General features: G+C 42.9%; 47 protein-coding genes and 3 pseudogenes. 39 read left to right on the top strand and 11 right to left on the bottom strand.

Annotated features, from left to right (window positions below):
- Positions 1–42 precede the first annotated feature (42 nt).
- The 10 genes and pseudogenes from E2K74_RS14605 to E2K74_RS10775 all read left to right on the top strand — a co-directional run.
- A pseudogene (locus E2K74_RS14605) lies at positions 43–307 on the top strand (GntP family permease); the annotation flags it as partial.
- 37 nt (positions 308–344) lie between these two features.
- Positions 345–1,130 carry a 3-hydroxybutyrate dehydrogenase gene (locus tag E2K74_RS10815; RefSeq protein WP_151207553.1) on the top strand — a complete coding sequence of 262 codons (786 nt, stop codon included), beginning with the start codon at positions 345–347 and terminating at the stop codon, positions 1,128–1,130.
- Positions 1,131–1,779: 649 nt separating this feature from the next.
- Complete coding sequence (locus E2K74_RS10810; RefSeq protein ID WP_086322766.1) at positions 1,780–1,923, top strand: zinc ribbon-containing protein; 144 nt, start codon at positions 1,780–1,782, stop codon at positions 1,921–1,923.
- Between the two features lie 108 nt (positions 1,924–2,031).
- Positions 2,032–2,403, top strand: a pseudogene (locus tag E2K74_RS15135) (DUF4126 domain-containing protein); the annotation flags it as partial.
- A 478-nt stretch (positions 2,404–2,881) separates the two neighbouring features.
- Positions 2,882–3,088: a hypothetical protein gene (locus E2K74_RS10800; protein ID WP_151207550.1), complete on the top strand. Its 207-nt coding sequence runs from the start codon at positions 2,882–2,884 to the stop codon at positions 3,086–3,088.
- Positions 3,089–3,349: 261 nt separating this feature from the next.
- Positions 3,350–3,571, top strand: a complete 222-nt coding sequence (locus E2K74_RS10795; RefSeq protein WP_151205103.1) for a hypothetical protein — start codon at positions 3,350–3,352, stop codon at positions 3,569–3,571.
- A 1,289-nt stretch (positions 3,572–4,860) separates the two neighbouring features.
- Positions 4,861–5,526, top strand: coding sequence for a pseudouridine synthase (locus tag E2K74_RS10790; protein WP_151207548.1), 666 nt, complete (start codon positions 4,861–4,863; stop codon positions 5,524–5,526).
- Between the two features lie 265 nt (positions 5,527–5,791).
- Positions 5,792–6,178, top strand: a complete 387-nt coding sequence (locus E2K74_RS10785; protein WP_151207546.1) for a ribonuclease E inhibitor RraB — start codon at positions 5,792–5,794, stop codon at positions 6,176–6,178.
- 264 nt (positions 6,179–6,442) lie between these two features.
- The gene (locus tag E2K74_RS10780) at positions 6,443–6,889 is read left to right on the top strand and encodes an SRPBCC domain-containing protein (RefSeq protein WP_151205106.1); all 447 of its coding nucleotides are present in this window, start codon (positions 6,443–6,445) and stop codon (positions 6,887–6,889) included.
- 116 nt (positions 6,890–7,005) lie between these two features.
- Positions 7,006–7,344 (top strand): zinc ribbon domain-containing protein YjdM, encoded by a 339-nt coding sequence (locus E2K74_RS10775; RefSeq protein WP_151205107.1) that lies wholly within the window; start codon positions 7,006–7,008, stop codon positions 7,342–7,344.
- Between the two features lie 661 nt (positions 7,345–8,005).
- Here E2K74_RS10775 and E2K74_RS10770 read toward each other — a convergent pair.
- Complete coding sequence (locus E2K74_RS10770; RefSeq protein WP_151205108.1) at positions 8,006–8,773, bottom strand: hydroxymethylpyrimidine/phosphomethylpyrimidine kinase; 768 nt, start codon at positions 8,771–8,773, stop codon at positions 8,006–8,008.
- Between the two features lie 95 nt (positions 8,774–8,868).
- On the opposite strand from E2K74_RS10770, the gene E2K74_RS10765 reads away from it, so the two are divergent.
- The 5 genes from E2K74_RS10765 (at position 8,869) to E2K74_RS10745 (ending at position 22,233) form a co-directional block, all read left to right on the top strand.
- The gene (locus tag E2K74_RS10765; RefSeq protein WP_151205109.1) at positions 8,869–9,516 is read left to right on the top strand and encodes an HAD-IA family hydrolase; all 648 of its coding nucleotides are present in this window, start codon (positions 8,869–8,871) and stop codon (positions 9,514–9,516) included.
- Between the two features lie 512 nt (positions 9,517–10,028).
- Positions 10,029–17,129 carry a BapA/Bap/LapF family large adhesin gene (locus E2K74_RS15060; protein ID WP_161982801.1) on the top strand — a complete coding sequence of 2,367 codons (7,101 nt, stop codon included), beginning with the start codon at positions 10,029–10,031 and terminating at the stop codon, positions 17,127–17,129.
- Between the two features lie 159 nt (positions 17,130–17,288).
- The gene (locus tag E2K74_RS10755; RefSeq protein WP_151207544.1) at positions 17,289–18,941 is read left to right on the top strand and encodes a poly alpha-glucosyltransferase; all 1,653 of its coding nucleotides are present in this window, start codon (positions 17,289–17,291) and stop codon (positions 18,939–18,941) included.
- Between the two features lie 9 nt (positions 18,942–18,950).
- Positions 18,951–20,453: a glycosyltransferase gene (locus tag E2K74_RS10750; RefSeq protein ID WP_151207542.1), complete on the top strand. Its 1,503-nt coding sequence runs from the start codon at positions 18,951–18,953 to the stop codon at positions 20,451–20,453.
- Positions 20,446–22,233: a CapA family protein gene (locus E2K74_RS10745; RefSeq protein ID WP_151207540.1), complete on the top strand. Its 1,788-nt coding sequence runs from the start codon at positions 20,446–20,448 to the stop codon at positions 22,231–22,233. The genes E2K74_RS10750 and E2K74_RS10745 overlap by 8 nt, the downstream gene beginning before the upstream one ends.
- A gap of 1 nt (position 22,234) precedes the next feature.
- On the opposite strand, the gene E2K74_RS10740 is transcribed toward E2K74_RS10745, so the two are convergent.
- The 5 genes from E2K74_RS10740 to E2K74_RS10730 form a co-directional block, all read right to left on the bottom strand.
- Positions 22,235–22,912: a metalloprotease gene (locus E2K74_RS10740; RefSeq protein ID WP_151207538.1), complete on the bottom strand. Its 678-nt coding sequence runs from the start codon at positions 22,910–22,912 to the stop codon at positions 22,235–22,237.
- A 234-nt stretch (positions 22,913–23,146) separates the two neighbouring features.
- A complete protein-coding gene (locus tag E2K74_RS10735) occupies positions 23,147–24,430 on the bottom strand; it encodes a ribonucleotide-diphosphate reductase subunit beta (protein WP_151203429.1) in 1,284 nt (427 codons plus the stop codon).
- Positions 24,431–24,570: 140 nt separating this feature from the next.
- A complete protein-coding gene (locus E2K74_RS14980) occupies positions 24,571–24,699 on the bottom strand; it encodes a hypothetical protein (protein ID WP_258170003.1) in 129 nt (42 codons plus the stop codon).
- A gap of 59 nt (positions 24,700–24,758) precedes the next feature.
- On the bottom strand, positions 24,759–24,887 hold the full coding sequence (locus tag E2K74_RS14975) for a hypothetical protein (protein ID WP_264765935.1): 129 nt from the start codon (positions 24,885–24,887) through the stop codon (positions 24,759–24,761).
- Between the two features lie 292 nt (positions 24,888–25,179).
- Positions 25,180–28,017, bottom strand: coding sequence for a ribonucleoside-diphosphate reductase subunit alpha (locus tag E2K74_RS10730; RefSeq protein ID WP_151207536.1), 2,838 nt, complete (start codon positions 28,015–28,017; stop codon positions 25,180–25,182).
- Positions 28,018–28,587: 570 nt separating this feature from the next.
- Here E2K74_RS10730 and bfmR point away from each other — a divergent pair.
- Positions 28,588–29,304 carry a response regulator transcription factor BfmR gene (gene bfmR, locus E2K74_RS10725; RefSeq protein ID WP_004891693.1) on the top strand — a complete coding sequence of 239 codons (717 nt, stop codon included), beginning with the start codon at positions 28,588–28,590 and terminating at the stop codon, positions 29,302–29,304.
- Between the two features lie 40 nt (positions 29,305–29,344).
- Positions 29,345–31,018, top strand: coding sequence for a sensor histidine kinase BfmS (bfmS, locus tag E2K74_RS10720; protein ID WP_151207534.1), 1,674 nt, complete (start codon positions 29,345–29,347; stop codon positions 31,016–31,018).
- 76 nt (positions 31,019–31,094) lie between these two features.
- On the opposite strand, the gene E2K74_RS10715 is transcribed toward bfmS, so the two are convergent.
- Positions 31,095–31,451, bottom strand: coding sequence for a hypothetical protein (locus tag E2K74_RS10715; protein WP_151207532.1), 357 nt, complete (start codon positions 31,449–31,451; stop codon positions 31,095–31,097).
- Positions 31,452–32,019: 568 nt separating this feature from the next.
- On the opposite strand from E2K74_RS10715, the gene E2K74_RS10710 reads away from it, so the two are divergent.
- The 17 genes and pseudogenes from E2K74_RS10710 (at position 32,020) to E2K74_RS10630 (ending at position 49,685) form a co-directional block, all read left to right on the top strand.
- A complete protein-coding gene (locus E2K74_RS10710; RefSeq protein WP_151207530.1) occupies positions 32,020–32,565 on the top strand; it encodes an NADH-quinone oxidoreductase subunit A in 546 nt (181 codons plus the stop codon).
- Between the two features lie 6 nt (positions 32,566–32,571).
- Positions 32,572–33,252: a NuoB/complex I 20 kDa subunit family protein gene (locus E2K74_RS10705; RefSeq protein WP_151203435.1), complete on the top strand. Its 681-nt coding sequence runs from the start codon at positions 32,572–32,574 to the stop codon at positions 33,250–33,252.
- Positions 33,253–33,340: 88 nt separating this feature from the next.
- Positions 33,341–35,128: an NADH-quinone oxidoreductase subunit C/D gene (nuoC, locus tag E2K74_RS10700; RefSeq protein ID WP_151207528.1), complete on the top strand. Its 1,788-nt coding sequence runs from the start codon at positions 33,341–33,343 to the stop codon at positions 35,126–35,128.
- Positions 35,129–35,141: 13 nt separating this feature from the next.
- Entirely contained in the window at positions 35,142–35,651 is a 510-nt protein-coding gene (nuoE, locus tag E2K74_RS10695; protein ID WP_151203437.1) for an NADH-quinone oxidoreductase subunit NuoE, read from the top strand.
- Positions 35,648–36,979 carry an NADH-quinone oxidoreductase subunit NuoF gene (gene nuoF, locus E2K74_RS10690; RefSeq protein WP_151207526.1) on the top strand — a complete coding sequence of 444 codons (1,332 nt, stop codon included), beginning with the start codon at positions 35,648–35,650 and terminating at the stop codon, positions 36,977–36,979. The genes nuoE and nuoF overlap by 4 nt, the downstream gene beginning before the upstream one ends.
- A gap of 11 nt (positions 36,980–36,990) precedes the next feature.
- On the top strand, positions 36,991–39,669 hold the full coding sequence (nuoG, locus tag E2K74_RS10685; RefSeq protein ID WP_151207524.1) for an NADH-quinone oxidoreductase subunit NuoG: 2,679 nt from the start codon (positions 36,991–36,993) through the stop codon (positions 39,667–39,669).
- A gap of 3 nt (positions 39,670–39,672) precedes the next feature.
- Positions 39,673–40,683, top strand: coding sequence for an NADH-quinone oxidoreductase subunit NuoH (nuoH, locus tag E2K74_RS10680; protein ID WP_151203440.1), 1,011 nt, complete (start codon positions 39,673–39,675; stop codon positions 40,681–40,683).
- An 18-nt stretch (positions 40,684–40,701) separates the two neighbouring features.
- On the top strand, positions 40,702–41,244 hold the full coding sequence (gene nuoI / locus E2K74_RS10675) for an NADH-quinone oxidoreductase subunit NuoI (protein WP_151203441.1): 543 nt from the start codon (positions 40,702–40,704) through the stop codon (positions 41,242–41,244).
- Entirely contained in the window at positions 41,244–41,762 is a 519-nt protein-coding gene (gene nuoJ, locus E2K74_RS10670; protein ID WP_171478791.1) for an NADH-quinone oxidoreductase subunit J, read from the top strand. The genes nuoI and nuoJ overlap by 1 nt, the downstream gene beginning before the upstream one ends.
- The gene (gene nuoK / locus E2K74_RS10665) at positions 41,762–42,070 is read left to right on the top strand and encodes an NADH-quinone oxidoreductase subunit NuoK (RefSeq protein WP_151203443.1); all 309 of its coding nucleotides are present in this window, start codon (positions 41,762–41,764) and stop codon (positions 42,068–42,070) included. Before nuoJ ends, nuoK begins: the two co-directional genes overlap by 1 nt.
- Positions 42,067–43,962, top strand: coding sequence for an NADH-quinone oxidoreductase subunit L (gene nuoL, locus E2K74_RS10660; RefSeq protein WP_151207522.1), 1,896 nt, complete (start codon positions 42,067–42,069; stop codon positions 43,960–43,962). Before nuoK ends, nuoL begins: the two co-directional genes overlap by 4 nt.
- A gap of 1 nt (position 43,963) precedes the next feature.
- A complete protein-coding gene (gene nuoM, locus E2K74_RS10655) occupies positions 43,964–45,580 on the top strand; it encodes an NADH-quinone oxidoreductase subunit M (RefSeq protein ID WP_151207520.1) in 1,617 nt (538 codons plus the stop codon).
- 3 nt (positions 45,581–45,583) lie between these two features.
- Positions 45,584–47,128, top strand: coding sequence for an NADH-quinone oxidoreductase subunit NuoN (gene nuoN, locus E2K74_RS10650; RefSeq protein ID WP_151207518.1), 1,545 nt, complete (start codon positions 45,584–45,586; stop codon positions 47,126–47,128).
- 122 nt (positions 47,129–47,250) lie between these two features.
- The gene (gene upp / locus E2K74_RS10645) at positions 47,251–47,886 is read left to right on the top strand and encodes a uracil phosphoribosyltransferase (protein WP_151203447.1); all 636 of its coding nucleotides are present in this window, start codon (positions 47,251–47,253) and stop codon (positions 47,884–47,886) included.
- A gap of 83 nt (positions 47,887–47,969) precedes the next feature.
- Positions 47,970–48,263, top strand: a complete 294-nt coding sequence (locus tag E2K74_RS10640; RefSeq protein ID WP_151203448.1) for a cold shock domain-containing protein — start codon at positions 47,970–47,972, stop codon at positions 48,261–48,263.
- Positions 48,264–48,469: 206 nt separating this feature from the next.
- The gene (locus E2K74_RS10635; RefSeq protein ID WP_151207516.1) at positions 48,470–48,832 is read left to right on the top strand and encodes a hypothetical protein; all 363 of its coding nucleotides are present in this window, start codon (positions 48,470–48,472) and stop codon (positions 48,830–48,832) included.
- Between the two features lie 147 nt (positions 48,833–48,979).
- Positions 48,980–49,685 (top strand): annotated as a pseudogene (locus E2K74_RS10630) (cold shock domain-containing protein).
- A gap of 39 nt (positions 49,686–49,724) precedes the next feature.
- Here the strand turns inward: E2K74_RS10630 and gigC are convergent.
- Positions 49,725–50,603 carry a LysR family transcriptional regulator GigC gene (gene gigC / locus E2K74_RS10625; RefSeq protein ID WP_151207514.1) on the bottom strand — a complete coding sequence of 293 codons (879 nt, stop codon included), beginning with the start codon at positions 50,601–50,603 and terminating at the stop codon, positions 49,725–49,727.
- An 85-nt stretch (positions 50,604–50,688) separates the two neighbouring features.
- Between gigC and E2K74_RS10620 the strand changes: the two genes are divergently transcribed.
- Complete coding sequence (locus E2K74_RS10620; protein ID WP_151207512.1) at positions 50,689–51,450, top strand: ferredoxin--NADP reductase; 762 nt, start codon at positions 50,689–50,691, stop codon at positions 51,448–51,450.
- Between the two features lie 84 nt (positions 51,451–51,534).
- On the opposite strand, the gene E2K74_RS10615 is transcribed toward E2K74_RS10620, so the two are convergent.
- Positions 51,535–51,957 (bottom strand): hypothetical protein, encoded by a 423-nt coding sequence (locus E2K74_RS10615; RefSeq protein WP_151203461.1) that lies wholly within the window; start codon positions 51,955–51,957, stop codon positions 51,535–51,537.
- Between the two features lie 425 nt (positions 51,958–52,382).
- Between E2K74_RS10615 and E2K74_RS10610 the strand changes: the two genes are divergently transcribed.
- The 4 genes from E2K74_RS10610 (at position 52,383) to E2K74_RS14540 (ending at position 55,252) form a co-directional block, all read left to right on the top strand.
- Positions 52,383–52,679 (top strand): hypothetical protein, encoded by a 297-nt coding sequence (locus E2K74_RS10610; protein WP_151207556.1) that lies wholly within the window; start codon positions 52,383–52,385, stop codon positions 52,677–52,679.
- Positions 52,680–52,870: 191 nt separating this feature from the next.
- A complete protein-coding gene (locus E2K74_RS10605) occupies positions 52,871–54,718 on the top strand; it encodes a mechanosensitive ion channel (RefSeq protein WP_151203452.1) in 1,848 nt (615 codons plus the stop codon).
- 70 nt (positions 54,719–54,788) lie between these two features.
- Positions 54,789–54,968, top strand: a complete 180-nt coding sequence (locus tag E2K74_RS10600; RefSeq protein ID WP_151207510.1) for a hypothetical protein — start codon at positions 54,789–54,791, stop codon at positions 54,966–54,968.
- Between the two features lie 125 nt (positions 54,969–55,093).
- Complete coding sequence (locus E2K74_RS14540; protein ID WP_153228203.1) at positions 55,094–55,252, top strand: hypothetical protein; 159 nt, start codon at positions 55,094–55,096, stop codon at positions 55,250–55,252.
- A gap of 66 nt (positions 55,253–55,318) precedes the next feature.
- Here the strand turns inward: E2K74_RS14540 and E2K74_RS10595 are convergent, their stop codons facing one another.
- Together E2K74_RS10595 and E2K74_RS10590 are read right to left on the bottom strand one after the other, a co-directional pair.
- A complete protein-coding gene (locus tag E2K74_RS10595; protein ID WP_151207508.1) occupies positions 55,319–56,518 on the bottom strand; it encodes an NAD(P)/FAD-dependent oxidoreductase in 1,200 nt (399 codons plus the stop codon).
- Between the two features lie 150 nt (positions 56,519–56,668).
- Positions 56,669–57,541 (bottom strand): 1-aminocyclopropane-1-carboxylate deaminase/D-cysteine desulfhydrase, encoded by an 873-nt coding sequence (locus tag E2K74_RS10590; RefSeq protein WP_151203454.1) that lies wholly within the window; start codon positions 57,539–57,541, stop codon positions 56,669–56,671.
- Positions 57,542–57,671 lie beyond the last annotated feature (130 nt).

The following is a 57,671-nucleotide window of genomic DNA, read 5'->3' as shown; positions in this document are numbered from 1 at the left end:
TAAAAAATCATTGATGAAAATGCCCAGCAAAAATGAACTGCTACCACTGTGGCTTTAACGGGAGTATGGGTTCAGCCTCGGGGGGGGATGAGTATTGTCCTAGGTGTGATGGCGGATCAGTACAATGCAGCAATGGCATTATGCGGTATAGATACTTTACGCATAATGGCGCAGTTACCTTACTTGTGGTCACAGGTTTTAACCCATAAACAATCAATTCTATAAAGATATTTTTGCCATTACGATCATTAAAACCATTGCTGTATTTGTAGTGGTTGCTGCCTTTACTTGGTTGGGTGTTGTTTAAGAATTTAGAATGAAAAAATCAGACAACGGAGGATATGATGAGTCAACTGCTAAAAGATAAAGTTGCATTTATTACAGGTTCAGCCAGTGGTATTGGGCATGAAATTGCAAAGAAATTTGCCAAGGAGGGGGCTAAAGTTGTTATTTCTGACATGAATGCAGAAAAGTGCACTGAAGCTGTGATTGCATTTCAAAAAGAAGGCTTTGACGCGTTGTCTGCGCCTTGTGATGTCACAGATGAAGAGGCATATAGAGCCGCCATTGAACTGACTCAAAAAACTTATGGCCGTTTGGATATTTTAATCAATAATGCAGGTTTTCAATATATTGCCATGATTGAAGACTTTCCAACGGCAGTATATCAAAAGCTAATAAATGTCATGTTGGTGGGTTCATTTATTGGTATCAAGTATGCATTTCCAATCATGAAAGCCCAGCAGTTTGGCCGTGTTATTAATATGGCTTCGATTAATAGTTTAATTGGATTTGCAGGTAAGGCGGGCTATAACAGTGCTAAACATGGTGTGATTGGTTTGACCAAAGTCGCAGCTTTAGAGTGCGCTGGTGACGGCATTACAGTAAATGCTTTATGTCCCGGTTATGTTGATACGCCATTGGTACGTGGTCAAATTCATGACTTGGCTAAAACACGCAATGTCAGCGAACAAAGTGCATTAGAAGATGTGATTTTGGCGATGGTCCCACAAAAACGCTTATTGAGTGTGGAAGAAATTGCAGATTATGCAATTTTTCTTGCCAGTGATAAGGCGGGCGGTGTGACAGGACAAGCTGTGGTAATAGACGGTGGTTATACTGCCCAATAAGATTAATTTATATTTATTTAACCGCGGATTCAAATTCCAAGTGCAACCCATGTGTAGTGAGTCGAAAAAGTTAGGTATATTCGCAGAATCATGAAAGCACATGCGAAAGTCAAATCTAACGCAATCTTCATTTTATGAAATATCAGAAATTAATTGAGAGTATTAGTTCAAATTATCTGCACAAATATAATGTGTTTTATAATCGCGGAACTAAGAATCATGGTTTAAATAATTGGAATAGAGCAATCTAATGACTGCCGCAAAAGTTTTTATAACAGGTTGTAGTCAAGCTATCTGCTAACTTAGAAAGTTCACCTTGAAGGAAAATAGCTGAATTTTTCCTTTTTGGTAACAAATTAATGTTATGTAAAAAATAGTCACTGTAGCTTGCTTAAAGTTCTGGCATCCATACTCTTTGACTTTTTATAAAAAGAGAGGAGGAGCCAGCATAAGATCACAAAGCGCTTCAGCTGTAATGCAAATTGCAACCATTAAAGGAGCTCGCTCAACCTTTATAAACCCAGCATAATTTTTCTGAAATCATTTCTTGCAAAAATGACATCATTTTTATTCAAAATAACCAATAGACAGCCCTTACATTTTGGATATACACTAAGTTCACCATTTCTAAAACCTATGGAGAGCAAAGATGGTTACAGCTGGTCAAAAACCCGGAACAGGCTTCTATTTTTGTGTCAAATGCGGCCACCGCACCTACTTAGAAATTGGTACTGATCGTTTACCCCCGTGTACCAAATGCCTTGGCAATCAATTCAACAATAAGAATGCCTAAGCAGCATAAATAAAACAGTTACTCCCTGTTTTAAAAAAAGCCCTATTACTCCATAGGGCTTTTTTGTTACTTTAAATCTAGAACTTTATAAAAAGCATCAAGCACTAGATGGGCATATATAGAGAAACAGTATTAGGTTTATGCCTTGGATACAGCCTACAGCCTACAGCCTGCGGTTTGCGCGTATTTGTTTCCTTGTTGCTGATGAGTATTACTGCTCTCATAGGATGGTTTGAACCTATGAGAAGTTTTGAATATTTGGCAATACTATTCGTGGATATCGCTTGGCATATTGCTATCTTCTGTGAAATCGCAACTTACTATATGCCATGAGGTGATAATGTCTTAGACACCATAGCGACCCCGGCAGAAAGGCTCGCGCGTACACTCACCAGTATGGTTGTCAGTGGTGGAGCAATGTCACAGTTTGCCAGTTGGGCCAAGGCGATTATTGTAGGGAGTGGTACGGCAGGAACCGTATAAATGAGTACATTCAATGCGCGTGGCCTGTCGACTGTAACCCTAGGGAGTTCAATCGTGTGTTGTCTAACAAGAGGGAATAGATCGGCTTATTGTCCGTCTTGTCATTTTGAGTGCCAGTATTGGGCGTTGTTCTGGTTGTGAAGGTGATATGAGGCGTGCATTGGCTATAACAGAAGAAACAGGAAGATATAGATTGTTCTATGATACAAAGCTAATTTTCATTAATTTGATAGTAAGTTTTATAAAAACCTCCCATACCATTTAAAAAGCCAAGACGAATTTCTCAATCAGGCAAAATCTATTTTTTAAACTATTTTTCTTATAATTAACTGTCTTTTTTATTCAATTTCAAAAACTATCATCTTTTATGAAAATGATTGATTTTTGCGCATTATCGGTTTAATTTTATAAACACATAATTTTTGTATGGTTTTTTGAAGGTTGAAAATTCTAAAAAAACATGGGGGAACTAAAAATGATAAAATTTATTGTAGATGAAAAACCGATAGCCCAAGGCATACACCTAATACACAATGCAACGCTCGGTTGTGAGGATTTACCCGCATTTGACGATCAAGTTGTGCTGGGGTATTTCGCCAATTATGCACTGGCTTATCAGCGTGCAAGAATAAATTGGCCGACTGAAAAAGTAGAAGGTTGTAGCAAATGCTGTGCTGTATAAGACCGGTCTAAAACTTAAAAAAATTAACTACTGAAAAAACTCCACTCCTAAGGTGGGGTTTTTCAATATCTGCTCATGCTTAAACTACTTAATTCTTATCTAGATGCTGAATTATATTGATTTTTATATATTTAATTTCACCTCGACTCTCAGAATGTCTGACTACACCAAAGCTATGATTAAGGCGAGAAGTAGAATTTGAAAATTGATCGAAAAATCCCCATATAAATGATAAGACTTATAGTGTTAGGAACGGCTCAATTGCAACATTATCTCGATCTGAATCATGATTCAGGTGTGGCCAATTATGAGATTGGTAGAGAGTTTATTCGGGTTCAATTTAAGAAAAGCTCAAAAGTTTATACCTATAGCTATAGTAGCGCAGGCTATCAGCATGTCGAAAATATGAAGCAGCTGGCTCAATATGGCGATGGCTTGAATGCCTATATCAATCATCATACCCGTCATCTGTTTGTTCATTAAACCTGTTCAGATTGTGGTGATCAACCTGATTAATCAAAAACTTTTATAGGCCTTTAACAATGGGCTAGATGAGTGACAGGTGGATTTGGCCTGATATTGTTATATAACCTGAATATCATTTTCCGTAAGCGTTTTCCTGCCAGACTGGCATTAATTCTATTTGAATGTAATTAGCTTGATTGAGTGGTGATGGCTTTTGATCTATCTGAAACATTCTAATTCAAAGTTAGCCTTATTAAATCAGGGGCTGACTAGAGCGGAGTTATCTTTACAGTCCATCAGTAGAATTTAATCCAAGCACAATAATAAGCCATGCTTTTAACATGGCTACTGTAAAAACTCACGTATAAAAATACCGTGAAAACTGGTTTTTCCAGAAGAAAATAGCATCAAATAAGGGAGAGGGGAAATATTTTTCGATTCATAGATGTCTAAAGAAATAAATTTTCAAAAATCCAGAAAATTAAAAAAACATAGGAAATTAATCCCGTCGGGTTTTATCTATTATATCTCTCAAGGGTGTGATGGGATCGAAAAGAGTAGCATGCTGTGAGCGGCGCAAAACGCGAGTGCAGTACGTACCCAAAAGGTCTCGATTCGGCTTAGGACGCTATAGATCAAAAGTTTATAGGCTATAAGATCATTTCTTACAAAGAGTGATAGTTGAAGTAAACCATTCAGAGTTTTCCCAACACCCTAAAGAATTCTCAAAGAATAACCAGAGAAGACCTAAAATAAATCAGCTGTTGATTATCCTTCCAGACTTGCAGCATATACACATAAGCCTTCATTTCTTCTGCATCAATCTGCTATTTTAGCCTCAGACGCTTTGATACAGCTCATCTAAATCCCGCTGTATGAGTAGCGCTTTACAGGGTGTGGATTAGCTTTATAGGGTGTAGATTAAATGTAGTTTTTAATGAGCTTATTTTGAGACTCTTGATTACTTTAGAACCCCAACAGAGAGGAAGCTTTTATATAAATCAGCTTATAAAGGCTATGCGTTGCAGATTGAAGTCGAAACTATAAAAATAAGTGTAAAAATATCAAAGGCGTTGAGCTGATGAATCAGTTTATTCAAAAAGCAGTCTGGGGAAAATCAAGTTGGCCAATCAGGGGCTGTTTAGTATTGAAGATCGGGATAGCAATACGCCCTATCTGAAGAAAGCCCGGATGGTATCAACAGTTGAATCCTATCTGGCAGATTAGCTGGTACTTTAGGGGGCTGGATTGACAGGCGGAAGACGGCTTGTTATTTTGCCGGTTTTCACCTGATTCTTCACTTGCACATGCCAATTAACGACGACTTTGTCTACGCTCCGCCACAGGACGCGCTACAGATTCTTTATGAAGATGAAGATCTGGTGGTGATTGAAAAGCCAGCCGGATTATTGTCAGTTCCGGGACGTTTGCCCGAGCATCAGGATAGTGCCTATTTACGCATACTTGACCAGTATCCACAGGCAAAAATTACTCACCGTCTGGATATGGCAACGTCAGGTATTTTAATGTTCGCCAAACATCGTGCGGCCGAGGTTGCGGTCAGTAAAATGTTTCAGGCAAGAACGGTCTCCAAACGGTACGTGGCCTTGGTGCAAGGCCAGCTCAAAGGCGAAGGTTGTGTAGATGTGCCCTTAATTACAGACTGGGAAAACCGCCCACGTCAGATGGTGCACTATGAGCTGGGGAAGGCAGCCCAGACCTTATATCAGTCGCTTGAATATTCTGCGGAACAAGATATTAGCCGGATTTTACTGACACCGATTACAGGTCGCTCACATCAGCTTAGAGTGCATATGCTACATATTGGCCACCCGATTACCGGAGATAAACTTTATCATCCGAAACCACAGCGCAGTCCTTTAAAGCGGATGGCACTGCATGCCAGTCAGCTGATGTTCGAGCAGCCTTTGAGTGGAATTAAGGTTGAGATTCATGCCCAGGTTCCATTCTAGCCGATTTAAATACATTTGCTCTGAATATCAGTCTTTCCCCTTTTTTTGCTGGATTTCAATAGCTGCGTATTTGCTGAATATAGGGTTGGGGCTATCGGGTTTCTCAGGATTGAATGTGGCTGACTTTATACAAAGCTTTATGTATAAAAATCATATGTTTGTTTTTGTTTAAGAGCGCATGTTTTTTTGTAGGAAACTCGATAATGGTTTGAAAATCAGTTAATCTAGCAGCACAATAAAACACCATCAGAATAAGGACAGGTTTATGTCACGCGATTACAAAAAATTCCCCGATGATGAAAATGGCAATGTGTTGTGGCAAATGCACCAGGATGGCGATGATCTGGATGAAGCGCATGAAATTGAATTTTCAATCGTCTTTAGTGATGAGGATCAGGCCGATCGCTGTGCGCTGCATTTATTAAAAGAAGAACAGAAAATCAGCCTGTTTCAGGATGAAGAAAGTGACACCTTGGAATGGGTTATTACCATTTATATTTATATGGAACCGGCCTATGAAGATATTGTCGATCTGGAACAATGGTTTAGTAAAATTGCTTCCGAGTTTCAGGGCGAATATGATGGCTGGGGCTGTATGGCCTATGTATATGATGACGATCTGGATGAGGAAAACTCGCCGCTCAACAGTTAGTCTTTTGTAGAATGATCCAATAAAAAACCCGGTATTGCCGGGTTTTTTATTGGCCTTATTTTTGTTCCCTGCCTGAGAGGAGTTGAAAAATGTGCCTCAGCGTCAATCTGGAGGAACGTTTGGCAGATTCTGGATACAGAGCAATAATATATATACCCGGATGGCTTGGATAAAATATAAAGCTGATTGAGATGAGCGATGGCATGGTCAGGATCAGGAAGATCCTTTCCTTATAATAAATATAAATAAAAAGGCTGAGCCGAAATGAGTTATACCGTCAAAATGTATCGTGTATTTAGTGCGCCGCCCGAACGGGTATATCGCGCTTTTGTCGATCCCGGTGCAATGGCGAAGTGGCTGGCGCCGCATGGGTTTATTGCCGCAGTCGAGTATGCTGAGATCAGGCCGGGCGGGCGTTATCGAATTACTTTTACCAATTTTTCGACCGGTACTCAGCATTATTTTTATGGCATGTATCATGAGGTTATTCCCAATCAGCTACTGCGTTATAGCGATCAGTTTTCTACACCGGAATCGGAAGGAGAAATTGAGGTAACGGTCATCTTTGAAAAAGTCTCTGTTGGCACTGGTCTGCATATTATTCAGGTCGGCTATCCGGATCTGGTGCCTCCGGCGGTGAGTCATCTCTGCTGGCAGGAATCGTTACAACTTTTATCTTGGCTGGTAAATCCGCATATTTCAGATATTTGAGTTTCTCGTCGAGACAGAAAGGCTTCTGTTGCCGAGCCATGAGTTTATGGGTCAAAGATGCTATACTGTTTCTTTATTTTTGATTTTTCTATATTTTTTATTTCGTTGAGGTCACTATGGCTCTACCAAACTGTCCGAAATGTCAATCTGAATATACTTATGAAGATGGCGACCTGCTGATTTGTCCTGAATGTGCATATGAATGGAAAGAGGGAGAAGTGAGCGAGGAAGAGGTTAGCATTAAAGACGCATATGGAAATGTCCTGAATGATGGTGATACGGTTACAGTTATTAAGGATCTAAAACTTAAGGGTTCTTCTTCCGTCGTTAAAGTAGGGACTAAGGTGAAGAACATCCGTCTTTTGCCTGATGCCAGTGATGGGCATGATCTTGATTGTAAAATTGAGGGCATGGGCGCAATCAAACTGAAATCGGAATATGTAAAGAAAGCATAAAGGCTGGCTTTAGCATTTAATATTTGGCTGTAGATCGAGATCTGGCGGGATCTTTGCTCTACAGCTTTTTTATATGGAGCTTTTAATCTCGTTCTTTACGGTTTAGCGAGAAAACAGAAAAGACTTTTATAATTTTAGGTCTATCATAATTTTAAAAATCGCAGTTTACAGATAAGCTCAAAACTAGAACTTCTCATTAAAACTGCTCTCTAACTTCTCATTAAAACTGCTCTCTACTTAGAGAATTCTGACCTTTTTACAGCGCGCAGATCGGGCCATATCTCAGCTTGAGTTTTGTGGTCATGACTGGACGGCATTTTTTACATCAAGATTCAGGCAGGGCAGGCGACAATTCAGTCCCCCTAGGGTGTCGTTTTTTGCTAGCAAGATGCTTATTCATATGGAAAGCGGCTTGTGGCTGAGGGATTAAAATAAGCTGCGAAAATAGTAGCAATAGCCTTAAATATGAGGAAGCTGATCAAAAGTTGGTATTAGCCTGAAGACACTGGATAAAAAGTTCATATGAGGTGTTTTGAGTTGAGCAGTACAGACCAAGCATACGATTGATGTCAAATCCTTCTCTATTTAATAAAATAATACTATCCAGAACAATAGTAGCGATTAAAAAAAGCCTGAATGACTCAGGCTTTAATTTTTGATCTTAGAAACGCTTTGGAATTCTCTGACCATTCGGGACCGGGATGTCAGCATTTTTTAATACGCCAAATAACCAGGTTTCAGCATGCTGTACCGCTGTTTTCAGCTGGTCGCCTATTGCCAGGCGTCCGGCTATAAAACTGGCCAGAGAGCAGCCCGAGCCATGATATTCGCCTGCCAGGCGCGGGCAGCGGGTTTCATTTACCAGTTCGCCCTGAATGTACAAGCTATTTTGAATATATTCTGGAGTATCTTCATGACCGCCTTTGACCAGAACCGCCTGTGCGCCCATTTCAAACAGCTTTTTAGCCGCACGTTCTAAATTCTGCTCACCAGTCAGGGCACGTAACTCAACCGTATTTGGTGTTAAAACTGTAGCCAGTGGAATGAGTTGGGCAAATGCTTGGACCAGAGTCTCCTGATTGCCCAGAGAGCCGCCACTATTGGCGACCAGAACCGGATCGAGCACATAGAGATAATCAGGATGCGCCATTAAAAACTCGGCCAATGCGGCAATATTGTCGGTGGTTCCCAGCATACCGGATTTCACACAGCGTATGGGCAGATCATTCACGACTGCATTGGCCTGAGCCAGAAGTAAGTCCCTTGAGGTAGCTTCGAAGCCAAATACCTGCTGCGAGTTTTGAATGGTAAGTGCAGTACAGGCAATTGCAGCATGAGCACCACTTTGACCGATGGCTTCAATATCTGCTTGAAGACCTGCTCCACCAGATGGATCTAAACCTGAAAAGCAAAGTACCGTAGGGCGCAAAATGATGTCCTTTTATTCATGAAAAATTATCCTAGTATAGGCAAATTTGGCTAAACTCTCGATATGAATTTATATAGGTTTTTATGGGGAAAGTGATGATACGAAATATTTTGATTGATCTGGATGGGACTTTAACTGATCCAAAAGTTGGAATTACCGCTTCTGCCCGTTATGGTCTGGAGAAAGTCGGCCATCCGATTGGCGATGAAATCAATATTGACTGGATTATCGGTCCACCCTTGAAAGCCTCTCTGGCCAAAATTTTAAATATTGAAGTAAATGATGTTCTGGCTGAACAAGCCCTAATGGGTTATCGCGAGCGTTTCGTAGTCAAAGGTCTGTATGAAAACCATGTGTTTGATGGGGTGGCAGACACGCTGGCTGAGCTGAAACGCCGTGGTTATTGTTTATTTGTGGCAACAGCGAAACCCACTGTTTATGCTCAACAGATTTTGGAGCACTTTGAACTGGCTGAATACTTTATTGAAATTTATGGCAGTGAGCTCAATGGCGATAGAACCGATAAAGCAGAACTGATCCAGTATATTCTTGAGCAACAACAGTTGCAGGCCAATCAGTGCATGATGGTCGGTGATCGTGAGTACGATATTTTGGGGGCACGTCAGAATGGGATCGAATCGATTGCTGTGAATTATGGCTATGGTAGTGAAGAAGAATTAAAGCTCGCTCTACCAAAATATCAGATAGAAAAATTTAGTGATTTGTTAAATTATTTTAAATAGATTTTAAAATATTTGAATTAATTTTTCTTTTTTAAAAATATATAGTCAGTCATAAGTAATGGCTATATATTAATCTTTTAGTTGATATAATGTACAATCAATATATATACGTAAAATATAATTTATTTAAGTATAAGATATAAATAACAAAAATTGTGTTTAATTTATATTAATTCAAGCTATTTATTGTTTTGTATTGTAATAAATATAACTCTTTTAACAAAAATACAACAAAATATGTTTAATATTAGATTTATCAATATGTTGTATATACATTACTTTATTTTCATATGAATAATCACCTATAAAATATAGGGGATTTTATTTTTTTTATTATTTTAAATCAATTATTTATATTTATTTTTTTATCCCAATCTTCTCTCAATTTTTTTATTAAAGACAGGAATAAATATAGGACTTATTCTTGTAATTCTATATTCTTGATTTTGGTGCTATGTAACTTTTGTTGGTTTTTAGAAATTAATACGCTGTATTTAAATTAAGGACTTCAAATGGTAAATATAGACATAATCTCGCCTGAAAACGGCAAACTCATTCAAAGCCTAAATACGAATGTTGTGAAGCTTACACAAAATTCTATTGTTAAGATAAATCTAAATACTGAGGAAGTAGCTACAATTACCCGTCAAGGTAATGCGGCAGTTATTACACTTAAAAATGGTGAAAAAATAACGCTGGAAAATTACTTCGATTTCCCGGCTGAATCTAATAAAATTATTTTTGAAAATGATGGTGAATTGTATTGGGCGCAGTTTACTGATGCCTCCGGTGCCATTTTAGACACGATTAATTACATTCCTTTGGAGCAGCTCGCCATTGAGGAGTCGGTAGCTGGACTTGCTATTTCACCATGGCTTATTGGGGCAGGCCTTGCTGCAGGTTTAGGCGGGGCGATTGCAGCGGTACAAGGTGATTCGAATAGTAGAGGGGACTCTGACTCGGACAGCGACTCTGATTCAGACAGCGATTCGGACTCAGACAGCGACTCGGATTCGGACAGCGACTCGGACTCAGACAGCGATGTAGATACCGAAGCACCTGAAGTGCCGACAAATGTCGTTCTGAATGAAGATGGTACGGAAGTGACAGGTAAAGGTGAACCAGGTTCAGAAATTGTAGTGACTAACAAAGATGGCAACATCCTTGGTACAGGTACAGTAGATGAAAATGGTGACTTTGTTGTTCCAGTCAACCCTGCCTTAACTGATGGCAACACTGCTGACGTTATTGCAAAAGATGAAGCTGGTAATGAGTCTGAGCCTGTAGAAATCACGGGCGAGAAAGACACTATTGCGCCTGCACTACCATCTGAAGTTGAAATCAACAAAGACGGTACAGAGATCACTGGTAAAGGTGAGCCAGGTTCAGAAATTGTAGTAACTGACAAAGATGGCAACATCCTTGGTACAGGTACAGTAGATGAAAATGGTGACTTTGTTGTTCCAGTCAACCCTGCCTTAACTGATGGCAACACTGCTGATGTTATTGCAAAAGATGAAGCTGGTAATGAGTCTGAGCCTGTAGAAATCACGGGCGAGAAAGACACTATTGCGCCTGCACTACCATCTGAAGTTGAAATCAACAAAGACGGTACAGAGATCACTGGTAAAGGTGAGCCAGGTTCAGAAATTGTAGTAACTGACAAAGATGGCAACATCCTTGGTACAGGTACAGTAGATGAAAATGGTGACTTTGTTGTTCCAGTCAACCCTGCCTTAACTGATGGCAACACTGCTGATGTTATTGCAAAAGATGAAGCTGGTAATGAGTCTGAGCCTGTAGAAATCACGGGCGAGAAAGACACCATTAAACCTGCGATGCCTTCTGCTGAATTTAATGAAGAAGGTACAGTTATTTTTGGTAAAGCCGAAGCTGGTGCTTTAGTTCAAATTAAAGATGCTGATGGTAAAGTCATTGCCTCTGGCAAAGCTGATGTAAATGGTGACTATGAGATTGACTTAGAGACTGCGCTCGTTGATGGTGAAGAAGTATTAGTTACAGCGAAAGATGATGCGGGTAATGAGTCTGCTCCTACGCAGGTATTTGCTCCAGTAATTGATGATTCAGACTCTGACTCGGACAGCGACTCGGATTCAGACAGCGACTCAGACTCGGATAGCGACTCAGACAGCGACTCGGACTCGGATAGCGACTCGGATTCAGACAGCGACTCAGACTCGGATAGCGACTCTGACAGCGACTCTGATTCAGACAGCGACTCAGATTCGGACAGCGATTCGGACTCAGACAGCGATTCAGATTCAGACAGCGATTCGGATTCAGACAGCGACTCAGACTCGGACAGCGATTCGGACTCAGACAGCGATTCAGATTCAGACAGCGATTCGGACTCAGACTCTGACAGCGACTCGGATTCAGATAGCGACTCTGATTCAGACAGCGATTCAGACTCTGACAGCGACTCGGATTCAGATAGCGATTCGGATTCAGACAGCGACTCAGACTCGGACAGCGACTCGGATTCAGATAGCGATTCGGATTCAGACAGCGATTCGGACTCAGACAGCGATAGCGATTCGGATTCAGACAGCGACTCAGACTCGGATAGCGACTCTGATTCAGACAGCGATTCAGACTCTGACAGCGACTCGGATTCAGATAGCGATTCGGATTCAGACAGCGACTCAGACTCGGACAGCGACTCTGATTCAGACAGCGATTCAGATTCAGACAGCGATTCGGACTCAGACTCTGACAGCGACTCGGATTCAGACAGCGATTCGGATTCAGACAGCGACTCAGACTCGGACAGCGACTCTGATTCAGACAGCGATTCGGACTCAGACTCCGACAGCGACTCTGATTCAGACTCGGATAGCGACTCTGACAGCGACTCAGATTCGGACAGCGACTCAGACTCGGATAGCGACTCGGATTCAGACAGCGACTCAGACTCGGATAGCGACTCAGACTCTGACAGCGATTCGGACTCAGACTCTGACAGCGACTCGGATTCAGACAGCGACTCAGACTCGGATAGCGACTCTGATTCAGACAGCGACTCAGACTCTGACAGCGACTCGGACTCAGACAGCGATTCGGACTCAGACTCGGACAGCGACTCGGATTCAGATAGCGATTCGGATTCAGATAGCGATTCGGATTCAGACAGCGACTCAGATTCAGACAGCGATTCAGACTCCGACAGCGACTCGGATTCAGATAGCGATTCGGATTCAGACAGCGACTCAGACTCGGACAGCGATTCGGACTCAGATAGCGATTCGGATTCGGACAGCGACAGCGACTCTGATTCAGATAGCGATTCAGATTCAGACAGCGATTCGGATTCAGACAGCGATTCAGACTCAGATAGCGACTCGGACTCAGATAGCGACTCAGACTCAGACAGCGACTCGGATTCGGATAGCGACTCAGACTCGGATTCAGACAGCGATTCAGACAGCGATTCGGATTCGGATAGCGACTCGGATTCAGATAGCGATTCAGACTCGGACAGCGATTCAGACTCGGACAGCGACTCGGATTCGGATAGCGATTCGGACTCTGACAGCGATTCAGACTCGGATAGCGACTCAGACTCTGACAGCGACTCGGACTCAGACAGCGATTCGGACTCAGACTCGGACACCGACTCGGATTCGGACAGCGATTCGGATTCAGACTCGGACAGCGACTCGGATTCGGACAGCGACTCCGATTCAGACTCAGACAGCGACTCGGACTCGGATAGCGACTCAGACTCGGATTCAGACAGCGACTCAGACAGCGATTCGGACTCAGACAGCGATTCGGACTCAGACAGCGACTCTGATTCAGATAGCGACTCGGATTCGGATAGCGACTCAGACTCGGACAGCGATTCGGACTCAGACAGCGACTCGGATTCGGATAGCGATTCGGACTCTGACAGCGATTCAGACTCTGACAGCGATTCAGACTCGGATAGCGACTCAGACTCTGACAGCGACTCGGACTCAGACAGCGATTCGGACTCAGACTCGGACAGCGACTCGGATTCGGACAGCGATTCGGATTCAGACAGCGATTCGGACTCAGACTCGGACAGCGACTCTGATTCAGACTCTGACAGCGACTCGGACTCGGATAGCGACTCTGATTCAGACTCGGATAGTGATTCGGATTCAGACAGCGATGTAGATACCGAAGCACCTGAAGCGCCGACAAATGTCGTTCTGAATGAAGATGGTACGGAAGTGACAGGTAAAGGTGAACCAGGTTCAGAAATTGTAGTGACTGACAAAGATGGCAACATCCTTGGTACAGGTACAGTAGATGAAAATGGTGACTTTGTTGTTCCAGTCAATCCTGCCTTAACTGATGGCAACACTGCTGACGTTATTGCAAAAGATGAAGCTGGTAATGAGTCTGAGCCTGTAGAAATCACGGGCGAGAAAGACACCATTGCACCTGCAGTCCCAACCGATGTTGTAATCGGTGAAGATGGTTTAACTGTTAGCGGTAAAGCGGAAGCTGGTTCAACTGTAGATGTAACCGACAAAAATGGTAACGTTATTGGTACGGGTACTGCAGATGAAAATGGTGACTTTGCTATTGAGCTTAAGCGTCCGGTAACGGATGGTGAGGTCGTTGATGTCACTGCGAAAGATCAGGCTGGTAATACATCTGAACCTACAGAAGTTACCGGTAATAAAGATACGATCGCGCCAGATGCACCTGAAGTTGCGATTGATGATAGTTATTCTGTTTTAACTGTGAAAACGGAGCCGAATGCAACTGTAAAACTTTATGATTCTGAAGGTAATCCAATGCTAGATAGCAACGGTAATCCAATAGAGATTAAAGCGGATGCGAATGGTGATGTAACTTATGAGTTTAGTCCAGCATTAGAGCGCGGAAGCGAGCTTAAAGTCACTGCCACAGATGAAGCAGGTAATGAATCAGCACCAGTCGATATCATTGTTGGTGTTGATGAGATCTTTGGGGCGGTAGATAATAATGTCGACGTAATCTTGGATGCCACACCTTCTAGAAAAGAAAACCAGAATCCGAGTGATTTAGATAAGACTGGCTTTACTGTTGCAAATGTAGGGCTTGGACCTGTACTGGGCTTGGATGTATTGGCTGATGTTATAAAAAATTCAGTTCAACTTGAAGTAGGTAAAGACCAGGTTCGTGAAGTCACTATGTATGGTGATGCTGGTGGTATTCAAGTCCTTGCCACGATGGATCTGTATGTTTATAAACTTAACGAAAGTACAGGGCAGTGGGAACAACAATCAGTTACAGAGAACTGGGTTATTTCTTATTTACTTGGAGGAAAGTCAAAAGAAACAGATTTCACTTTGACAGAAGGGAAATGGATGTTTGTGATGGCTGGTGGTGAAGGTATCCAAGCATTGACTGGATATGGTCTCAACTTTACTAAAGATGTCGTTTTGGATTATGCCAATGCTGAAAGTATTTCTGGTTCTGCTCAAGGAAATATGATTACAGATGATGATTCTGAGTATGGTAGTGATGAGGTACCAGCGGGTAGTACCGTTACCGAAATTAAAGCAGAAGATGGCGAATGGGTAAGTACTTCCACTAGCGGTGAAATTCAGATTGAAGGTAAGTACGGTACCCTTACTGTTAAAGCGGATGGTTCTTATACTTATACTGTAAATGAAGATTTCCGCGGCTATGGTGAAAAAGATGTATTTACTTATCGCGTTACTTCGCCATCAGGAAAAGTCTCTGAAGCTGAATTAACTTTTGAATTAGATCTGACAGCAAAAGAGGATCGTATTGAAATTGATAATACGGTTATTCTAGATGTAGATCCTATCATTGCGTTTGATTCTGATAACAGCTCTATTGCAGATGCTGTCGGCTTTAGCGTGATTGATATAGGTTTGTTAGGACCTATTTTAAGTGCAGAAGCCTTAGGTGGTGCTGGTGCAATGGAGTTTAATGTTGGTGAAAACGAAGTTAAAGAGCTAACATTCCATGGTAGTGCGGGCGGCGTAGCTTTAGGCGTTGGCTATGATCTCTTTATCTATAAATTAGATCCTGCAACAGGCAACTATAATCAAGTCCATGTTCAAAAAGACTGGTTTATGGCTGCTTTTTTAGGTGGAAAATCTGAACAATTGACTTTACAGTTTGGTGAAGGTGAATATAAAGCACTGTTACAGAGCTCTGGAGGTCTGGGATTACTAACCGGTGCTGGATTATATGTCGATCATGAAACAGTTTATGATTATGGAAGTCCAACCAAATTCACTGGAACTGTAGAGGGTGATGCAACGCCAGAAGATTCAACTATTTTATTGAAAGTAGATGGTGAGGATCTAAAAGTTGGTAAAGAAACAGTCATTCAGGGTGAATATGGTACGTTGGTGATTTCTTCTGATGGAACCTATACCTATACTGTTGAAAAACCAGACAATGCTCCTCTCGACTGGAAACCACCTTATGGTGAAGTTGATCGCTTTAAATTAGTGATGCAGGATGAAAATGGTAAAACTACTGTTGAGTACCTGAATATTAAAGTGGGTACACATTCTGCTGAGGATGACTTTGATATTGTATCTGTGTCTGAAACGAACAAGATATCGAAGATTGAGTATAACGAAGTAGATAAAATCGGTAACTATGGAAAATCTTATACAAAAGAATTTGACGTAGCGAAACATGATTTAGATGCAGGCGTAAAACTCAAAATTACTGGTAGTCCAACTATTATAGGTCCTCTAGGTAGTGATCTTGTTCTGACTTATACATTAACGAATGCGACAACAGGAAAGATATATTCTGATCGTGTTGAAGCGGCAAGAGGGAAGGATGGAGCGCTTGAGTTTACCTTGGCCAATTTGCCTGAAGGAAAGTATAAGTTAGATATTACTGCCCAAAATGGTAACTTAGAGAGTATCCATTTTGTGACAGATGAGATCATTCACTCTGAAGAGTACGTAACAACTGAATTACCAGAAATCAAAGGTGCTCTGTTTGCCAATGATGAAGGTATTCAAATACTTGATACGTTGAGCTTTGGCAACAAAGTTGTTTTTGTCAATGATCCTAATCAAGGTGCTCAAACTATTACAGTTGAAGGCAATTACGGTACATTGGTTATTGGAAAAGACGGTAGTTACACTTATACCCCTAAAGGTGGTGTATACGGCATTGAGAAGTTTGTCTATGAGACGACTTCTAAGGTAGGAACAATCGAAACAGCGATCCTAGAAATCAATGTTGGCAAAACCGTAACTGCATCTGAACATGCTGATAGTGTGGATAGTTCAGCAGGTAATGATAGCTTTACTATGGGAACAGGCGGTGACACTGTCATCTTCGACCTATTAGCTGACGATAATGTTGGCGGTAATGGTCACGATGTTTGGAGTGACTTCAGTATGGAAGAAGGTGATAAGATCCAGGTGAGTGATTTACTGAGTGAAGGCACAACACTTGCTGATGCCATTACATTAACTGAAGATGCAGAAGGTAATGTCGTCTTGAATATTGACCGCGACGGTACAGCTGGTACTAGCTATCAGTCAGAATCATTCTTAACTTTGGTTGGGGTGGAGAAGACAGATACATTGTTAGATGACTTAATTAATAACGGTCATTTATTTTAATTAGGTTTTATCTGAGTAATGAAAAAGAGGGTCTCTAGAGACCCTCTTTTTTTTATTCTATATTCTTTAATATTATTTTTATAAGCGTTATATACCTGTAAATGAAATATTAAATAATATACAATAAGGCTGATTGGTAGGGTTAAGTATGAGAGCAATATGGCTATATCTAAATATAGTGATCTGCAGGAATTTAAAATAAAACTAACAGATTGGTTATTCTCATTAAGAGAGAATCAGCAAGATTTTTATAGTGTATTTTTTTCATATGGAGATAAAAGTATACGCTGTCGTGTTTGGAATACAGCGGATAAAAATTACGATAAAGTAGTTAAAAGAACTCTGAATTTTATCGATAAATTATATGAAAAGAATAACCGGCTTCCTGAATTTTTAAAGTTTGACTTTGCAAAAAATATTGAAGAAAGAAAATGGACAGATCTTGTTAAAGAAGTAAGTGAGCAAAAACATAATAATCATTATCGAAAAGGAATTGCTTTTGATAAAAATTTAAGTATTTACTTTTTGGAGCAAGAGATTTATGCAAAAGCAATTATTCGAGGGGTTGTATATAATGAACCCAATTTTTTTGATGAAAAAAATTTAAATGATGCTATTAAAAAAAAATATACCAATGTTAAGGCAAATTATTCACTAAATAAAATTGAAAAAGTCTGGGTGTTTGATACACAAGCTGTTTTTTTTGAAAACAACCAGTTGATTGATTTAATGTCTACGGGTCCAGAAAATGGTATACGTGTATTAAAGAGTAATAAAAAAGAACATATAAAAGAACTTGTTTTAAATAATGCCAAGTTTTTACATAATGAAATTTTAGAGAGTGGGAGGTTGGTTTATGGCTATTTCCCTGCCTATAACCGGGAAATTAAAAGTTATAATACAGTCCGTCACTGTACTGCCATATATGCCTTACTTGAAACACTGGAAGTCAATTATAATGAAGCATATCTACCGAAAATTAGAACTGCTATGCAGTATGCCATTGATCATTTATATAAAGAGGTAGATGGAAAAGCCTTTATGATTGATGGTAATGAACCTGATCTAGAAATTAAATTAGGTTCAAATGCCGCTGCAATTTTTATGTTTGCTAAATATCAGGAAATTATTGGCGACTCAAAATACCAAAAGTATGCCGAAATGCTTGCTGAAGGCATTCGCTTTATGATTGATGGTAAAGGGGAGACGACACATGTATTAAGTTTCCCCTCACTTGCAGTCAAAGAAAAGTTCAGAATTGTTTATTATGATGGGGAAGCTGCTTTAGGTCTACTTAGACTCTATCAAATTAATCAAAATCCAATTTTGCTTGAAACTGTTAAATTAATGTTTGAGCATTTTATTACTAAAAAATATGATAAGTATCATGATCATTGGCTAAGTTATTGTACCAATGAATTAACTAAGATTTGCCCAGAGAAAAAGTATTTTGAATTTGGTTTAAATAACTATTTAAAACACATGGATTTTATTAAAAATCGTAAAACAGCATATGCAACATTTTTAGAAATGATGATGTCTGCATATAAGATGGTGGTGCGATTAAAAGAGCAAGGATTTACCGATTTAGTTAATATGGCTAAATTCGATGAACTAAAAGACTTAATAGAACTACGAGTCGAATTTCAAAGAGCAACAGGGTATTTTTATCCTGAAATGGCAATGTATATGGCTAAGCCTGAAAAAATTCTTAATGCATTTTATGTAAGGCATGATCGTTTTAGAACACGTATCGATGATCAGGAACATAATTTATCTGGGTATGTGGCTTATTTAAATTATTTTATTTAGAGGTTGATAATGTTCTTTTTTCTAAGTGCAGGAATTGGGGAAAAGCTAACCGGTATTGAGCATGCGATTTTAAAAAGAAAACATGTTTTTGATAGCTGTGGTTTAGCGCATAAGATTGTAACCTTAAATTACAACGCCAATTATTTAAAGAATTTAAATATCCATCATATTCGGGCTGATAGTTTTCTGAATTTATATGACGATTACCAATATTTAATTTTTGCTGCTTTGAGATCAAATACTTTAGAAGATTATTTGAGTCATATTGCAGGAGAGGTTACCCTAGAAAAAAACAATGCCAATACAGATGTAAAAGTATATATAAATGGGAATTACCTATTTTATATCCACTTTTTCTCAAATGGGAATATTTCATACATTAATTATTTTGATAAAGCGAGAACGAAATTCAAGCGAGCTTTGTATACGGAGTCAGGCTATTTATCTAAAGAAATCTATTTAGAGAAAAACCAAGTCAAATCATGTCTTTACTATAATCAGCAGGGGATTGTGGTTTTAGAGGAGCACTACACCCAAGATAATCAGCTTAGTTATTTAAGTCTAAAAGAATCCAATGGTTCATCTTGTTTTTTTCAAGATCGTGATCAGTGGATTAAGCATTGGTTTCAAAAAATTATCACCTCTTATAAGCAGCCCGTTTTTTATGTCGATAAAAACAGACTTTATAATCATATTTTAGTGGAGTTAAAGTCTCCTGCATTTAAGTTAATCTCGATTTTCCATAGCGTGCATGTCAGTAATCCTCAGAAGATGGGAGACGGGCGAATTAACTCCAATTACAAAATATCTTTAGCAGAAACAAATAAATTTGACGGTTATATTGTATCCACAGAGCAACAGCGGCAGGATCTTTGGGCACGTTTTGGTTCAGAATTAAAAATTTGGGTGATTCCTCCGACATTTGCCCACATAGAATCTGAACTCACTGTCAATGCTGTAGTATCCCCATTCAACGTCATTTCTGTAGGGCGATATTATGTAGAAAAAAGACTTCATCATATTATTCAGGCTGTTGAAATTTTAAAAGAGAAGTATCCTGAAATTCAGCTTGATCTTTATGGTTTTGGTGACTCTAGAGATAACTTTATATATGAAAAAGAAATTCGAAAATATGTAGATGATCACGACTTAAAGACGAATGTACATTTCAAAGGCTATGTGCACAATATCTCGGACAAAATCCGAAATGCACATGTCTCTGTTGTGACGAGTACAATAGAAGGTTTCTGTATTGGAATTTTGGATAGTTTAAGTGTAGGAACGCCTGTAGTGGCCTACGATATTAAGTATGGTCCAAATGCACTAATTGAACAAAATCTTTCTGGTGTTTTAGTTGAAAATGGAAATATTCAAGCCTTAGCTATTGCAATCGAGCAATGCTACTTAAACCCACATATGAGAACCCATGCGATTAAGTCGGCGAAAAAATATGATTTGAATGGCTATAAAAAGAAATGGTTAGATCATTTGTTGGAGTTGAGTTATGTATAACTATTTAGTACAAAAAAGTGGTGCGTTATTGCCGCACTCCAAACCCCAATACGTCGATTTTTCTGACCAAAATGAAGGGCTAGGTCCACTTTTGGTGCTTTATGTAGTTTATAAGTTATTAGATGAACGTAAGTTAAGTTTGGATGATAGCGTTGAGATTACAGAGACGGCCCTCCAAGAAAGAGGGCGAGGTGTTGTTGGTTATGCATTACATGATAAAGTCAATTTATTACAAGTATTAATGCATTACAAAGTAACAGCGGGTGTAGATTCTCTATTTCTTTTGGCTCAGCATGTTTATAATAAGACCCAAAAGCGCATGAGCCATTATTTTGAAGAGTTAATAAAAAAACATAACTTGAGTCCAAATAGTGCCAAAAATCTTTCAGGTAAAAAGAATTCAAAATTTATTCAGCAATATACCTTAAATGATGTGCTTAAAATCGCTGAATTAATGACTCAAATTAATCCCTTTTATCTGCAAATTTTAACGCTGGGTAAAATTGCATATAAAGCTAGAAATTTTCTAAGCCCAACATTTTTACTCGATCAAGGCAAGGTTAATTACTTTTTCAGCTTTCTTAATATTTCCATAGCATGGCAAAAGCATACATCATCTGATTTTACGATTGTCATTACACAGGGAATTGAGAGTAGTTTTCAACAAGATTCTGTGATTGAACGGCACTTATTGGGCCATGAAGGGCTGGATCGACTTATTTCTGATTTAAATGTAGTGACTACCCTCAAGCAAGATCGTGCCATTGTAAATATTATTGGCGATACCTATTTAGGCGAATATTACACTGAGCGACGTCGTAAACGAAAAGTATTTGATCCTCTATTGAATCATGGCTATGACTATAGCTTTGAAAAACTAAATTTTTTTTTAAATGCAGCCGATATTAATCTAGCCAATCACGAAGCATGTTTTGTAAATAATCAAATTCAATCTCCCTTGGTTGGATTGAAAAAATTTATATTGGGTGCACAGGATGTACCAACAGTCAATGCGCTTAAAAAAGCCAATATTCATTATTTATGTTTAGCCAATAACCACACTGCTGACTTTGGTGCAGTAGGTATCACACATACACTAAAAACGTTGCAAAATGCGCAAATACATTATGTAGGAGTGGGAGAAAATGAGTTTGAAGCATGCACGCCCATGAGAATTCAGATTAATGGTCGTATTATTTCTTTTTATTCTGGCTATTGGCATCGAGCCACTAACGAAAAAATATTTAAATTTTATGCCACACCTTCTTCTTCTGGTGTTGCGACCTTAGAAAGTGTTTTGTATGAAGCAGTTGCATTAGAAAAGCAAAAATATCCATCGCATTTTATTGTGGTGTTGGCACATTGGGGAGTAGATTTCTTACCGACTCAAGCCTATCAAAAAATACTCGCAAACCGATTGGTTCAACAGGGGGCAGATTTGATTCTAGGTCATGGTGCTCATACTTTACAGTCGATGGAAACGATCCAAGATTCAACCGTTATTTATAGTTTAGGTAATGGTATTTTTAATAGTGATGGTGAATATGATGGTTATCCAGATGCTTTGCCATTTGGCATGATTGCACAATTGATTTTTGAGAAAGATAGTTTAAATCTACGCCTATTGCCAATTCAATCTAATAACCGTGAAACCATGTGGCAACCCGATTTTGTACAATTAGATGATTTTAATCAAGTGGCTGATTATTATGGAGATATCGATTTTAATGCTATTAACCGCGCGCAATGGCCCTATTATTTCGAGAAAAAAATTCTCTAGTTTAGCGGGACTTTAATTTTTGATAATGTTCTTTAATGATCTGAATTTGTTGATCATTAAAGCCTATATTACGTTGCCCACCACTGCCGTCACAGCCACCTTTACTTGCCATCAAGTTAGTGGTGTCTTTAAATTTTGCACCTTTAACACAAACATGACGTAAACCAAAGGCATGTCCCATTTCATGGGGGAGAGCAGCTTGAATGTTGTAATTTAGTCGCTCCCAATCAAGTAGTATGATAGGTCGTCCATTGTTATGAAAGCCCCAACTATCTGCTGCTTTAAATCCTGATTTTGAGCTGTAGCTATCAAAAATAAATATATAAACTTCAGCTTCTTTACTCTTTGATGGAAAGCACTGCCGGAAAATTTTAATAAGTGCCGGTCGTTCCATAGGTTTAGGGCTTTCTAAAAGATGGCTGAGTTTGCAGTTTAATTGTTTGAATTTTTGATATGGAATGTATTTATTTAACTCGAATTTAAAAATGGGTTGATTTTTCTCAGTGACAAAATAGCGATTTAAAATATCTACTTCTTTTTTGATTTGGCTTAGGTTATCAAATTTTTGGGCTTCAACATGGGGTGTGGCAAATATAAAATTGACTTGAACAATAGGAAGAGCCATCGCATATTCTCCAATTAAGAGCAGAGGAATGGTCGCGAGTTTTTTTATATTCATAAAATTTCTCTTATTTGTCTGTTGTATTTTTTTAATTGATCTGAGGTTTGCCTTTGCTAACAATGATATTCCAAATTTTGTTGGAATGAAGCTGGTTTTTTTAAGCATGATTTAGGGGGTGAGAGGGGCATTTAAGTTGAGCAAAAAATGGCGTTTGTGGAGAAAGAGTTGAGTGTACTAAAAAGAGTAGTGATAAAAAATCCCGTCATAGAGACGGGATTTTTTATCTTTCCCTTACCAGCTTAACGCACCACCTGTCTGGTAATCCGTGACGCGCGTTTCAAAGAAGTTCTTCTCTTTACGCAGATCCATCATCTCTGACATCCACTGGAATGGGTTGTTTACCCCAGTAAACTGTTCAGGTAAGCCTAACTGGCTCAAACGACGGTTACAGATGAACTTCAGGTATTCTTCCATCATGCTGGCATTCATACCCAATACACCGCGTGGCATGGTGTCACGTGCATATTCGATTTCAAGCATAGTGCCTTCAAGAATCATCTGAATGACTTCTTGCTGGAACTCAGCTGTCCACAAGTGTGGGTTCTCGATCTTGATCTGGTTGATCATGTCGATACCGAAGTTCAGATGCATCGACTCATCACGCAAGATGTACTGGAACTGCTCAGCCACACCATTCATCTTGTTACGGCGACCCATCGACAAGATTTGGCTAAAACCGCAGTAGAAGAAAATCCCTTCCAGCACGCAATAGAATGCAATCAGGTTGCGAAGCAAAATCTGGTCGTTTTCAGGTGTACCGGTTTTAAAGGTAGGATCACTTAAAGACTGGGTATACTTCAGCCCCCACGCTGCTTTACGTGCCACTGATGGAACTTCACGGTACATGTTAAAGACTTCGCCTTCATCCATACCCAAAGATTCAATACAGTACTGGTAAGCATGGGTATGAATCGCTTCTTCAAACGACTGACGCAAGATGTACTGACGGCATTCTGGGTTGGTAATATGGCGGTAAATTGCCAGTACCAGGTTATTGGCTACCAGTGAGTCCGCAGTCGAGAAGAAACCAAGCGAACGCATGACGATAGTACGTTCATCTTCAGTCAGACCATCTTCAGACTTCCATAATGCAATATCATGGTTCATGTTAATTTCTTGTGGCATCCAGTGGTTGGCACAACCATCCAGATATTTCTGCCACGCCCATTCATATTTGAATGGAACAAGCTGATTCAAGTCGGCGCGGCAGTTGATCATACGTTTGTCGTCAACCTGTACACGCTCTGCACCCATCTCAAGCTCTTCAAGACCTGGTGCAACATCCAGCTGGCTTAAGGAAGCAGATGCTTTTGCCAGTGAATCGGCTGGATTTGATCCTGTACTTCGAGGGGCTGGAGCGGGTTGTGCAGTTGCCACATCCGGCGATGTGTTGCCTGCATCAGATACCACTTGTGAATTAGTCGCTTTTTGCGGCTCGACGGGCGTAGGCTGGTGTTCAGGTGCAGCCGGTTTTTGCGAATCATCTTCGAAATCGTCCCAACTTAGGATAGACATATCAATTCTCTCTACGTTGCTTTATATCTTTTATGCGACATTCAGCTTGGCTGAGATGTCTTACTATACGCTTAATTTGTGTAAGCAAAATTAAGTTTTGTCGATGAATGCTGTGAATTTATACAGCAGCACTATCCCCACTACTTATTTTGCTTACGCTGCTGGCGAACTTTGAACCAGAAATAAGCAATCGGTGCGTAAAAGGTAATAGCAAAGGAAATCAGCAATGCCGCAAGTCCTAACATGTAGTTATGGGTCATAGGGGACATTGAGGTTTCCTTTTACTTTAAGTTGTGAATCCTAGCCGAAACTAGGATTCATGTTTAAATCATTTTTTAGATGATTTTACTGGCTTCACTGTTTCAACAACCGTAGTTTTAGGATGCTTTTTTGCATATTCCAAAGTTACGTATTGACCAGTGATAGCACTGCGAGCTGCTTTTTGATTATTAGCCATGCTCAGTACTCCTGATACAAAATCAAGATGACTCTTACTGGCTCATAAACTAATTCAATGATAGAATTGCTCACGCATTCACATATGCCAGCCTCGTCGTGACCATCTTGATATCACTTCGAGATTGAAAAGCCTTCTACGAGTTTTGATCGGCCTGTAGAGGGCTTTTTTATTGCCTAAAATTTTTAATCTCCCCAAAACCCCTCTTTAAGAAAGAGGAGATTTTCACATCTCAAATTATGGGCTGTGATTCCCCTCCTTTTAGGAGGGGTTAGGGGAGGTCAAGCAAAGCTTACTGACAAGCCTCACAATCAGGATTGTCAATCGAACATGCTTGTGGCACTGGAGCCGCTTGAGCAAAACCTTCTTCCTCTGCAGGAGCTTCAGGTTTTTGCGCTTCAACCACCGGAGCGGCTGCTGCAACAGGTGCTGTAGTCGCAGTCGCTTTAACAGCATTTAGTGTGCCTGTATTAATCGTTGATTTCTCAGCAGATGTGGCACCCAATGCACGTAGGTAATAAGTGGTTTTTAGGCCACGTAACCACGCCATCTTATAGGTGATGTCCAGCTTCTTACCATTTGCACCTGAAATATACAGGTTCAGAGACTGCGCCTGATCGATCCATTTTTGACGACGAGAAGCAGCATCCACGATCCAGCGTGGCTCAACTTCAAATGCAGTTGCGAAGATTGCTTTCAGTTCTTCTGGAATACGAGAAATCTTCTGCACCGAACCTTCAAAATGTTTCAGGTCGTTGACCATGACCGCATCCCACAGGCCGCGTTCTTTTAATGCACGAACCAGATACGGGTTGATCACAGTGAACTCGCCAGACAGGTTAGATTTCACATATAAGTTCTGGAAGGTCGGCTCGATGGACTGAGACACCCCACAGATATTAGAAATCGTTGCAGTTGGAGCAATCGCCATCACGTTCGAGTTACGCATACCGTCTTTTTGAACTTTGGCTCGTAAGCTGTCCCAATCCAGACGTTGCGTGCGATCCACTTCAAACATGCGCTCTGGGCGTGTTTTTGCGACCAGATCCAGTGAGTCGATCGGCAAGATGCCTTGATCCCATAATGACCCCTTAAAGGTTTCATAAGTACCACGCTCAACCGCCAAATCGCTTGAGGTTGAAATGGCATAGTAAGAAATCACTTCCATCGATTCGTCAGCGAAGTTCACCGCTTCATCAGAACCGTAAGCCATACCCATTTCGTACAGTGCATCCTGGAAGCCCATGATTCCCATACCAACCGGGCGGTGTTTCAGGTTTGAATTTTTTGCTTGCGGAACAGCGTAGTAGTTGATGTCAATTACGTTGTCGAGCATACGAACGGCTGTTTTAATCGTGCGAGCAAGCTTCTCTCGATTTAAGACCCCGCCTTGAACATGCTGAACCAGGTTGATCGAACCCAGGTTACATACCGCAATTTCATCTTTGCTGGTGTTTAATGTAATTTCAGTACACAGGTTAGAAGAGTGAACGACACCTACATGCTGTTGTGGTGAACGCAGGTTACATACGTCTTTGAAAGTGATCCATGGGTGACCGGTTTCAAACAGCATTGACAGCATTTTGCGCCACAAATCTTTTGCACGGATTTTTTTGTGCAGCATATTTGTTTCTTTGGCAATGCTTTCGTAGTAAGCATAACGCTCAGCAAATTCTGCACCAGTCAAATCATGCAGATCAGGCGTTTCAGAAGGAGTGAATAAAGTCCATTCCGCATCTTCAAATACACGTTGCATGAACAGGTCAGGAACCCAGTTCGCCGTGTTCATGTCGTGGGTACGACGACGGTCATCACCGGTGTTCTTACGCAGTTCCAGGAATTCTTCAATGTCCAGGTGCCAGGTTTCAAGGTACGCACAGACTGCACCTTTACGCTTGCCGCCCTGGTTCACCGCAACAGCCGTATCGTTGGCTACTTTCAGGAATGGAACTACACCTTGAGACTTACCGTTAGTGCCTTTGATGTATGAGTTTAGGGCACGAACTGGCGTCCAGTCATTACCTAAACCGCCTGCCCATTTAGACAGCATGGCGTTATCACGCATTGCACCATAAATGTCATACAGATCATCATCAATGGTGGTCAAGTAGCAGCTCGATAATTGTGGACGTAACGTACCCGAGTTAAACAGGGTAGGCGTCGATGCCATATAGTCAAAGCTAGACAATAAGTTATAGAACTCAATCGCGCGGTCTTCACGGTTTTCTTCATTGAGCGACAAGCCCATAGAAACACGCATAAAGAACAATTGCGGAAGTTCGAAACGTACGCCATCTGAGTGGATGAAGTAACGGTCAAATAGAGTTTGCAGGCCCAAGTAAGTAAACTGGTTTGAGCGTTCTGGTTGAATTGCCGCTGCCAGTTTCGCCAGGTCAAAGTTCAACAATTCTGGAGAAAGCAGCTCAAGCTCGATACCTTTCTTCAGGAAAGTTTCAAGTGCATCACCTTCATTGGTGTCTGTCGGAAGACCCAAGAACTCTAAACCGGTGGCTACCAGATCATCACGTAGTAAACGTGCAGTCACATACGTATAGTTAGGCTCTTGCTCAATACGGGTGCGGGTCGCCATCATCATTGTGGTTGAGATGTCAGACTCTTTCACGCCGTTATACAGGTTCTTGACAGTCTCGTTGACAATCGCCTGTATATCAATACCTTCTAAACCTTCAGCAGCTTTGGTCACTGTTGCAGTCAAAGCACTTAAATCGAGTGGCTTAAGCTTCCCGTCAGCATCCATGACTTGAAGCGTAGGGTGATGGTTTGCACCCAGCTGCTTACGAGCTTCAGCACGTTGTTCGCGATAGATGACATAGGCACGCGCAACTTTCTGTTCGCCTGTACGCATAAGCGCAAGTTCAACCTGATCTTGGATTTCTTCAATGTGAATGGTTCCGCCTGAAGGCAAGCGACGTTTGAATGTATTGAGGACCATTTCCGTCAGTTGTTCAATGCGATCGTGAATACGACTTGAGTCAGCGCTTTGCTGGCCTTCTACAGCCAAGAAAGCTTTACCAATGGCAACAGAGATTTTTTCCGCGTCAAAGCTGGCAACATCTCCGGTGCGTTTAATCACCTGAATTTGACCAGGAGTTGAAATTGATACGCTCATGCTAGCATAGCTCCATTTGTCATCTATTTTTATGTTTATAGACCATTTGAACTGGGCAATTTTTGTGCCACAGTGTTTGAGGAATAAACACAAGACCTAGTGGTTTAAAGTTTAATTGGACACAAGATACGGGAAAAATCAGGGTAGATCAATATTGACATTTTGCTAAATATTTTTCTGAAGTTTTATCTCGAACTTTTGTAAAAAAATCCCTATTTTTATTGATTTTTGTATAAGCCTTGTCCGGTAAGGCATAGCATAACAAAGCTGGCCTCAAGTGCTTATAGATAACCTTGTGGATAACTAAAAAGCCTTGACTCAAGCAGTCACATTTTATTCATGTAATTTTTATTGTAAAGGTGAGAGGATGGCTGAACTCTTGAGAAAAGCGCTTTTGTCTGAAAAGGCGCCTGATAAGTATTACAAAATGCTATTTTGATGTATCAGTTTGGTGAACAGGATATTGTTTACAATGTAAACGTGTGTATATTGCAAGCATATTAAAATCGTATCTATTGGATTTCAAAAGGATACGCCATAGCATACGTCCATTAAATAAAGAGGCAAGACATGAGCCAAGAAGAAAAGTTACCCAAGATTTTAATTGTTGAAGATGATGAACGTCTTGCGCGTTTAACTCAAGAATATCTAATCCGTAACGGGCTGGAAGTCGGAGTTGAGCCGGATGGTAATCGTGCAATTCGTCGTATTATTGCCGAGCAGCCTGATATGGTTGTCCTCGATGTGATGTTGCCAGGTGCAGATGGTTTGACCATTTGTCGTGAAGTGCGTCCACATTATCATCAGCCGATTTTAATGCTGACCGCACGCACAGAAGATATGGATCAGGTATTGGGTCTGGAAATGGGGGCGGATGACTATGTGGCTAAACCGGTACAGCCACGTGTACTTTTAGCGCGTATTCGTGCTTTGCTACGCCGTACCGACAAGGTGCCGGAAGATGAAGTGGCACAGCGTATTGAGTTTGATGACCTGGTCATCGACAATGGTGGACGTTCAGTGACCTTAAATGGCGAGCTGGTTGATTTTACCAGCGCTGAATACGATCTGTTGTGGCTGCTTGCCTCAAATGCGGGGCGTATTCTGTCTCGTGAAGATATTTTCGAACGCTTACGCGGTATTGAATATGATGGTCAGGACCGCTCAATTGATGTGCGTATCTCGCGCATTCGTCCAAAAATTGGTGATGATCCAGAGAATCCAAAACGTATTAAAACAGTACGTAGTAAAGGTTATCTCTTCGTCAAAGAAACCAACGGAATGTAGGATCAGACGGTTGGTTGCCTGAAAAGCAGGATAAATATAAGTGTTTAAACACAGTATATTTTTGCGTATTTACGCAGGATTGGTCGTCCTTGTGGTATTGGTGGCGATATTTGGCTACCTGCTGGTACAGATTATTAACTATCAGCGTGCGCAGGAATATCGTGAATCCCTGACTGATGGTATGGCTTATATCATCAGTGAGGGGGTTGCGCGTCAGCCCAACCTTCAGCAGAAGATGGATTGGATTTCCGATGCGTCGGATTTATTAGAACTCCCGATTTACTATATTGAAGCCAGTAAAGTTGATGTTACCCGCGCCGAAGCCCGACGACTGGCTGAGCGCAAGGCCGTCGTGCGCTGGGATGCCAAAACCAGCGTGGCCTATATTGTTGTAGCGCTGCAAGATGACCCGGAGCATTATCTTTATATCAAGGCGGACAATATTACCGAACGTCAGATGAAGGCTCTGCCGGTCTTTATTCTGGATTATCTCGTCTACTATCCGGGCCAGGAAAAAGAATACCTTGAGCGTATTCAGTCATATTTCTCCTACCCGATTTCAATAGAGACCGTACAGGCGCTGCCGCTGGACTCCGAACAGATCGGACGTTTACGCCTGGATCACAGTATTATTCTGTATCGTGATAGTGCCTCGATTCGTGGCACTACTATTTCCATTGTGTCACCCATTCCAGGTTCGACCTCGGAAGTACTGGTTATGGGGCCAGTGCCACTCTTTAACTGGATGCCATTTCAGCTGGCGGCGGGCATTACCTTGCTCAGCTTGTTTGTCTTAAGTCTGGGAGTGTATGGTTTGCTGGTGCCGATGCAGCGTAAACTGCGCGAAGTCAATTATGCCCTGAACAAGATGAAGAGCGGGAATATGTCGCTCCGTCTTCCGATTGAGGGAAATGATGAAATGGCGACTCTGGCATCCAGCTATAACAATATGTCAGATCATATTCAGCGTCTTATTGAAGCGCAGCGTGAGCTGATGCGTGCTGTGTCGCATGAGTTGCGTACGCCTGTTGCACGGATTCGTTTTGCGGTAGAAATGATGGCAGATGAAGATGACTACGATTACCGCCTACAGCAGGTCGAACAGATCGATAAAGATATTGAGGCGCTAAATACCCTGATTGATGAAATTATGACCTATGCCAAGCTTGAGCAGGGCATGCCTTCAATTGAGTTTGAACATGTAGATCTGTATGAAGTGTTAAATCAGGTTGCTGTGGAAACTGAAGCTCTGAAGACCGGAAAAGTTATTGAGCTGCAAGCAATGTCTGATGACATAGTGGTAGAGGCGGAGCGGCGCTATTTGCATCGGGTGATTCAGAATTTGGTAGGGAATGCCGTACGTTATTGCGATAGTAGAATTTTGTTAAGTGGTGGGCTGGATGCTGAAGGACAAGCCTATATCTGTATAGAAGATGATGGTCCGGGGATTCCGGAAATAGATCGCGCCCGTATCTTTGAAGCTTTTGCCCGTTTAGATGATAGTCGTACCCGGGCTTCAGGGGGGTATGGTTTGGGACTTTCTATTGTTAGTCGGATTGCTTACTGGTTCGGAGGAAGCATTGAGGTTGATCAGAGTCCGAAACTGGGTGGCGCGCGCTTTATTATGACCTGGCCGGCTCATCGTTATAGTAAGAAATCCAGACCGAAAATGCTGGAACATGTTGAAGAAGCCAGCAGCGAGCGTTCAGCCTAAAATCTGTGTTTAAGTCACCTGATATAAAAAACGATACTGAAATCAGTATCGTTTTTTTGTTTTATGCTACGAGGATTTATTCCTGTACGGTGACGTCTGGTTCAATTAGTGGTTTGCCATCACGCAGGCTATCTAAAGGTTCTGCATTAAAATCAATCATCAGCTTATTGTATTTGGCATCTATACTATAATTCTGGATCAGTTTTTGGTCGCCAGAGATGGTTTCCACTTTGTATTCATCAACAATATTTAAAATGCCTTCCAGGTTGATGCTCGAAGAGGCCTGATCGGCTTGGAACAGGTCGTGAATTTCGCGCAAGTCAAAAATAGCATTGCTGGCATCAGGGTGTTTATGAATATAAGTTTCGATATGTCGAATCAAAAGTTGGGAAAATAAAAAATAATTAGGTTTATGCGTAAAATGTAGAGACATACTGGACTCCTTTAGTTGCTTTATTTATGTGATTATCAGGCCTAGAAATACAAATAACATAATCTGAATCAATCTGTTGAATGTGTTGCAAAAAAATACAATTGCTTGATAGGGGGGGTGCGGCCGGAACAGGGTTTAAATTGCCTGATTTTATATTTTTCGCTGAAAATTTAAACGACGCAAGTGGTGTTTAAAGTTACTTTTTGCTGTGGCACACTCATTTTGTTTTAGTTAATTCGATTTAAGACCTAAATAGAAACTTTCCTGACTTGATGGATTCAAGTTGAAATAGCCTGTCAGGACTGAAAACTGGATTTTTACAGGCTTGTTAAAATAATTGAAGGTCGAAAATCAACTAAATAAAGCAATTAGTGCAGCTTTGAGTGCACTCACGCCCAATTAAATACTGAAATGCCTAAAAAATCATCCCAAAGACTAAGGGCGAGAAGCTAGCAAGTGAAATCCAAAATCAGGTACAATTGGCGGGATTAATTTTGTGTTTGGTGTATTTGAAGGCCAATACATACATTCTTTGTTAATAAATAGGCCTGCCAGGAGTTATCCCCGCATGAATGCCATTACTCCATACGAATGGGCAATTATTGCCTTCGTGATCGGTGTTACATTTTTGTGCGTCTTTATGCTCACTGTCCCATTACTCCTCGGGGGTAAATCATGGGGCCGTGCCAAGCAGGAGCAGTTTGAGTCAGGCGTAGTTGGAGCAGGTGGAGCCCGTATCCGCTTGTCCGCAAAATTCTATCTGGTTGCAATTTTCTTCGTCGTGTTTGACTTGGAAGCCCTTTACCTGTACGCATGGGCAGCTTCTGTTCGTGAAGTAGGTTGGGTTGGTTTTGTAACCGCAGCTATATTTATTTTAGTTTTACTCGTTGGCTTGGTTTACGAATTATCGACAGGCGCACTGAACTGGGCACCTTCAGACAAACGTAAAGCAGCCGGGATTAAACCTAAAATTGGTTCGCCAAATATGGATCTTGCGGAAATTACGCGCTTCAACTCAGTTGAAGAATTGGTTATGGACCCAACTGGCCAAATCCCAGCTCAATCATCTGGTCTTGTGAAAAAGTCACAAGCTCAATCATCTGATAAGGAGTAACTCGGGATGAAATACACATTAACCCGTGCGAATCCGAATGCTGATCAATATCCACTTCAAGAGCGTATCTTGGTAGAAGACCCGCTTTTAGAAGAAGAAGTGAATAAAAACGTATTCATGACTCGCTTAGAGGATGTAATACACACAGCAGTAAACTGGGGACGCAAGAACTCAGTTTGGCCGTTTAACTTTGGTACGTCTTGCTGCTATGTAGAGTATGCAACGACCTTGACCGGTGTACATGACTTGTCACGCTTTGGTGCCGAGGTCATCCGTGCTTCACCACGTCAGGCCGATTTGATGATCGTCGCTGGTACATGCTTCGTGAAAATGGCTCCGGTGATTCAACGTCTGTACGAGCAGATGCTTGAACCAAAGTGGGTAATTTCAATGGGTGCGTGTGCAAACTCAGGTGGTATGTACGATATTTATTCAGTTGTACAGGGTGTTGATAAAATCATTCCTGTCGATGTGTATATCCCGGGTTGCCCGCCACGTCCTGAAGCCCTGATTCAGGCACTCATGCTGTTGCAAGACCAAATTCAACTAGAGCGTCGTCCGCTTTCTGCGGTGATCGGTGATGATCTTAAGCCAGTGTATAAGCCAAAGATGATGCCGGAACGTGACCGTAAGAAAGATCAGCGTGTTGCTGTGAAAAATTTACGCTCTATGGATGAAATTAAATAATTTAAACGACAGATGATCTGTTGCACCCGCTCTGGGTGTAGTCGTCGTTTAGGTTGACTGAATTTGTATTAAATAGGAAGCCAAGCCAATGGCTGAAACTGACATTGCTATGCCAGAATCAACAGCAGTTGATTCACGCCCAGCATTTGCCATCATTGAAGAGCTCAAAACCAAATTTGGTGAGAACTTCTTTGTGCAAACGACTTTCGAGGATTTCCCGACAGTTTGGGTTGAGCGCGCACGTGTACAAGAAGTTTTAATGTTCTTGCGTACCGTGCCACGTCCTTATGTGATGCTATTTGACTTGTCTGCAGTAGATGAGCGCTTGCGTACCCATCGTGACGGTTTGCCTGCATCAGAATTCACAGTGTTCTATCACTTATTGTCGTTAGAGCGTAACTGTGACATTCGTATTAAAGTGGCCTTAAGCGACAGCGATCTGAATATGCCGACCGCAACGAATATCTGGCCGAATGCGAACTGGTATGAGCGTGAAGCTTATGACATGTTTGGTATCAATTTCGAAGGGCATCCAATGCTCCATCGTATCTTGTTGCCAACCTACTGGGAAGGTCATCCGTTACGTAAAGAGTATTCTGCACGTGCAACTGAATATACGCCGTATATTCAGGATAAGGCCAAGCAGGATTTTGAACAGGAGCATTTACGTTTCGTCCCTGAGGACTGGGGTCTGAAGCGCGGTAATGCCGATGAAGACTTCATGTTCCTGAACCTGGGTCCAAACCACCCATCTGCGCACGGTGCCTTCCGTGTGATCTTGCAGCTGGATGGTGAAGAAGTGAAGGACTGTGTGCCTGATATCGGTTATCACCACCGTGGTGTGGAGAAGATGGCTGAACGTCAAACCTGGCATTCCTTCATTCCCTATACTGACCGTGTCGACTACCTGGGTGGTTGTGCGCAAAACATGCCTTATGTGATGGGTGTGGAGCAAATGGCGGGCATTACTGTCCCTGACCGCGCGCAATGTATCCGTGTCATGATGTCAGAACTGTTCCGTATCAATAACCACTTGCTGTTCATTGGTACTGCGATTCAGGATGCCGGTGGTATGACGCCTGTATTCTATATGTTCGCTGACCGTCAAAAAGTCTATGACATCGTGGAAGCGATTACCGGTTACCGTATGCATCCGGCATGGTTCCGGATTGGTGGTACTGCACACGACCTGCCAAATGGCTGGGATAAGCTGGTTCGAGAATTACTCGACTGGATGCCAAAACGTATGAATGAATACTACAAAGCTGCTTTACGCAACTCGGTATTCATGGGCCGTACCCAGGGTGTGGCGCAATACGATGCAAAATCTGCGCTGGCTTGGGGTGTGACAGGTACTGGTCTGCGTGCCACAGGTATTGATTTCGACGTACGTAAATACCGTCCATATAGCGGTTATGAAAACTACGACTTTGAAGTGCCTTTAGAGTATGAAGGCGATGCCTATGCACGTGTGCTGGTTCATTTCCGTGAAATCGAAGAATCACTGAAAATCATTCGTCAGTGCCTGGATAACATGCCATCTGGTGCTTATAAAGCAGACCATCCATTGGCAGTTCCACCACCAAAAGACAAGACATTGCAAGATATTGAAACCTTGATTACGCACTTCTTAAGCGTGTCATGGGGTCCTGTAATGCCTGCTGGTGAAGCATCTGTAATGGCCGAAGTGGTGAAAGGGGCATCGAACTACTACCTGACTTCAGACAAGTCAACCATGAGTTATCGTACCCGTATCCGTACACCGACTTTCACGCACTTACAGCAAATGCCTTCTGTGATTAACGGCAGTCTTGTATCTGACTTAATCATTTATTTAGCGACAATTGACGTCGTAATGGCTGACGTGGATCGCTAAGGGGTAACGCATTATGATGATTTTGACTGATAGAAAGCCACGTGTGAATGTTGAAGGGATTTTAACGAAGGAAGAAATCCACGAAATCGAACAGCACATGGGCCACTATCCATATCCACGTGCAGCGTGTCTTGATGCGCTGAAGTGTGTACAACGCCGTAATGGCTGGGTAGATGATGCACAGATGAATGCTATCGCGCAAATGCTCAGCATGAGTGTTGCGGATTTGGAAGGTGTAGCGACTTTCTATAACCGTATTTATCGCCAGCCCGTGGGTCGTCACGTAATTTTACTGTGTGACTCGATTGCGTGTTTCTTGATGGGTGCGGAAACTTTGGCAGAAGCTTTCCAGCGTGAACTGGGTATCCAGTTTGGTCAGACGACTGCTGATGGCCGTTTTACCTTGCTACCAATTTGCTGTCTGGGTAACTGTGACAAGGGCCCAACCTTAATGATTGATGAAGATACGCACGGTTTAGTTGAAGTGACTTCGGTTAAACAGTTGCTGGAGAAGTATGTATGAATACTGAACCAAAACCAATTTATGGTGACGGTAACCCAGAAACGCATCCATTGACCTGGCGTTTGAGTAAACAAGAGCACGTTCGTAATGCCGATGATTACGAAGCCCTAGAGGGTTATGCCGGCTTTAAAAAAGCCATTGGCATGCAGCCGAAAGAAGTGCTGGAAGTCATTAAAGCTGCAACAGTAAAGGGCCGTGGTGGTGCAGGTTTCCCGGCAGGCATCAAATGGTCGCTGATGGCACCAAATGACAATTCAGGTCCTCGTTACCTGATTTGTAATGCCGATGAAATGGAACCAGGTACCTTCAAAGACCGTCTGTTGATGGAAGATCTTCCTCACCAGCTGATTGAAGGTATGCTGATTGCCGGCTATACCCTCGAAGCGACTCATGGTTATATCTTTATCCGTGGCGAATATATCGAAGCGGCAAAATACCTGAACGACGCGATTGCACAAATCCGTGCCAAAGGTTATCTGGGTGAAAATATTCTGGATTCTGGCTGGAACTTTGAATTGCACGTGCATACCGGTGCAGGCCGTTATATCTGTGGTGAAGAAACAGCACTGATTAACTCGCTGGAAGGTCGCCGTGCCAACCCGCGTACCAAACCACCATTCCCGCAAGTTGCAGGGGCTTGGGGTCGTCCGACGATTGTCAACAACGTCGAGACCTACAACAACTTGCCGGCAATTATGCTGCGTGGCCCTGAATGGTATATTGGTCTGTCTGCGGGTAAATCCAAAGATCCAGGCACTAAAATCTATGGTGCATCTGGTAAGGTGAAATTCCCTGGCTTATGGGAGCTTCCATTTGGTACCACGGCTCGTGAAGTGATTGAAGAACATGCCGGTGGTATGCGTGATGGCTTAAAGCTAAAAGCATGGTTGCCGGGCGGTGCCTCGACTGACTTCCTGGCCGCAGAGCATATCGACCTTCCGATGGATGCAGAAACCATCATGAAAGCAGGCTCACGTTTAGGAACCTGTTTATTGATGGTGGTGGATGAAACGCAATGTATGGTTTCAGCAACACGTAACCTGGAAGAGTTCTTTGCCCGTGAATCATGTGGCTGGTGTACGCCTTGCCGTGATGGCTTGCCTTGGGCGGTGAAAGCGCTGAAAGCACTTGAAGATGGTACAGGTAAAAAAGAAGATATCGATCACTTGCAGGAACTGACCCGCAAGCTTTGGATTGGTAAAACTTTCTGTGCTCACGCACCAGGTGCGATGGAACCATTAATGGGCGCACTCAAACATTTCCGTGGCGAGTTTGAAGCAAAAGTAGTAAATGCTGCCGCTCAAACCCGCAACGTAGAACAAGCTTAAGGAATTCGACTATGGCTACAATTCATGTCGATGGAAAATCGTATGAAGTCAACGGCTCGGAAAACTTGCTGCAAGCATGTTTGAGTCTCGGCATCGACATCCCATACTTTTGTTGGCATCCATCCTTAGGTTCTGTCGGTTCTTGCCGTCAATGTGCTGTGACCCAATACGCGAATCCAGAAGATACGCGTGGTCGTTTGGTCATGTCATGTATGACACCGGCTGCTGACAATACCTACATCTCGGTTGAAGACAAAGAAGCAGTAGATTTCCGTGCTTCTGTTGTTGAATTCTTGATGACCAACCACCCGCATGACTGTCCGGTCTGTGAAGAGGGGGGGCACTGTCACCTGCAAGATATGACAGTGATGACGCAGCATGACCGTCGTCGCTACCGCTTCACTAAACGTACGCATTACAACCAGGAACTGGGTTCGTTTATTGCGCACGAGATGAACCGTTGTATCGCATGTTACCGTTGTGTGCGTTATTACAAAGATTATGCCGGCGGTACCGATTTCGGCGTATATGCCAACGCATCACGTGTGTATTTCGGTCGTCCGGAATCAGGGACTTTGGAATCTGAATTCTCGGGTAACCTGACTGAAGTGTGTCCTACAGGGGTATTCACTGACAAAACCCACTCTGCACGATATAACCGTAAATGGGACATGCAGTATGCGCCTAGCGTATGCCAAGGCTGTTCTTCAGGTTGTAACATTTCTCCGGGTGAACGTTATGGCGAACTTCGTCGCGTTGAAAACCGTTTCAATGGTGAAGTGAACCAGTACTTCCTGTGTGATAAAGGCCGTTTCGGTACCGGTTATGTGAACCGTGCTGATCGCCCACGTCAACCGCAATTCCGTACCGGCAACAATGTAGAAACTGTTTCAGTCGATACCGCACTAGACACGGTGATTGCAAATATTCAGGGTAAAAAAATCCTGGGTATTGGTTCGCCGCGTGCATCACTTGAATCGAACTTCGCACTTCGTGAGCTGGTCGGTCAAGAGAACTATTCAACAGGTCTGTCTCAAAAAGAGCAGAATCTGGTTGAACTGGCAGCTTCAATCATGCAAACCGAGGGTGTTTATAACCCAACGATGCGTGAAATCGAAAGCTACGATGCGGTGTTAATTCTAGGTGAAGATTTAACTCAAACTGCACCACGTATGGCTTTATCTGTTCGCCAGGCTGCGAAAAATAAAGGCAAAGAGATGGCGGCAGAGCGTCGTACTCAAGAATGGCTGGCTGAACCGGTACAGCGTATTGCTCAAGATGCGAAATCTCCGATTTACATTCTGGCTGCAACACAGACCCGTTTGTCTGACGTTGCCGAAGGTGAAGTGGTTGCGTCTCCAAACGATATTGCACGTTTAGGCTTTGCAATTGCTGCGGGTGTAAAAGGTGAAGTCATCACAGGTCTGGATGATGCTGCTAAAGCATTTGCTCAAACCATTGCTGATACCCTGAAAGCTGCGAAAAAACCATTGATTGTTTCTGGTACCAGCTTGCAAGACGCTGCCATTATGGAAGCGGCTGCACAAGTAGCACAAAATCTGGGTAATGCTGGCTTAACCTTGACTGTCCCAGAAGTGAACTCAATGGGTCTTGCAATTCTGGGTGGTAACAGCCTGGAACAAGCTTTTGCCCAAGACTTCGATACAGTCGTGATTGTTGAAAATGACCTTTACCGTCGTTTACCGCAGACCCAAGTCGATGCTGCACTTGCTGGCAAAGAAGTGATTGTGCTTGATCATTCAGAAACAGAAACGGTGAAGAAAGCCAACATTGTACTTTCTGCTGCAAGCTTTGCTGAAGGCGATGGTACAGTGGTTTCTCAGGAAGGCCGCGCACAGCGTTTCTATCAGGTATATGACCCAAGTTATTACAATCCGGAATTGGCGATCAAGGAGTCTTGGCGCTGGTTACATGCAATTGAAACGGGCGTGAAAGGTAAAGCCATTTCATGGACCTTGCTGGATGATGTGATCGAGTCTGTAGCGAAAAACGTACCTGCTTTAGAAGGTATTTTGGATGTGGCACCTGATGCGGGCTTCCGTGTACATGGTCTGAAAGTGGCACGTGAACCACGCCGTTATTCAGGTCGTACTTCGATGCGTGCGCCATTATCTGTACACGAGCCTAAACAGCCCGTGGACAAAGATTCTGCCTTAACTTTCTCGATGGAAGGTTATGTCGGTGACCAGACACCATCTGCGCTGGTACCGTTCGCATGGTCGGCAGGCTGGAACTCTCCACAAGCGTGGAACAAATTCCAGGACAACGTGGGTGGTCATCTGAAAGGGGGTGATTCAGGCGTTCGTCTGTTTGATCGCCTACCAAAACGTCCAGCACGTACTTTCGTTGCACCAGCCCCAGTGGTTGCGAATGCTGACAGCTTCCGTCTGGTTCCGATGCATCACATTTTTGCTTCTGGCGAATTTACCGTGAAAACACCGGCGATGGAATCACGTATTCCTGAAGCAGTTTTTGCAGTCGGTGAACAGGATGCAGCACGCTTGAATGTTCAGGATGGTCAGAAAATTACTGTGAAAGCAGGGGATAACTCGATCGTTCTTCCAGTTCAAGTGATTGAATACTTACCAACAGGTTGTATTGGCTACCCAATCGGTCTTGCACCGACGGTATCTCTTGCAGAGCCTGTTTCAGTCGCGGTAGGAGTGTAATTCATGGAACAAGAATTAATCCGTCAAACGCCGCTGTGGGCTGAAAACTGGCCAATCGCCTATTCAGTACTTCAAGCGATCGTAATCTTACTTGTTGTGGTATTGGTTGCAGCGTTGATGTCTTTCATTGAGCGTCGTTTGCTTGGTTTGTGGCAAGACCGTTACGGTCCGAACCGTGTAGGTCCGGGTGGTATGTTCCAGATTGTTGCCGACATGCTGAAAATCATGTTCAAGGAAGACTGGACACCAAAATTTGCTGATAAATTAACATTCCGTATGGCACCAGGCGTTGCGATGGCAACAGCGGTACTGTCTTTCATGGTCATTCCTGTTTCACCGTATTTGGGTGTAGCAGACATGAGCATCGGCCTGCTGTTCTTTATGGCGATGGCGGGGATTGCAGTTTACGCGGTGCTGTTTGGTGGCTGGTCATCTAACAACAAATATGCACTGTTAGGTGGTCTGCGTTCAGCAGCACAAACGATTTCTTATGAAGTGTTCCTCGGCATCTCGCTGATGGGTGTAGTGGCAATTGCCGGCTCATTCAACATGCGTGAAATCGTAGAAGCACAAAAAGACGTCTGGTTTGTTATTCCTCAGTTCTTGGGCTTCCTGATCTTTGTGGTCGCAGGGGTAGCGGTAACTCACCGTCATCCATTTGACCAGCCGGAAGCAGAGCAGGAGCTGGCCGAAGGTTATCACGTAGAATACGGCGGGATGAAATGGGGCATGTTCTTCGTTGCGGAATACGTTAACGTGGTCCTGATCTCAGCATTAATCGTAACCTTATTCTTTGGTGGCTGGTTAGCGCCGTTCGGTCTGGATTTCTTGCCACCGGCATTCTGGTTCATTATCAAGACTGCTTTCTTTGTCATGATGTTCGTATTGGCACGTGGCTCTTTAATGCGTCCACGTTATGACCAAGTGATGAACTTTGGTTGGAAAATTTGCTTGCCATTGGCGTTGGTTAACCTTTTGGTGACTGGTGCTGTGATTCTGTTGAATCAGGCCTAAGACAGCAGGGAGAACAAAATGTTTAAATTTCTAGCTGGATTCGGGTCAATCGTACGTTCGTTGTGGATGGTGTTCAGCCACGCAACACGTAAACGTGACACCATTCTTTACCCAGAAGTCCCAGCCGAAGAAATCGTGCCGCCACGTTTCCGTGGTCGTATTGTATTGACGCGTGACCCGGATGGCGAAGAGCGTTGTGTGGCATGTAACCTGTGTGCGGTTGCGTGTCCAGTAGGCTGTATCTCACTACAAAAAGCTGAAAAAGAAGATGGTCGCTGGTATCCGGAGTTTTTCCGTATCAACTTCTCTCGCTGTATTTTCTGCGGTATGTGTGAAGAAGCCTGTCCAACGACTGCCATTCAAATGACACCGGACTTCGAGCTGAGTGAGTATGTTCGTCAAGACCTGGTCTATGAAAAAGAACACTTGCTGATTTCTGGCCCTGGTAAATACCCTGACTATAACTTCTACCGCGTGACCGGTATGGCAGTTGCAGGCAAAGGCAAGGGTGAAGCACAGCGTGAAAGTGCACCTGTTGATGTACGGAGTCTATTACCATGATGTGGCCATTTTATTTAATGGCCCTCGTGGCCATCGTTTCTACGGTTCGTGTTGTGACCAATACGAACCCGGTACATGCCTTACTTAGCCTGATTGTTTCACTTCTTGCAGTTGCTGGTCTGTTTATGATCGTAGGCGCGCCATTTGCCGGTGCGCTGGAAGTGATTGTCTATGCGGGTGCGATCATGGTCCTGTTCGTATTCGTGGTGATGATGTTGAACCTCGGCGAACAGACTGTTGCACAAGAACGTACATGGCTGACCTCATCTACCTGGGCTTACCCGGCACTGATGAGCTTCCTGATCGGTCTTGTAGTTGTTTGGGTATTGAACTCTGACTACACACAACCTTCATTGGTGATGGGCACTGAAATGGTCGGTCCTAAAGCTGTGGGTCAAGCGCTCTTTACACAGTATTTATTATTGGTAGAAGTTGCTGCGATGTTATTGCTGGCTGCCCTGGTAGCTGCATTTCATCTGGGTAAACGTGAGCCAGGTGCAGAAGAGGACAAAGAATAATGGGCAACATCCCTTTAGAGCATGGTTTGATCGTTGCATCTATTCTTTTTGCACTGGGTTTTTACGGTGTAATGGTGCGACGCAACCTTCTGTTTATTTTAATGAGCCTTGAAATCATGATGAATGCTGCGGCTTTAGCATTCGTCCTGGCAGGCAGTGCATGGGTACAGCCAGACGGTCAGATCATGTTTATCCTGATCTTGACGCTTGCTGCGGCAGAAGCGTGTATTGGTCTTGCGATCGTCCTTCAGTTCTATCATCGCTTCCATCACCTGGATGTGGATGCTGCTAGTGAGATGCGCGGATGAGTTATTTATATCTAACAATTTTATTCCCGTTAATTGGTTTCATCCTTTTGGCGGCAGGGCGTAATAAACTGCCTGAATCAGTTGCTGCCATTATTGGGGTGGGTGCAGTGGGTCTGTCGGCCTTGGTTGCACTTATTGCCGGTCTGGACTTTGTCAACAATGGTTCAACCGCGACGGTACAACACCTGTGGACATGGTTTAATGTCGGCGGTTTTGCACCGGGGATCAGCTTGCATCTTGATGGTTTATCATTATTGATGCTGGGCATGGTGACAGGGGTTGGTTTCCTGATTCATATCTTCGCCTCATGGTATATGCGCGGCGAAGAAGACTTTGCACGTTTCTTCTCTTATTTCAACCTGTTCGTTGCCAGCATGTTGCTGCTGGTTCTGGGCGATAACCTGGCGTTATTATTCTTGGGTTGGGAAGGTGTAGGTCTGTGTTCTTACTTGCTGATTGGTTATTACTACCAAAATCCTGCTAATGGTTTTGCAGCCATCAAGGCATTCACAGTGACCCGTGTTGGTGACGTATTCTTGCTGGTTGCCATGTTCCTGTTGTTCCAGCAGTTCGGCACATTGAATACTCAGTACATCGTAGAAAATGCGGCAACTGTAATGACACAAAGCTCGTCATTGACCATCTGGACAGCCTTAATGTTGTTCCTGGGTGCTGCGGGTAAGTCTGCACAGATCCCGTTACAAACATGGTTAGCAGATGCGATGGCAGGTCCAACACCTGTATCGGCCTTGATCCACGCGGCAACGATGGTTACCGCGGGTGTTTACCTGTGCTGCCGTCTGTTCACAGTATTTGAACTGGCCCCTGAAGTCATGGTGTTCATCTCGATTACGGGTGCAGTGACATTGCTAGTGGCTGGTTTTGCTGCATTGGTTCAAACCGACATCAAACGTATTCTGGCCTACTCAACCATGAGTCAGCTGGGTTATATGTTCATGGCGGTTGGTGCTGAAGCCTACCAGGCAGGTCTGTTCCACATGCTGACTCACGCATTCTTCAAGGCATTGTTATTCTTGTCTTCGGGTGCGGTGATTCTGGCTTACCATCACGAACAAAACATCTTCAAGATGGGTGGTCTGTTCTACAAGAACAAATTCCTGTTTGCCTGTTTTGCCATTGGTGGTGGTGCGCTCGCTGCGATTCCATTCCTGACCATCGGTTTCTTCTCGAAAGATGCGATTCTTGCTGCAGTCTGGACACAAAGCCATATTGCAGGCTTACCGGTATTCAATACGCTGTACTGGGTTGGTGTTGCAGGTGCATTCTTAACTTCAATCTATACTTTCCGTTTAATCTGGATTGTATTCTTTGGCAAAGAAAACACGCCTTACCATGAAATCAAAGGCATCACGTACTGGGCGCCACTGGCAATCCTTGCGGTCTTGTCAACAGGTCTTGCAATCGTTTTGAAAGCACCCGTCATGAATATTCTGAATGCTGCACAAATTCCAGCGTTCATTATTCCTGAAGCTTTGGAAGCAGGCGCACATGGCGCTGAATATGTCGCGATTGGTGTAGCCTTAGCTGGTCTTGCGGTAGGTGTGGTATTGTTCGCATTTGCCTACAATGCAGTCAAATCTTTTGCCCAGACTTCTTTGGGTGCAGGCCTTGCAAATATTTGCCGTAATGCACTAGGTTTCGATGCGCTTTACGACCTTATTTTTGTTAAACCATATTTATTGTTCGCGAAGATTTTTGGTCGTGATCCGATTGATGGCCTATGGCTGGTACTTCCTGCACTTGTTAAAGGTGGTCACAGCTTTACCAGTTCACGTCAAACAGGATCACTGCGTGAATACGCATCAAGCATGGGGCTCGGCGTCGTTGTCCTACTGATGATCTTGCTCGTGATTCAGGTAGTGGGGAAATAAAATGGAAGCTCCAAACAATATTATTTTGCCGGCTCTGATCCTCATTCCGTTCATTGCAGGTTTTGTGTGCTGGTTGGTCGATAAACTCGACCAACACCTGCCACGCTATATTGCCTTAATTGGTATGCTGGTGACGCTGGTTTTGACCATCGTCCTCTGGCAGTCTGGTACTTATAACTATGAACTTGGCGGTGCAAACCCTTCGTGGGCAGCCGAGTTCAAATTACCTTGGATTCAAACTCTGGGGATTAACATTCACCTGGCAGTAGATGGTCTATCACTGCTGATGGTCGGCTTAACTGCACTTCTGGGTGTACTGGCAGTCGGCTGTTCGTGGGGTGAAATTCAGAAGAACGTTGGTTTCTTCCACTTAAACCTCTTATGGTCTCTGGGTGGGGTGATCGGTGTTTTCCTTGCGATTGACATGTTCCTGTTCTTCTTCTTCTGGGAGATGATGCTGGTTCCGATCTATTTCTTGATTGCACTTTGGGGGCATAAGGGAGCAGAAGGTAAATCGCGCGTTTATGCGGCAAACAAGTTCTTCATCTATACGCAAGTTGCTGGTTTGGTCATGTTGATTGGTATCCTGGGTCTGGTGACCGTAGGTTTCAACATGACTGGCGAAATTCGTTTCGACTACAACTACCTGATGGGGGTGGCGAATACGCTTGATGCACAGGCTCCAGCAGTTGCTTATGCCTTTATGATCTGTTTATTCATCGGCTTTGCGGTAAAACTTCCAGTTTTCCCATTACATGGCTGGTTACCAGATGCACATGCGCAAGCACCTACAGCGGGTTCGGTAGACCTTGCCGGTATCCTGATCAAGACAGCAGCTTACGGTTTACTTCGTTTTGTGATTCCATTCTTCCCGGCAGCTTCTGCACAATTTGCAGACTTCGCGATCATTCTGGGTCTGATTGGTATCTTCTACGGTGCCTGGTGTGCATTCCGGCAAACAGATATGAAACGTCTGTTGGCGTACACCTCTATTTCGCACATGGGCTTCGTATTACTGGCGATTTATGCAGGTAATATTCTGACCTTCCAGGGTCTGATGATCATGATGCTGGCTCACGGTCTGTCTTCTGCTGCACTGTTCATTATGTGTGGTCAAGTCTACGAACGTGTGCATACTCGTGATATGCGTTTGATGGGCGGTATGCGTGGTCAGTTCCCTTATCTTGCATTCTTCCTGATGTTCTTCATTGCGGCGCTTGTGGGTATTCCTGGTCTGGGTAACTTTATTGGTGAATTCCTGATCCTGATGGGGTCTTTCAACAAATTCCCGACATTTACCATCATTGCTGCAATCAGCTTGGTGTTCGCAGGTCTGTACGGTTTAATCCTGATTCACAAGGCATTGTTCGGTACACCAAACGAAGAGCAAAAACAGCACTATACACATCCACTGAAAGATTTGAACGCGCGTGAAGTAGTGATTCTGCTGATCTGTGCGCTTGGTCTTGTATGGCTTGGTCTATACCCACAAAGCTTCCTTGATGTTTCAAACTCAAGCATGGCGTGGTTAGCAAATAGCTACATTCCAGTTCAAGAAGTTGTTGAAGTGGTTGCTGAACAAGCACCGATTCAACTTGAAAATGTGGAGATCCAATAAGCCATGAACTTCACAATGTCTTTTTCTGAGCTTATGCCGTTAGCACCTGTGATGATCGTGGCATTAACTGCGATCGCGGTCATGTTGTTGACTGCAATTAAGCGTAACCATAACTTAGTTGCGACTACGGCCGTAGTGGGTTTAAACCTAGCTGCGTTCTATATCGTCTTTGTTTTATTGGCGGGTAAATTTGCACCTGCCAATATCATGAACATGTTCATCGTAGATCCGTTTACGATGCTGTACCAGTTCATGATTCTGATTGCTGCACTGGCATGTTGTACTTTGTCACATGCTTATATCGAAACCTATAAAGATAACCGTGAAGAGCTGTATATCCTGATGCTGGCATCTGTTGCAGGTGCAATGCTTATGGTAGCAAGTTCTCACTATGCCTCTTTCTTTATCAGCCTTGAGTTAATGTCGATCCCTGTTTACGGCTTGCTGGCCTATACACATCAGCGTTCTCAATCGCTTGAAGCAGGTGTGAAATATCTGGTGCTTTCGGCAACTGCTTCTGCAATGTTGTTGATGGGTATGGCATATATCTATGCTTATACAGGTTCTTTAAGCTTTGTTGGCGAACCAGGCAAGTTATTGAGCGTCTTCAACCAACCAGCAGTTGTGGTGGGTCTGGCATTTATTATATTTGCCGTTGGCTTCAAGTTATCACTTGCGCCGTTCCACAAATGGACACCAGATGTCTATGCCGGTGCTCCAGCGCCGATTGCGACTTTCCTGGCGACAGTTGCAAAAGTGGCAACGCTGGGTCTGTTTGCACGTTACGTCCTGTCTTCAGGCTTGTTACTGTCTGATAGTTTCATTACGATTCTGACTGTGATTGCGGTACTGTCGATTCTGGTCGGTAACTTGCTGGCGGTAAAGCAAGTGAATTTAAAGCGTATCCTGGCCTACTCTTCAATTGCTCACTTTGGTTATATCCTGGTGGCGATTGTTACGGCACGTAATACTGACTTCTTGCAAGTACAAGGTTTTGCGACTTTTGAAAGCTTGAACGTGTATGTCATTACTTATGTATTGACCACAGTAGGTGCCTTCGGTGTAGTGACCTTGATGTCCAGCCCGTATAACAATACTGACGAAGCAGGCAGCCTGGCGGAATACCGCGGTCTGTTCTGGCGCCGTCCGGTATTGACAGCGGTATTAACTGTCATGATGTTATCGCTGGCAGGTATCCCGTTAACGGCTGGTTTCATTGGTAAGTTCCTGGTGATTAAAACTGCAGTTGCAGGCGAGGCTTGGTTCCTTGCAGCAATGGTCATTCTGGGTTCAGGTATCGGTCTGTACTACTACTTGCGTGTTATGGTGGTGATGTATATGACTCCACCAGAAACGCCGCGTATCGATGCGGTGAATCACTGGGGCCAGAAAGTGGGCGGTATCATGGTACTGGCAGTGGCATTACTGGTGTTGGTATTGGGTGTCTACCCGGATCCAATGATTGCAATCTCCAAGTTTGCATTCTTTGCCCTGTCGCCTGAATTACAGCAGTTTATTTTCACTTTGGTGCAAAGTGGTTTTAACTGATTTCGTGCCTGACTAAGCTATTACAAAAAAGCCTCCATGATTGGGGGCTTTTTTATTTATAAAAATTAACAAAAGCCTCTATAATGGTAGAAATTTAGTTTTACCCTTTTAGGTGTTTTCCCGTGGCTATCCATGAAATTCGTCATCCTTTGATCCGACATAAATTAGGTCTGCTTCGTCGTGCCGATATCAGCACGAAAAATTTCCGTGAGCTGGCACAAGAAGTAACCATGTTGCTGACCTATGAAGCAACCAAAGATTTACCAATGGTTGAGCATAAAATTGACGGTTGGGATGGTGCAGTCAAAGTTGACCGCATTGCGGGTAAAAAAATCACCGTTGTGCCGATTTTGCGTGCAGGAATTGGGATGCTGGATGGTTTCCTGAATCTGATTCCAAGTGCCAAAGTATCTGTACTGGGGCTGGAACGCGATGAAGAAACACTGGAAGCGCGTACCTATTATAAAAAACTGGTTCCAGATGTACAAAACCGGATTGCCATGATCATTGATCCAATGCTGGCGACAGGTTCATCACTGGTTGCGGCAATTGATGTACTTAAAGAAAATGGCTGTAAAGATATTCGGGTCATGGTGCTGGTGGCGGCGCCTGAAGGGATTAAGCGGGTTGAAGAAGCACATCCGGATGTGGTGATTTTCACTGCTGCCATTGATAAAGGCTTAGATCACAATGGTTATATTGTGCCGGGTCTAGGTGATGCCGGTGACAAGATTTTTGGTTCAGTTCAAAAAGACTAATGGTTAAAAATGCACAGGAAAGGGGCTTTTAGGGCCTCTTTTTTATATACTGAATACTGACAGAAGCAGAGTAGGGGATGTTTATGACTTCCGAGCAATATCAAGGAAAAGTACAGCAGTACAATCCAGAAAAAGGATTTGGTTTTATTTCTTCACCTGAAGGTGAGATATTTTTTCATATCTCGGATTTCCCTGCTGACTCAGGTGAACCGAAACGCAATGACCGGGTAAAATTTAATGTAGTTCAAAATGGAGATCGCTACAAAGCCATCAAAATTGAACGTGTAGAAGACAAATCCAAGAAAGCCAAAAAAGCCAAAGCGGTAGCAGTCAATACTTCGATTACCTCAGCCCTATTGTCGAATTTAAAGCGTTAATTTTGCTTGGAAAATATATCCAGAAGGAGGCTTTAGAGCCTCTTTTTTTATTTGAGTATTACGCTAACGTGATTTGTAGGAGCTTGTGTAATCCAAGTTCTGTATAGCGTTACTAAAACAATAAAATACTCACCAAAGCTCAACAATATCCTTTAAACCTTTCCATATAAAATACGCATCTGTTGAATGATCTAGGGACATATGTCATGTTTACAGATGGAAGAATTAAAACCTACGATGTCAGATGTGGGACTGGAACAATTGAGCTCATAGAAAAGCCGCAAGAGCTAGATTTTCGCTTACAGAATCTACCTTCCTCTGAGATCACGCCACAAGTCGGGGAGCGACTTAAATTTAGAATAATTGAAGAGCAGAATAGGATTCAACTGGACAATATGGTACGTCTGGATATTAAGCGTCAGGAAGAGTTGGTCTCTGAAGTGGTTGCGCTGCCGTCTCTAGCTCCTGCAGCGATGGTTACTCCAGTACGCCATACTATTTTCTTTAGCCCCACACTCTGGTTGGCGCTGGTAACAGCGATCGGTTTTATAATTTTTGGAGAAATTTAAGTTAGGTATAAACCGTCCTATTATAATTTTACTAAGCTATTTGTCTCATCATTCAAATACAAAAGCATCGTACGGTGCTTTTTTATTTGAGAGTTTTAAAGGATTTCTGAATATAATTACTCAAAATATCAAATACAAGAGCTGCTTATGTTTCAAGAGGGGAAGATCAAAACTTATAATCAAGAACGTGGTTTTGGTTTTATCGAAATTGAAGGGGAAGCAAAAGATTTATTTTTCCACATAAAAGATTTCCCAAACAAAAATGTTTTACCGAAAATTGGTGAAAAGTTAAAGTTTCTAATTGTGGAGGATCAAGGCAAGTTTAAAGCGGATCATATTGTTCGCTTAGATATTTCATATCAAAAGACGCCTTCACCCAGTGTCAGTCAACATAATGATCTTCAGGTAGAAAGAGCAACACTCTATCATCCGCCTAAAAAGCCAGCGTTATCTAAACTGTTTATCAGTATAGGCATAGTTATTATCGTCATACTTGCTGTATTGGCTTATGGAAAATACCAAAACTATAAAATACAAAAGCAACAGCAACTTGAGTATTTAATACAAGAACAAAAAAAGGCTGGTTTCAGAACAACGTGCAGCCTTAAGTAATTTACCTGAACAAGGCCTAAGCGAACAAGCTAAGAAGAATTTAGAGGTATCCACCAATACCCCTCTTAGAAGTACTACTTCCTCCACTTCAGTGTCGTCACCTTATCAGTGTGATGGCAGAACCCACTGTAGCCAGATGCACTCTTATGATGAAGCGATATTCTTTTTGCGACATTGCCCTGGTACCCAGATGGATGGAGATAGTGACGGTATTCCTTGTGAACATCAGTTTTACCGTTAAAAAAAGCGCCCTTCGGCGCTTTTTTATTTCAACAAAATTCTAAGCTTCACAGAACTTCATAAAGGCCTTAAGACCCGGGCCTTGATATTTCTGACGGTGCACCAGCATAAACAGGGGGCGGGTCAGTGACCAGAATGGGGTGTCCAGAATTACCAGATGACCTTTTTCGAGCAAAGGCTCAACCGCCAGTTTGGAAATACAGGACATGCCAATCCCACCTGCGACAATTTTTAAAATCGCTTCATTATGACCCAGCGTCAAGCGGATTTTGGCATCAGGAACATCTTTTAAAATCGCATTGTCAAAGACCTCACGCGTCCCTGAACCTTCTTCACGCAAGATCCACTCTACAGACTTGAAATCTTTTGCCGTTAAGGCACGGTCAAGCTGTGCCAAAGGGTGATCGGGTGCACAGCAGACGGCCAGTTCATCATTACGCCAAGGGATGCATTGCAGCTGTGGCAGATGACAAGAACCTTCAATTAAGGCCAGATCCAGCTGGAACTGATTGACGGCTTCGATCATCTGTCTGGTATTTCCCACTTGCAGCTGTAAGTGCGCTTGGGGCTGAATTTTTAAGAAACCTGCCATCAGATCAGGCATTAAATAATCTGAAATAGTGAGTGTCGCACCCAGACGCAGATCGATACTCTGTAACTCGCCTTGAGCTGCTTGTTCAAATGTCTCACAACGGCCCAGAATTTCTAGGGCTTGCGGGAGTAAAAAACGGCCCAAATCATTCAGTTGTAAACGTTTTCCGAGCCGATCAAACAAAGGTGCCCCAAGGCCATCTTCTAAATCTGCTAAAGCCATACTCGCCGCACTTTGGGTGAGTTTGACTGCATCACTGGCTTTGGTGACGGTGCCTTCTTGAGCAACTGCTACAAAAACAGCCAGCTGGCGTAAAGTCATGCGCATGAATAGAGCCTTAACATTTAAAAAATATTAATAAATTATAGGGTCATGCTACCATGAGCATAGTCTTTGATGCCACGTTTGAATCATGTCTATTGAAAAATTTAGCCTGGAAAAGGTTTTATCTGTACACCGTTGGACCAATACGCTGTTTAGTTTCACTATGACACGCCCTGCGCATTTTAAATTTACTGCCGGGCAGTTTGCGCGTATTGGCTTAAAGGTCGGAGATCATCTGGTCGTTCGAGCCTATTCAGTCGTGTCATCACCTTTTGATGAGACCCTGGAATTTTTCTCGATTGTGGTGCCGGAGGGGGCATTTACCTCGCATTTGCAGCATTTAAAAGTTGGAGATGAGCTGTATCTGGAAAAAATCCCTTATGGTTTTTTGACGCTTGCACGTTATCAGTTGCCACTGCCTAAAGACTTATGGCTGTTGGGGACGGGAACTGGACTTGCGCCATTTCTTTCAATGCTACAGGACTTTGAAACCTGGATTAAATATGAAAATATTTATCTGGTATATAGCGTGCGTACCGAAGCTGAATTGGCTTATGTGACGCGTATCCAGGAAATTGCTGAAACTTTTGGTGAGGGTCATCGCGGCTTTAAATTTATTCCGATTATTACCCGCGATCCACATGCCGCTTTGCATGATCGTTTACCCGTACTGATTAAAAATGGTCAGCTTGAGAAAGCGGCGGGACTCGAATTTAATCCGGCCAGTAGCCATATTATGCTCTGTGGAAACCCGCAAATGGTAGAAGATACTAAAGAGGCGCTTAAAGCTCGAGGTCTGAGCATGAACCGTCGTGGTGAAGGAAATATTGCAGTAGAGAATTACTGGTAAGTACTTTACTTCCTCCTTTGGAAAAAGAAACAAGCTTTTTGGTATAAAAAAACCTCCAATTGGAGGTTTTCTGCTCTTCAACACTTAGTGGACAAACATATCCATAAAATCGCGGATTTCCTGAATCGCGCTATCGACATCGGTTGTTAGCCAGGTCGGCTCAAAGAAGCCTGCATAATGTTCAATCCGCTCAGCAGGTACGACCAAACGCACCGGGCAATCCTCTTCCAGTAAACGCCACGGAATAATGGGAACTTCATTGTCCAGCCACGCCACCACATTTCGCACATCAATCACCATGGCATTGATGCAATCAGGAAAGGGCATGACCGACATTTCCTCGGTACGGCGACGGAAATATTCCAGGTCTTGCCAGCGTAGCAAATAGCCCGGCTTGCTAAACTCAATAATTCCAATCAGATGCTGATCACGAGTATAGTGCAAAGCACACTGATGTGTAATATCAGTGTCAAGATCAAGCGATACACTCTGTTGACGATACGCCATAAAGCTCGAATGCATGAAAAATAAGGTCAATGATTATAGCTTATTTTAAGCAAAGTCGCAGGTCTATTCATTACTAGCGATCTGGGCATGACCTGGACGGGAGCAAAGAGGAGATGGGAAGGATTTTTAGTCTCCCTTATCTATGAAGAATCTGGGCTTACAGCTATCAGTAAAAGTATCCTAAGGGATGGTTGCAACACCGCTTGCCCAGCCCATCTAGGTTATCACACAAAAAAATCATTCAAATTCTCAAAACGTTTAACCTCCTTTAAAAACCGAATTCCTGTGCTCAAAAATCAGACTCATTCTTTTGATACATAGAACTTACATCCCGTCACTATCTCACCATGTTTTGTCACAGAAGTGTCGCTAACTGCTTGTTATGATAAAAATCTACTTATGAATAAGAAATAGTGAGGATGGTCATGGGCAATGATTTTAATAACAAACCACCTTCAAATCATCAGGACGAAGTTACACAGAAAAAACGTATCCCCGTCTATATTTTGATTTTAGTCGGTATCTTTTTGCTCGCCGTATTATTTTATATGTTTGCGGATATGGAGCCAGATTCCCCTGCGGAACGGCCTAATACGCCTGTACCAGCGACGACAGCTCCTACGAGTACTGGCCCGAACACAGGCGGTGAAAGTACCGAGGCGACAGCGACTGATACAGAAGCGACTGCAACGGCAACTGATACTGCACAGGCTAATCAATAAGGTACAGATCAAAAAAGCTCTGGTTAATCACTGGGGCTTTTTTAATGGATTGTGGTGTTTTCTAAGCTCTGCATATCCAGAGCGTCTGAATAGATAAAGTCTAGGTTGTATAAGGAAGAAGCCAAGTATTTAAAACTCTAAGGCTTTCAAATTCAGATAAATAGCGTGATAACAAAGAGGGCATAAAACACATGAATGATTATATGAGAGGTCCACGCGGGGGCTATGATGCCATGTACTATTGGGATCAGTTTCATCCCATAATCAGTGCAGTTGCCATATTAATTGTTGGCTGGATCATTGCACTACTGGTTTCTGCAGGAATTAAGAAGCTTTTGCAGAAGCTCGGGACAAATAGGCATCTGAGTACCGCAACCGGACATCGCTCCAACATGGAAAGCATCATTGCCCGGGTCGTCTTTTGGCTGATTCTGATCATTGCTGTGATAGGTGCATTTAATGTGCTGAACCTGACAGGGATCAGTGACCCCTTCAGTAGCATGATTCAGCAGTTCTTGCTATTTATTCCACAATTGCTGGCCGCTATTGCAGTCGGCTTCATTGGTTGGATAGTGGCAAATCTGGTGAAAATGGGTTTGCAGAAAGTGCTGAACCGTACCCAACTGGATGAAAAGCTCAGTGCAGAAGTTGGCGTCAGTCCAATTAGCCAGAATATCAGTGAAATTGTTTACTGGTTAATTTTATTACTATTCTTGCCAATTGTATTGTCGATCCTCGGGCTAGACGGCCTGTTATTGCCAGTTCAGAACATGGTGACAGACGTTGTCAGTTATCTTCCGAATATTTTCATTGCTGCAGTCATTGTATTTGTCGGTTATATTCTGGCAAAAATTGTCCGCGGTATTGTGGAAGGTTTGCTGAACAGTCTGAATGTACAGCATCAGGCTGAAAAAGTCGGGATCTTCAAGAACTCGAATGTCGCTCAGGTGCTGGGTTCATTTGTCTTTGCAGTGGTGATTATCACATCGCTGATCATTGCCTTTGAAGCGCTTGGAATTGAAGCGATTTCTGAGCCGGCAACTGCCATGCTGTATGAAATCATGCATGCCATTCCAAATATTATTGCGGCAGCCCTGATTCTGATCTTGGCTTATGTGGTTTCTAAACTGGTAGCACGTCTGGTCACAGAAGTTGTTGCAGGCACAGGTGTCGATGAAATTCCAGCCAAGCTTGATGTACAACGTTTCTTTGGTAGCACTAAACTTTCCAATGTGGTGGGTTACCTGATCATTCTGTTTACCATGCTGTTCGCGGTTTCTGAAGCCGCCAACCGTCTTGGCTTTGAACAGATCAGTGGTCTGATTGCCATGTTTATCTATTTTGGTGCGAATATTCTGCTGGGTGCGGTGATTCTGGTCATCGGTTTCTGGCTGGCCAATATCGTGGCAAATATTGTACAACGTGGTGAATATAACAGTTCACGCTGGTTAGCTAATCTGGTACGTGTCCTGATCATGGGACTGGTTATTGCCATGGGTCTGCGTGCAATGGGCATCGCAGATTCTATCGTGAACCTGGCATTTGGTCTGACGCTGGGTGCGGTAGCTGTGGCCTTTGCCTTGGCTTTTGGTCTGGGTGGTCGCCAGCCAGCAGAGCGTGTCTTGACTGATCTGATTGACAAGGCAAAACGTGAAGCCAAAGAACCGAATCCAGTCAAGGATAAAGCTGAAAATAGCATGTTTTCAGGATTAGGCGCCAAGACTGCTACAACAGGTACAAGTGTCGCCGATAGGGCAGGTACGACAGGTTCTGCATTCACCACCCCGGGAGCTACTGGTTCAGATTCAGATCCTAACGATCTGTCGAATACGACACCAGCAACGCTCACTACTGCACCACTACAAGATGATGATGCATCTATTGATTCGGTCACTCCAGATGCCGATCAGGCCGTCCCGGACTCAGTCAAAGTTGATCCGGCTCATCCGCCAGCCAATAATCCATTTGGCTCAACAGGTGAGGACGAACCTGGTATAGATATTGATCATTCCACTCAGAAAAAAGATGACCTGAAATAACCTGGTCAGGACCAACAGAATCGGCCACGCTTAAGTGGCCGATTTTGCTAGTGAAAAAAGGGAAATAATTATGGCAAAAGCACCGAATAAGTTTTTAGCGCCCGTGGTTATTGCTGGAATTACTGTAGGCTTTTTAGCAGGGGCACGCCGGTTTATTTTTGTAAAATCACGACGTGCTAAAAGCAGGCAAAATGAAAATCAAGTCCACTCACCAGAAGGTAAGGATGAGGAAATGCAAAATAATGATTGAAATTAATACTGTATTTGGTATTTTTCATAAGAGTGATATATGAAATATTACTTAAAATATAGATACTTAAATTTAATATTCTTGTCATGTAAAGTATTTAAATTAAGTTCAAAGGAATGAAAATAATGAGGGTAATTTCAATGCTAAATAATTTATGGACGACATTCACAGACACAGTACAGCAACCACAGCATATTGCAGAAGCTGTAGAAAAAATGGATCTGACGATTGAACGTCTTTCTTCTCTAGACGTTCTATTGTTTCAAACAGACTATCTTGAATAAAGTTGCAGATAAAAGATAAAAGAGCTGAATGATTCGGCTCTTTTTTTATGTCTGGATTTGAATGGATTAAACGTACTCTGAGGCAGCATGCGCAGAAGCCCAGGCCCATTGGAAGTTGAAGCCACCCAAATGGCCGGTGACATCCAGAACTTCACCTACAAAATACAGACCTTTTTGCTTCTTGCTTTCCATGGTTTTGGAAGATACTTCGGTGGTATCCACACCGCCTAAAGTGACTTCGGCAGTACGGTAACCCTCGGTTCCTGACGGCTTTAATTCAAAGCCCTGTATACGCTTGGCAATCTGCTCCAGCTTGTCATCACTGAGATTACCAATAGGGGTATCGGCGACCTCAGCCCAGACCAGATTTTGTAGTTCAATCACGACACTTTTCGGCAGATGTTCACTTAATAAAGTGCGGAGTAAAACTTTAGGTTGTCCCTGTTTTTTACGCTTGAAGAAATTAATCAAATCCATACTCGGTAAAAAGTCGACCTTAAAGCTTTGGCCCACATCCCAGTAGTTGGACAATTGCAGGGAGCTGGGACCACTTAAACCGCGATGGGTAAATAACAGCGCTTCGGTAAAGCTGTTTAAATCATTGGATAAGGTTGCTTCAATGGCGTTGCCACTCAGACGGGTGGTAACTTCTTTAAAATGATCCGAGAAGGTAAAAGGCACCAGACCGGCACGAGTTGGATAGACATGATGGCCAAACTGTTTGGCAATCTCGTAGCCGATTCCTGAACCTCCTAAGGTCGGAATCGACAGGCCGCCAGACGCCACTACCACAGACTCTACTTCAAAATAGCCCAGAGAGGTAGCCACCTGAAAACCTTGCTCTGCGACCGTATTCACTGCTTTTACTTCACAACTGGTCTTAATCTCAACCAGACCGGTCTTATCACACTCTGCCAGCAGCATTGACAGGATTTCTTTGGCTCCATTTAAGGTAAACAGCTGTCCATGTTTGCGTTCTTCATATTCGATGCCATATTCACAGACCAAACCAATAAAATCCCAGTTGCTATAACGGCTTAGAGCTGAAATCACAAAATGCGGATTATGTGAAATATAATTACTTGTTTCGATATACAGGTTGGTGAAATTACATTTTCCGCCACCCGACATTAAAATTTTCTTACCGACCTTGTTGGCCTTTTCGACGACCAGCACTTTGCGACCACGTTGTGCAGCCATATACGCCGTCATTAAACCTGAAGCACCGGCACCTATGACTAAAACATCGTATTGCTTGGAAGACATGACACACTCAAGGGAGAAGAAAAGGAAAGCATTATAGACAATTTTATTTCAGCTTTCTCTATTCATACTGAGCTAAAAGCTGAATCGTGGAGGCTGAACCGCTATTGATCTAAAATACTTTTAAAAGATGAGGAAATGAACGCTATGAATTTAGGAGCAGATTTTAAGGTTCTTAGCTTGTAAACCCCCTGTATGAATGACCAGCAGTTTTGATCCAGCCGGGAAATATCCTTGCGTAATGAGCTCAAAGAGACCCATCAGCATTTTTCCGGTATAGACCTGTTCCAGAGGAATATCATATTTAGCTTCAAAATCTTGAATAAACTGGATAAGGGCAGGCGTGGTTTTGGCATATCCCCCGCAGCAATAATCATCGAGAATGGACCAGTTCTTTTTTACTGTGAATTTGGCAACCTCATCTTTTAGAAAATCACCTTTCAAGGCAGAAAATCCTAATAACTGCTGGTGAGGATGACTGGCTTCAATCAGACCTGTTAAGGTGCCTCCTGTACCCACTGCACAGCAGATGACATCAAACTGTTCATCGTCTGGTCTTAAAATTTCCCGACAGCCTTGAATGGCCAAGGTATTGGTGCCGCCTTCAGGAATCAGATAATGTTCAGAAAATTGTTGCGTCAGCTCTTGCAAATAGTCAGGTTGATGCCGGCGCTGATATTCCTCACGGCTGACAAAGTGCAGCTGCATACCGAGCTCTTGTGCCAGTGCCAAAGTCGGATTTAGTTCTTTATCTTTTAATTCTGCACCACGGATAATACCGACACTTTTAAAATTAAACTGATGTGCGGCAAAAGCCGTAGCTGCAATATGATTGGAGTAAGCACCACCAAAGGTCAATAGTTGGTGATAACCGGCTCGTTGCGCTTCAAGAAAGTTATATTTCAGCTTAAAAAATTTATTGCCTGATATATGAGGATGCACCAGATCCAGACGGCGCACCGTCACCGAAATATTCTGAATTAAAAAGTGCTGATCTGGAATAGTATGGGCAAGAGCGTCAAACATAAGCATCTTAGATTAGCATTTGAAGTGCAACACCATGTTGTTGCCATAATACCTGACTCGGACTTTTAAAGCCGAGTCTTTTTCTTGGACGATGATTCAAGCGTTGAGTAATTTCTGCAATATAGGCATC

This window comes from Acinetobacter sp. RF15B (assembly GCF_007558235.1).
Taxonomy (GTDB): Bacteria; Pseudomonadota; Gammaproteobacteria; order Pseudomonadales; family Moraxellaceae; genus Acinetobacter; species Acinetobacter lwoffii_C.
The sequence above is the reverse complement of the archived record's forward strand: the minus strand, read 5'-3'. Positions and strand labels throughout refer to the sequence as shown.

What these genes read in the sequence shown, in the direction of transcription:
- E2K74_RS10815 (WP_151207553.1), top strand. Translation starts at nt 345, where the DNA reads ATGAGTCAACTGCTAAAAGATAAAGTTGCATTTATTACAGGTTCAGCC.
- E2K74_RS10810 (WP_086322766.1), top strand. Translation starts at nt 1,780, where the DNA reads ATGGTTACAGCTGGTCAAAAACCCGGAACAGGCTTCTATTTTTGTGTC.
- E2K74_RS10800 (WP_151207550.1), top strand. Translation starts at nt 2,882, where the DNA reads ATGATAAAATTTATTGTAGATGAAAAACCGATAGCCCAAGGCATACAC.
- E2K74_RS10790 (WP_151207548.1), top strand. Translation starts at nt 4,861, where the DNA reads ATGCCAATTAACGACGACTTTGTCTACGCTCCGCCACAGGACGCGCTA.
- E2K74_RS10785 (WP_151207546.1), top strand. Translation starts at nt 5,792, where the DNA reads ATGTCACGCGATTACAAAAAATTCCCCGATGATGAAAATGGCAATGTG.
- E2K74_RS10780 (WP_151205106.1), top strand. Translation starts at nt 6,443, where the DNA reads ATGAGTTATACCGTCAAAATGTATCGTGTATTTAGTGCGCCGCCCGAA.
- E2K74_RS10775 (WP_151205107.1), top strand. Translation starts at nt 7,006, where the DNA reads ATGGCTCTACCAAACTGTCCGAAATGTCAATCTGAATATACTTATGAA.
- E2K74_RS10765 (WP_151205109.1), top strand. Translation starts at nt 8,869, where the DNA reads ATGATACGAAATATTTTGATTGATCTGGATGGGACTTTAACTGATCCA.
- E2K74_RS15060 (WP_161982801.1), top strand. Translation starts at nt 10,029, where the DNA reads ATGGTAAATATAGACATAATCTCGCCTGAAAACGGCAAACTCATTCAA.
- E2K74_RS10755 (WP_151207544.1), top strand. Translation starts at nt 17,289, where the DNA reads ATGGCTATATCTAAATATAGTGATCTGCAGGAATTTAAAATAAAACTA.
- E2K74_RS10750 (WP_151207542.1), top strand. Translation starts at nt 18,951, where the DNA reads ATGTTCTTTTTTCTAAGTGCAGGAATTGGGGAAAAGCTAACCGGTATT.
- E2K74_RS10745 (WP_151207540.1), top strand. Translation starts at nt 20,446, where the DNA reads ATGTATAACTATTTAGTACAAAAAAGTGGTGCGTTATTGCCGCACTCC.
- E2K74_RS10740 (WP_151207538.1), bottom strand. Translation starts at nt 22,912, where the DNA reads ATGAATATAAAAAAACTCGCGACCATTCCTCTGCTCTTAATTGGAGAA.
- E2K74_RS10735 (WP_151203429.1), bottom strand. Translation starts at nt 24,430, where the DNA reads ATGTCTATCCTAAGTTGGGACGATTTCGAAGATGATTCGCAAAAACCG.
- E2K74_RS14980 (WP_258170003.1), bottom strand. Translation starts at nt 24,699, where the DNA reads ATGTCCCCTATGACCCATAACTACATGTTAGGACTTGCGGCATTGCTG.
- E2K74_RS14975 (WP_264765935.1), bottom strand. Translation starts at nt 24,887, where the DNA reads ATGGCTAATAATCAAAAAGCAGCTCGCAGTGCTATCACTGGTCAATAC.
- E2K74_RS10730 (WP_151207536.1), bottom strand. Translation starts at nt 28,017, where the DNA reads ATGAGCGTATCAATTTCAACTCCTGGTCAAATTCAGGTGATTAAACGC.
- bfmR (WP_004891693.1), top strand. Translation starts at nt 28,588, where the DNA reads ATGAGCCAAGAAGAAAAGTTACCCAAGATTTTAATTGTTGAAGATGAT.
- E2K74_RS10715 (WP_151207532.1), bottom strand. Translation starts at nt 31,451, where the DNA reads ATGTCTCTACATTTTACGCATAAACCTAATTATTTTTTATTTTCCCAA.
- E2K74_RS10710 (WP_151207530.1), top strand. Translation starts at nt 32,020, where the DNA reads ATGAATGCCATTACTCCATACGAATGGGCAATTATTGCCTTCGTGATC.
- E2K74_RS10705 (WP_151203435.1), top strand. Translation starts at nt 32,572, where the DNA reads ATGAAATACACATTAACCCGTGCGAATCCGAATGCTGATCAATATCCA.
- nuoC (WP_151207528.1), top strand. Translation starts at nt 33,341, where the DNA reads ATGGCTGAAACTGACATTGCTATGCCAGAATCAACAGCAGTTGATTCA.
- nuoE (WP_151203437.1), top strand. Translation starts at nt 35,142, where the DNA reads ATGATGATTTTGACTGATAGAAAGCCACGTGTGAATGTTGAAGGGATT.
- nuoF (WP_151207526.1), top strand. Translation starts at nt 35,648, where the DNA reads ATGAATACTGAACCAAAACCAATTTATGGTGACGGTAACCCAGAAACG.
- nuoG (WP_151207524.1), top strand. Translation starts at nt 36,991, where the DNA reads ATGGCTACAATTCATGTCGATGGAAAATCGTATGAAGTCAACGGCTCG.
- nuoH (WP_151203440.1), top strand. Translation starts at nt 39,673, where the DNA reads ATGGAACAAGAATTAATCCGTCAAACGCCGCTGTGGGCTGAAAACTGG.
- nuoI (WP_151203441.1), top strand. Translation starts at nt 40,702, where the DNA reads ATGTTTAAATTTCTAGCTGGATTCGGGTCAATCGTACGTTCGTTGTGG.
- nuoJ (WP_171478791.1), top strand. Translation starts at nt 41,244, where the DNA reads ATGTGGCCATTTTATTTAATGGCCCTCGTGGCCATCGTTTCTACGGTT.
- nuoK (WP_151203443.1), top strand. Translation starts at nt 41,762, where the DNA reads ATGGGCAACATCCCTTTAGAGCATGGTTTGATCGTTGCATCTATTCTT.
- nuoL (WP_151207522.1), top strand. Translation starts at nt 42,067, where the DNA reads ATGAGTTATTTATATCTAACAATTTTATTCCCGTTAATTGGTTTCATC.
- nuoM (WP_151207520.1), top strand. Translation starts at nt 43,964, where the DNA reads ATGGAAGCTCCAAACAATATTATTTTGCCGGCTCTGATCCTCATTCCG.
- nuoN (WP_151207518.1), top strand. Translation starts at nt 45,584, where the DNA reads ATGAACTTCACAATGTCTTTTTCTGAGCTTATGCCGTTAGCACCTGTG.
- E2K74_RS10640 (WP_151203448.1), top strand. Translation starts at nt 47,970, where the DNA reads ATGACTTCCGAGCAATATCAAGGAAAAGTACAGCAGTACAATCCAGAA.
- E2K74_RS10635 (WP_151207516.1), top strand. Translation starts at nt 48,470, where the DNA reads ATGTTTACAGATGGAAGAATTAAAACCTACGATGTCAGATGTGGGACT.
- gigC (WP_151207514.1), bottom strand. Translation starts at nt 50,603, where the DNA reads ATGCGCATGACTTTACGCCAGCTGGCTGTTTTTGTAGCAGTTGCTCAA.
- E2K74_RS10620 (WP_151207512.1), top strand. Translation starts at nt 50,689, where the DNA reads ATGTCTATTGAAAAATTTAGCCTGGAAAAGGTTTTATCTGTACACCGT.
- E2K74_RS10615 (WP_151203461.1), bottom strand. Translation starts at nt 51,957, where the DNA reads ATGGCGTATCGTCAACAGAGTGTATCGCTTGATCTTGACACTGATATT.
- E2K74_RS10610 (WP_151207556.1), top strand. Translation starts at nt 52,383, where the DNA reads ATGGGCAATGATTTTAATAACAAACCACCTTCAAATCATCAGGACGAA.
- E2K74_RS10605 (WP_151203452.1), top strand. Translation starts at nt 52,871, where the DNA reads ATGAATGATTATATGAGAGGTCCACGCGGGGGCTATGATGCCATGTAC.
- E2K74_RS10600 (WP_151207510.1), top strand. Translation starts at nt 54,789, where the DNA reads ATGGCAAAAGCACCGAATAAGTTTTTAGCGCCCGTGGTTATTGCTGGA.
- E2K74_RS14540 (WP_153228203.1), top strand. Translation starts at nt 55,094, where the DNA reads ATGAGGGTAATTTCAATGCTAAATAATTTATGGACGACATTCACAGAC.
- E2K74_RS10595 (WP_151207508.1), bottom strand. Translation starts at nt 56,518, where the DNA reads ATGTCTTCCAAGCAATACGATGTTTTAGTCATAGGTGCCGGTGCTTCA.
- E2K74_RS10590 (WP_151203454.1), bottom strand. Translation starts at nt 57,541, where the DNA reads ATGTTTGACGCTCTTGCCCATACTATTCCAGATCAGCACTTTTTAATT.